The organism is Achromobacter denitrificans NBRC 15125, from assembly GCF_001571365.1.
GTDB classification, from domain to species: Bacteria; Pseudomonadota; Gammaproteobacteria; order Burkholderiales; family Burkholderiaceae_B; genus Achromobacter; species Achromobacter denitrificans.
Genome location: NZ_BCTQ01000046.1, coordinates 1 through 40,641, shown reverse-complemented (window position 1 = coordinate 40,641; position 40,641 = coordinate 1). Strand labels below are relative to the sequence as shown.

At 67.2% G+C, this 40,641-nt stretch carries 36 protein-coding genes; 12 read left to right on the top strand and 24 right to left on the bottom strand.

Translation table 11 applies throughout. The annotated features are described in order from the left end of the window. Positions 1–175 precede the first annotated feature (175 nt). Both ADE01S_RS27000 and ADE01S_RS26995 read right to left on the bottom strand, forming a co-directional pair. Positions 176–838, bottom strand: coding sequence for a hypothetical protein (locus ADE01S_RS27000; protein WP_062684851.1), 663 nt, complete (start codon positions 836–838; stop codon positions 176–178). 13 nt (positions 839–851) lie between these two features. Beyond that, positions 852–1,751: a LysR substrate-binding domain-containing protein gene (locus ADE01S_RS26995; protein ID WP_062684850.1), complete on the bottom strand. Its 900-nt coding sequence runs from the start codon at positions 1,749–1,751 to the stop codon at positions 852–854. Between the two features lie 121 nt (positions 1,752–1,872). Between ADE01S_RS26995 and dkgB the strand changes: the two genes are divergently transcribed. Continuing rightward, positions 1,873–2,676, top strand: coding sequence for a 2,5-didehydrogluconate reductase DkgB (gene dkgB / locus ADE01S_RS26990; RefSeq protein WP_062684849.1), 804 nt, complete (start codon positions 1,873–1,875; stop codon positions 2,674–2,676). Here the strand turns inward: dkgB and ADE01S_RS26985 are convergent. Continuing rightward, complete coding sequence (locus ADE01S_RS26985) at positions 2,673–3,614, bottom strand: LysR family transcriptional regulator (RefSeq protein ID WP_062684848.1); 942 nt, start codon at positions 3,612–3,614, stop codon at positions 2,673–2,675. The two genes, dkgB and ADE01S_RS26985, sit on opposite strands and share 4 nt — an antisense overlap. Positions 3,615–3,735: 121 nt before the next feature. Here ADE01S_RS26985 and ADE01S_RS26980 point away from each other — a divergent pair, with 121 nt between their 5' ends. The 3 genes from ADE01S_RS26980 (at position 3,736) to ADE01S_RS26970 (ending at position 8,088) form a co-directional block, all read left to right on the top strand. Beyond that, complete coding sequence (locus tag ADE01S_RS26980) at positions 3,736–4,728, top strand: Bug family tripartite tricarboxylate transporter substrate binding protein (protein ID WP_062684847.1); 993 nt, start codon at positions 3,736–3,738, stop codon at positions 4,726–4,728. Continuing rightward, positions 4,725–5,966, top strand: coding sequence for an amidase (locus ADE01S_RS26975; protein ID WP_244983320.1), 1,242 nt, complete (start codon positions 4,725–4,727; stop codon positions 5,964–5,966). Before ADE01S_RS26980 ends, ADE01S_RS26975 begins: the two co-directional genes overlap by 4 nt. 139 nt (positions 5,967–6,105) lie before the next feature. Continuing rightward, entirely contained in the window at positions 6,106–8,088 is a 1,983-nt protein-coding gene (locus tag ADE01S_RS26970; protein ID WP_062684846.1) for a hypothetical protein, read from the top strand. Positions 8,089–8,117: 29 nt separating this feature from the next. Here ADE01S_RS26970 and ADE01S_RS26965 read toward each other — a convergent pair whose 3' ends face one another. The 4 genes from ADE01S_RS26965 to ADE01S_RS26950 form a co-directional block, all read right to left on the bottom strand. Continuing rightward, positions 8,118–8,768 (bottom strand): DUF799 domain-containing protein, encoded by a 651-nt coding sequence (locus ADE01S_RS26965; RefSeq protein ID WP_370511520.1) that lies wholly within the window; start codon positions 8,766–8,768, stop codon positions 8,118–8,120. 2 nt (positions 8,769–8,770) lie between these two features. Continuing rightward, positions 8,771–9,244, bottom strand: coding sequence for a DUF4810 domain-containing protein (locus tag ADE01S_RS26960; protein WP_062684844.1), 474 nt, complete (start codon positions 9,242–9,244; stop codon positions 8,771–8,773). A 10-nt stretch (positions 9,245–9,254) separates the two neighbouring features. Then, positions 9,255–9,932: a CsgG/HfaB family protein gene (locus ADE01S_RS26955; RefSeq protein WP_087881470.1), complete on the bottom strand. Its 678-nt coding sequence runs from the start codon at positions 9,930–9,932 to the stop codon at positions 9,255–9,257. 171 nt (positions 9,933–10,103) lie between these two features. After that, complete coding sequence (locus ADE01S_RS26950; protein ID WP_062684842.1) at positions 10,104–10,880, bottom strand: fused MFS/spermidine synthase; 777 nt, start codon at positions 10,878–10,880, stop codon at positions 10,104–10,106. A gap of 169 nt (positions 10,881–11,049) precedes the next feature. Between ADE01S_RS26950 and ADE01S_RS26945 the strand changes: the two genes are divergently transcribed. Next, positions 11,050–12,102: a DnaJ domain-containing protein gene (locus ADE01S_RS26945; protein WP_131828758.1), complete on the top strand. Its 1,053-nt coding sequence runs from the start codon at positions 11,050–11,052 to the stop codon at positions 12,100–12,102. Between the two features lie 16 nt (positions 12,103–12,118). Here the strand turns inward: ADE01S_RS26945 and ADE01S_RS26940 are convergent, their stop codons facing one another. Further along, a complete protein-coding gene (locus ADE01S_RS26940) occupies positions 12,119–12,538 on the bottom strand; it encodes a universal stress protein (RefSeq protein ID WP_062684840.1) in 420 nt (139 codons plus the stop codon). Continuing rightward, entirely contained in the window at positions 12,535–13,545 is a 1,011-nt protein-coding gene (locus ADE01S_RS26935; RefSeq protein ID WP_062684839.1) for a TerC family protein, read from the bottom strand. The genes ADE01S_RS26940 and ADE01S_RS26935 overlap by 4 nt, the downstream gene beginning before the upstream one ends. 247 nt (positions 13,546–13,792) lie before the next feature. Here ADE01S_RS26935 and proP point away from each other — a divergent pair, with 247 nt between their 5' ends. Next, positions 13,793–15,325 carry a glycine betaine/L-proline transporter ProP gene (gene proP, locus ADE01S_RS26930; RefSeq protein ID WP_062684838.1) on the top strand — a complete coding sequence of 511 codons (1,533 nt, stop codon included), beginning with the start codon at positions 13,793–13,795 and terminating at the stop codon, positions 15,323–15,325. 34 nt (positions 15,326–15,359) lie between these two features. Here the strand turns inward: proP and ADE01S_RS26925 are convergent, their stop codons facing one another. The 6 genes from ADE01S_RS26925 to ADE01S_RS26900 form a co-directional block, all read right to left on the bottom strand. Further along, entirely contained in the window at positions 15,360–18,254 is a 2,895-nt protein-coding gene (locus ADE01S_RS26925; protein ID WP_062684837.1) for an autotransporter family protein, read from the bottom strand. 683 nt (positions 18,255–18,937) lie between these two features. Next, positions 18,938–19,915: a Bug family tripartite tricarboxylate transporter substrate binding protein gene (locus tag ADE01S_RS26920; RefSeq protein WP_062684836.1), complete on the bottom strand. Its 978-nt coding sequence runs from the start codon at positions 19,913–19,915 to the stop codon at positions 18,938–18,940. A gap of 44 nt (positions 19,916–19,959) precedes the next feature. Then, entirely contained in the window at positions 19,960–20,757 is a 798-nt protein-coding gene (locus ADE01S_RS26915; RefSeq protein ID WP_062684835.1) for an SDR family NAD(P)-dependent oxidoreductase, read from the bottom strand. Beyond that, on the bottom strand, positions 20,754–21,671 hold the full coding sequence (locus ADE01S_RS26910) for an NAD(P)-dependent oxidoreductase (protein ID WP_062684834.1): 918 nt from the start codon (positions 21,669–21,671) through the stop codon (positions 20,754–20,756). The genes ADE01S_RS26915 and ADE01S_RS26910 overlap by 4 nt, the downstream gene beginning before the upstream one ends. 42 nt (positions 21,672–21,713) lie before the next feature. Next, complete coding sequence (locus tag ADE01S_RS26905) at positions 21,714–22,505, bottom strand: SDR family oxidoreductase (protein ID WP_082775905.1); 792 nt, start codon at positions 22,503–22,505, stop codon at positions 21,714–21,716. Next, the gene (locus ADE01S_RS26900) at positions 22,502–23,311 is read right to left on the bottom strand and encodes an N-acyl homoserine lactonase family protein (RefSeq protein ID WP_062684833.1); all 810 of its coding nucleotides are present in this window, start codon (positions 23,309–23,311) and stop codon (positions 22,502–22,504) included. The genes ADE01S_RS26905 and ADE01S_RS26900 overlap by 4 nt, the downstream gene beginning before the upstream one ends. A gap of 124 nt (positions 23,312–23,435) precedes the next feature. Here ADE01S_RS26900 and ADE01S_RS26895 point away from each other — a divergent pair, with 124 nt between their 5' ends. Together ADE01S_RS26895 and yihU are read left to right on the top strand one after the other, a co-directional pair. Further along, positions 23,436–23,846, top strand: a complete 411-nt coding sequence (locus tag ADE01S_RS26895) for a carboxymuconolactone decarboxylase family protein (RefSeq protein WP_062684832.1) — start codon at positions 23,436–23,438, stop codon at positions 23,844–23,846. 113 nt (positions 23,847–23,959) lie between these two features. Then, the gene (gene yihU, locus ADE01S_RS26890) at positions 23,960–24,913 is read left to right on the top strand and encodes a sulfolactaldehyde 3-reductase (RefSeq protein ID WP_062684831.1); all 954 of its coding nucleotides are present in this window, start codon (positions 23,960–23,962) and stop codon (positions 24,911–24,913) included. 28 nt (positions 24,914–24,941) lie between these two features. Here yihU and ADE01S_RS26885 read toward each other — a convergent pair whose 3' ends face one another. Further along, positions 24,942–25,649, bottom strand: a complete 708-nt coding sequence (locus tag ADE01S_RS26885) for a GntR family transcriptional regulator (protein WP_075873457.1) — start codon at positions 25,647–25,649, stop codon at positions 24,942–24,944. 67 nt (positions 25,650–25,716) lie between these two features. Then, positions 25,717–26,703 carry a TRAP transporter substrate-binding protein gene (locus ADE01S_RS26880; protein ID WP_305954978.1) on the bottom strand — a complete coding sequence of 329 codons (987 nt, stop codon included), beginning with the start codon at positions 26,701–26,703 and terminating at the stop codon, positions 25,717–25,719. A gap of 208 nt (positions 26,704–26,911) precedes the next feature. On the opposite strand from ADE01S_RS26880, the gene ADE01S_RS26875 reads away from it, so the two are divergent. Genes ADE01S_RS26875 through ADE01S_RS26865 form a run of 3 tightly spaced genes read left to right on the top strand, consistent with a single transcriptional unit; the run spans position 26,912 to position 31,365 of the window. Further along, entirely contained in the window at positions 26,912–29,008 is a 2,097-nt protein-coding gene (locus ADE01S_RS26875; RefSeq protein WP_062684828.1) for a TRAP transporter large permease subunit, read from the top strand. Continuing rightward, positions 29,005–30,384 (top strand): MmgE/PrpD family protein, encoded by a 1,380-nt coding sequence (locus ADE01S_RS26870; RefSeq protein ID WP_062684827.1) that lies wholly within the window; start codon positions 29,005–29,007, stop codon positions 30,382–30,384. The genes ADE01S_RS26875 and ADE01S_RS26870 overlap by 4 nt, the downstream gene beginning before the upstream one ends. 27 nt (positions 30,385–30,411) lie before the next feature. Next, entirely contained in the window at positions 30,412–31,365 is a 954-nt protein-coding gene (locus tag ADE01S_RS26865) for a tripartite tricarboxylate transporter substrate binding protein (RefSeq protein ID WP_062684826.1), read from the top strand. Positions 31,366–31,487: 122 nt separating this feature from the next. Here the strand turns inward: ADE01S_RS26865 and glmS are convergent, their stop codons facing one another. Beyond that, positions 31,488–33,320 carry a glutamine--fructose-6-phosphate transaminase (isomerizing) gene (gene glmS, locus ADE01S_RS26860; protein WP_062684825.1) on the bottom strand — a complete coding sequence of 611 codons (1,833 nt, stop codon included), beginning with the start codon at positions 33,318–33,320 and terminating at the stop codon, positions 31,488–31,490. 151 nt (positions 33,321–33,471) lie between these two features. On the opposite strand from glmS, the gene ADE01S_RS26855 reads away from it, so the two are divergent. Further along, complete coding sequence (locus tag ADE01S_RS26855; RefSeq protein WP_062684852.1) at positions 33,472–33,960, top strand: Lrp/AsnC family transcriptional regulator; 489 nt, start codon at positions 33,472–33,474, stop codon at positions 33,958–33,960. Positions 33,961–33,977: 17 nt separating this feature from the next. On the opposite strand, the gene ADE01S_RS26850 is transcribed toward ADE01S_RS26855, so the two are convergent. From ADE01S_RS26850 to ADE01S_RS26825, 6 genes are all read right to left on the bottom strand, one after another. Further along, the gene (locus tag ADE01S_RS26850; protein ID WP_062684824.1) at positions 33,978–35,036 is read right to left on the bottom strand and encodes a glycosyltransferase family 4 protein; all 1,059 of its coding nucleotides are present in this window, start codon (positions 35,034–35,036) and stop codon (positions 33,978–33,980) included. Beyond that, entirely contained in the window at positions 35,033–36,355 is a 1,323-nt protein-coding gene (locus ADE01S_RS26845; protein ID WP_062684823.1) for a UDP-glucose dehydrogenase family protein, read from the bottom strand. The genes ADE01S_RS26850 and ADE01S_RS26845 overlap by 4 nt, the downstream gene beginning before the upstream one ends. Before the next feature lie 178 nt (positions 36,356–36,533). Then, positions 36,534–37,922, bottom strand: coding sequence for an MFS transporter (locus ADE01S_RS26840; RefSeq protein ID WP_062684822.1), 1,389 nt, complete (start codon positions 37,920–37,922; stop codon positions 36,534–36,536). Next, a complete protein-coding gene (glmU, locus tag ADE01S_RS26835; RefSeq protein WP_062684821.1) occupies positions 37,919–39,292 on the bottom strand; it encodes a bifunctional UDP-N-acetylglucosamine diphosphorylase/glucosamine-1-phosphate N-acetyltransferase GlmU in 1,374 nt (457 codons plus the stop codon). Before glmU ends, ADE01S_RS26840 begins: the two co-directional genes overlap by 4 nt. Before the next feature lie 69 nt (positions 39,293–39,361). Beyond that, positions 39,362–40,090 carry a PhaM family polyhydroxyalkanoate granule multifunctional regulatory protein gene (locus ADE01S_RS26830; protein WP_062684820.1) on the bottom strand — a complete coding sequence of 243 codons (729 nt, stop codon included), beginning with the start codon at positions 40,088–40,090 and terminating at the stop codon, positions 39,362–39,364. 43 nt (positions 40,091–40,133) lie between these two features. Beyond that, on the bottom strand, positions 40,134–40,641 hold a 508-nt coding region (locus ADE01S_RS26825; RefSeq protein ID WP_062684819.1), incomplete at its 5' end, for an outer membrane lipoprotein.

Sequence of the window (40,641 nt, the reverse complement as noted above, 5' to 3'; positions counted from 1 at the left end):
ATGGGTGGAGCGCGAGAGTTCTTAAGCGAGAGCATTGCTCTCCAGCGCGCGCAACCCATGCGGCCGCAATCGGTTGTTTTCCGGCCGGTGCCAGGCACTGTCTGCCCACGGCCGCATGGGTTTCGCGCGCTGGATACTTGAGTTCTTCCTTAAGAACTCTCGCGCTCCACCCATCCTACGAATGCCGGTCTGGGTCCAGGTTCAGGCCCATCATCATGCCGCCACCGCCGGCGCCGCCTTCTCCACCGCCTCCGCCCCTGCCCGAGTTCCCGCCGCCGTCGCCCTTGCCGCGTCCCGTCGCGGACGGCCGGGCAGGGCCCTGCCTCGGGATCTGCAATTGCCCGGGAACCGGCTCCAGGTCCAGCACCTGGCGGATGAAGTTGCGCAGCGACACCACCAGTTCGGCAGTGTGCACCGGCCGCCCCGCCACCAGATCGGCCGCCGCCCTGGCCGCCAGCCGCACCTGTTCCTCGGTGCCCAGCAGGATGACGTCCGACAGGGCGGCCTCGGTCGCGTCGCGCATGCGGCGCGCGCGGTCTCCGCCGGGCCGCGCCTCCACGGGATCGCCGCTGGAAGCGGCCGCCGCTTCCTCGCGGCGCAGGTCGCGCAGGTGCCGCGGATCCACCGCCAGGTTGCCGGTAAATGAACCGCCCAGCGTCTTGTAGGCCGCGATCAGCGTGCGCAGCCGCTCGTTGATCTGGCGGTTCTCGCGGGCGCGACGCTGCTGGATCGTCTGCATGACCACCAGGCGGATGCCCACGCCGATCAGTGTGATCAGCGCCAGGCCCAGCAAGGTCGACAGCAGGCCCTGCCAGGAGGTGAAGTCCAGATTGCGCATGCCGCGCTCCTTCTTACTCGAACCCGCGCGCCCCCAGCGCCCCGGTCATGTGGTCGATAAAGGACTTGATGCGGGAGGAGACCGCCGTATTGCGGTAATAGACGGCGTTGATCGGCTGCCTGACCTCCAGCGTCTGCTTGGGAAAGAGCTGCCGCAAGGCGCCCGACTCGCGGTCGCCGCGCGTCATGAAGTCGGACAGGCAGACGATGCCGGCGCCGTTCAGCGCCAGCTGCCGCAAGGTCTCGCCGCTGAACGAGCGCAGCGCCGGCGTCACGTGCAGCGGCTGGCCCGAAGCATCCAGCAGCGGCCATTCGTTCAGCGGCTCCAGCTGGCTGAAACCCAGCAGCGTGTGCGAGGCCAGGTCCGCCACGCTCTTGGGCTGCCCGTGCTGTTCCAGGTAGGCGGGACTGGCCAGCACGCGCAGCTTGCTGCTGCCCAGGGGCACCGCGTGCAGCGACGAGTCCTTCAGCCGCCCGATGCGGATGGCCAGGTCCGTGCGCCGCTCCAGCAGGTCGATATTGCCCTCGTTGCTGTTGAGCTCCAGTTCCACCTGCGGATACCGCTGGCAATAGCCCGGCACCAGCGGCACCACCACGTGCAGCATGAAGGGCGAGGCCGCGTCCACCCGCAGCAATCCGGCCGGCTGGTTGCGGCGCAGGCTCATCATTTCCTCGGTCTCTTCCACGGCCGCCACGATCCTGCGGGCCTGCTCCAGGTAGGCCCGGCCTTCCTCGGTGAGCGCCAGCCTTCGCGTCGTGCGGCGCATCAGCGTGGTCTGCAGCTTTTCCTCCAGCCGGCTCATGGTCCGGCTGGTGGCGGAGATGGTCTGGCCCAGCACGTCCGCGGCAGCGGTAATGGAGCCGCTGTCCACGACGGCGATAAAGACCTGCATTTCGTCGAGCGTCGTCTTCATATTTGCATTTATATCAAAAGTATTTCGCCGATACCGGACTTTTTTCGCAAGTATTAGACGGGCACACTGAATGCATTCCCAGGCACCTCCGCCTGGCTACCCGAACCACCAGGAGTTTTACATGAGCATTCCCGCCTTCGGCGTCGGCACCTTCCGCCTGCAGGGCCAGGTCGTTATCGATTCGGTGCGCAACGCGCTGGACGTGGGCTACCGCGCCATCGACACCGCGCAAATCTACGAAAACGAAGCCGAGGTCGGCCAGGCGATCGCCGAATCCGGCGTGCCCCGCGAAGACCTGTTCGTCACGACCAAGATCTGGGTTCCCAACTACGGCCGCGGCAAGCTCGTTCCCAGCCTGAAGGACAGCCTGGCCAAATTGCGCACCGACTACGTCGACCTGACCCTGATCCACTGGCCCGCGCCCGGCAACGGCGTGTCGGTCGAGGAAACCATGACGGCGCTGGCCGACGCCAAGGCGCAAGGCCTCACCCGCCAGATCGGGATTTCCAACTTCCCCATCGCCGAAACCCGCGCCGCCATCGCGGCCGTGGGCAAGGAGCAGATCGCGACCAACCAGATCGAGCTCAGCCCCTACCTGCAGAATGCCAAGCTCACCGCCTTCCTGAAGGAACAGGGCATCCAGGTCACTTCGTACATGACCCTGGCCTACGGCAAGGTGCTGAAGGACCCCGTCATCGGCCAGATCGCGCGGCGCCACAACGCCACGCCCGCGCAGGTCACCCTGGCCTGGGCGCTCCAACTGGGCTACGCGGTGATCCCGTCGTCGACCAAGCGCGAGAACCTGGCCAGCAATCTGCTCGCCCGCCAACTGCGCCTGACGGACGCCGACATGGCCGAGATCGCGGCCCTGGAACGCAACGGCCGCGAAGTCAGCCCCGACGGACTGGCCGCCGCCTGGGACTAAAGCGCCGCAGCGCCGGCCGGCCGCGGGCGGCCGGCGCGCATTCCGACATGCTTGTCGGATATCTCCCGCATGATCGCCACGAACGCGTCGATCGACGGATTGGGATTGTCGGGATGGCGCGCCGCGGCCAGCTCCGCGCGAAACGCGCCCGGCCCCCGGATGCCGACATAACTCAGGATGTCCATGCGCATCCGCCCCAATGAGGCCGGCACCACGGCCGCGCCGAAGCCGGCCTCGACCAGGGTAAGAATGGTCGGGATCATGCTTTCCTGCACGATGTCGGCGGGCTTGCCCGCCGCCTCGATCATCTGCCGCAGCACCTGGCTGAAATAGCGCGAGCGATCGCGCGCGTAACCCACCAGCGGCAGGTCCAGCACCTGCGCCATCGTCACCCAGCGCTTGGCCGCCAGCGGATGATCGCTGCGCAACGCCAGCACCATCGGTTCGGAATACAGCGGCACCGGCGCCAGGTCCGCGTCCGCGAACGGCGGCCGCAGCAGCGCCAGGTCCAGCCGCTGGCGGTGCAGGGCGTCCGGCATCTCGCTGGAGTTCATTTCCAGAAGGTCCAGCACCACGCCGGGATACCGCCGGCGGAACGCGAACAGGGCCTGCGGCACGTTCGAGTAGGCCGCGCTGGGCGTCAGGCCGATGGTCAGATGGCCGGCTTCGCCGCTGGCCGCCTGCCGCACCTGGCGGACGGTGGCTTCGTGCTCGGTCTCCATCCGACGGATGCGCCGCTGCAGCTCGGCGCCGGCCGAGGTCAGGCGGACCGAACGGGTCGTCCGTTCCAGCAACTGCACGCCCAACGCTTCTTCCAGCTTGCGCACGCTCTGGCTCAGCGGCGGCTGGCTCAAGTGCAGGCGTTGCGCGGCGCGGCCGAAATGCAGTTCCTCGGCCACCACCGCGAACACCTGGAGCAATCGGCTGTCGATCAACATTTATTTTTCCAGCAAATTAATAAAGGGAGAATAAGGTATTAGACAACCTAATAGGGTCTTTCCTACTATGCGCTGACAATCAACGCCGGGGGTGGATTCCCCTGCCTCACAGGGGAATGCAATGCGCACGACTACCGCAACCATCAAACTGCTGGCTGGCGCCCTCGCCGTCGGCTTCTCCCTGGCCTCGGCCGGCGCGCAGGCGCAGGCCGCCTACCCCACGCAGGCGATCAAGTTCATCGTGCCGTACGCGGCCGGCGGCAGCTCCGACACGCGCTCGCGCCAGCTCGCGCAAAAGCTGAGCGACTCGCTGGGCGTGCCGGTCGTGGTGGACAACAAGCCGGGGGCCAGCGGCAACATCGGCACCGGCCAGATCGCCACCGCCAAGCCCGATGGCTACACCATCGGCCTGGGCAACTTCGCGCCGCTCGCGGTCAACAAGGCGCTCTACACCATGCCCTTCGACCCGGCGGCCGACCTCGCGCCCATTGCGCTCATCGAGCGCGGCCCCATGGCGCTGGGCGTGAACGACAAATCGCCCTACGCGAACCCCGCCGCGCTGATCGAAGACGCCAAGCGCAACCCTGAAAAACTGAACTATGCCTCCACCGGCGCCGGCAGCGCGTCGCACCTGAGCACCGAGCTGTTCAAGGAGCAGGCGGGCATGAACGCCACCCACGTTCCGTATCGGGGCGGGGCGCCGGCGGTCAATGACCTCATCGCCGGCAACGTGGACTTCTACATCGAACTGCCCAGCCTCTTCCTGCCGCACGCGACCGGCTCCACGCCCCGCATCAAGATGCTGGCGGTAGCCGCCGACCAGCGCGTGCCCGGGCTGCCCGGCGTGCCCACGTTCAAGGAGCTGGGCCTGCCCGACATGGTCGTGTCCAACTGGTTCGGCGTGATCGCCCCGGCCGGCACCCCGCCCGAGGTGGTCAAGACCTTGAACGAACACATCAACCGCGCGCTGCAGGACAAGCAATATCGCGACGTCGTCGAATCGCAAGGCGGCGAGGTCGCGGGCGGCACGCCCGAGCAGTTCCAGGCCTTCATCGCCAGCGAAAGCGAGCGCTGGACGCAACTGATCCGCCAGAAGCAGATCAAGGTCCAATGATGCTGGATGCGCATGCAGCATGGTCCCGCAGCAAGGCGCGGGACGCGGACATCCAGGCCTGGGCATGGCTGGCCGAAGCGGCGGACCTGCCGCTGCCGCCCGCCGCGCCGGGCGCGCTGGCGGGCGTGGGGATAGGCGTGAAGGACGTGATCGACGTCGCCGGCATGCCCACGCGCTCGGGCTCGCCCGCCACCGCCGCGGAGCCGGCGCGCTGGGACGCCGCCTGCGTGGCGCAGCTGCGCGCGGCGGGCGCGGTGCCCATCGGCAAGACCGTCACCGCCGAGTTCGCCTACGCCTCGCCCGGCCCCACCCGCAATCCCCGCCAGCCCGCGCACACGCCGGGCGGCTCGTCCAGCGGATCCGCGGCGGCCGTCGCGGCCGGCATGATCGATATCGCGCTCGGCACGCAGACCGGCGGTTCCATGATCCGGCCGGCGGCGTTCTGCGGCGTCGTGGGCTTCAAGCCCACCTTCGGCCGGATCCACCGGCAGGGCATGAGCGTGCTGTGCGACTCGCTGGACACCATAGGCTGGTTCAGCAATACCGTGGCGCAATCGCAAGCCGTGGCCTCGGTGCTGCTGCCCGGCCGCGCGGCCCCGGAAGCACCGGCGCGCGCGCCGCGCGTGGCCCTGCTGGCCTGCGACGCGATCGGCCGGCTCGACCCCGATGCGCGGCAGGCGCTGGACGATAGCGAGGCGCGGCTGCGCGAGCACGGCGCCACCGTCGTCCGTCCCGATCTCGACGACGATCTGAAGACGCTGCTGCATATCCACACGCAGACCATGCACGCCGAGCTCGCCCTGGGCCTCTTGCCGCTGGCGCGCAGCCCGCAGGCAGGCCTGATGTCGCCGGTGCTGCGCGACGCGCTCAAACGCGGCCTGGATATCGGGCATGCCGATTACGTCCGGCTGCAGCAGGCGCGCGAACGCCTGTCGCGCGAATGGGTGTTGCGCTTCGGCGACGCCGATTTCATCCTCACGCCCAGCGCGCCCGGCCCCGCCCCGCAAGGCCTGCAATCGACCGGTTCGTCCGTCTTCAACCGCGTGTGGTCGCTGCTGGGCTGGCCCGCGCTGCATCTGCCCACGGCGCGCACGGCGCTCGGCCTGCCGGTCGGCGTCCAGTGGGTGGCGCGGCCGGACGACGACCACGCCCTGCTCGGTTGGGCCGCGCGCTGGCATGCGCGCATCGCCGCGGACGAATCGCGCCGCCGGCGGTATGAAAGCACCGGTACGAATTAACGGAGTCATCCTTTCGGATACTGGCGAACGGGCCAGGCTCCGCCTATACATCCCTGCAGCGGGCGAGCCCCGCGCGTCGTCATGTCGTCTTGCCAACAACGCCGGCCCCGCCACGGGGCCGATAACCAGGGAGGCCGTCATGGCTGCCAGGAAGCAAGCGGGACGGGCTGTCGGGAAGGCGGCCGCCAAGACCACCGCGCGCAAGACGCCGCGCCCCCGCAAGCCGCCCAAGCTCCCGCCGGCGCTGCCGTTTCGCCGCTCCGCCAAGCCCGACGCCTTCGATGGGCGCGACCTCGCCTTCCATCCCAATATTTCGGTCACGCCCAAGACGGAAATGATCCCCGCCATGGGGCTGACGGTGAAGCACCAGGGAGAGACCTCGGCCTGCACCGGCTTCGCGCTGTCGACCGTCGTCGAGTACCTGCTGCGGAAATCGGAGCGCGAGCCGCGTCCCGCGATCTCGCCCTTCATGCTGTATTCCATGGCCCGGCGCTACGATGAGTTCCCCGGCTCCATCGACGACAACGGCTCCAGCCTGCGCGGCGCGCTCAAGGGCTGGTTCAAGCATGGCGCTTGCGCCCAGGCCTTGTTCCCCACCCTGGAGATGCCCGCCGCGGCCAACGACACCGAGGACGACTGGTGGCTGGACGCGGTGCGGCGACCGCTGGGCGCCTACTACCGGATCGATACGCGCAGCATCGTCGAGATGCATGCGGCGCTCAACGAGGTGGGCATCCTCTACGCCAGCGCGGGCTGCCACGCCGGCTGGGACGCCGGCCACGGCATCACGCCCCCGACCGCGCCGGCCACGCCCGCCGCGCAGCCCTTCTGGGTCATCCCCGCCGACGACCAGGAGACGGCGATGGACGGCCACGCCTTCGTCATCCTGGGCTACACCCAGGACGGCTTCCTGATCCAGAACTCCTGGGGCGAGGAATGGGGCACGCACGGCATGGCGGTGCTGACCTACGACGATTGGATGCGCAACGCCATGGACTGCTGGGTGGTCCAGCTGGGCGTCGTCACGCACGAACACGAGCGGATCTCCCACAGCATCAGCCTGCGCACCGACGGCAAGAAAGTCATGCTCGCGGCGGGCACGGTGCTGCGCAATCGCGAGATCTCGCCGTTCATCGTCAACATCGGCAACAACGGCAAGCTCAGCAACAGCGGCGCCTTCAGGACCACGCCGGACGACCGGCGCGCCATCGTCGACGTACACATGAACGCCGCGCGCGAGACGTGGGGCTTGAAAGACAAGCCGATGGACGTTTGCGTCTACGCGCACGGCGGACTGGTCGGGGAAGAAGCCGCGGCGCAGGCGGCGGCCGAATGGATTCCCCTGCTCTATGAGAAGCAGATCTTCCCGGTCTTCCTGATGTGGGAGACCGATTTCATCACCACCGTGAAGAACATCATCCAGGATGCCGCCAACAACGTGCCCCGCACGACGGGCGGCCTGGGCGAACGGCTGGAGCGCTGGTGGAACCAGCGACTGGAACGCTGGCTGGCGCGGCCGGGCACGGTGATCTGGGGGGAAATGAAGCAGAACGCCCAGGCGATGAGCGAACCGGCTCCCAAGGGCATGGCCCAGGAAGAGGCCGCGATGATCATGCTGTACCAGCATTTCAAGTCGCACGTCAGCCGGGGCCGGGTGCGGCTGCACATCGTCGGCCATTCGGCCGGCGCCATCGTCGCCAGCCACTTCGTCCACCGGCTGGCGGCCGACGGCGGCGAGCTGGAGTCGCTGAGCCTGATGGCCCCGGCGGTCACCCTGGACACTTTCCGCCGGCTGGTCGTGCCCAACCTGAAGACCCGGGTCAAGCGGTACCAGCAGTTCCACCTGTCGGACCGCGCGGAGGAAGACGATCCCACCTGCGGCCCGTACCGCCGGTCGCTGCTATACCTGGTGAGCGAATCCTTCGAAGGCGGCACCACCACGCCGCTGCTGGGCATGGAGCGCTACTTCCGCGATGCCGGCATTGCCTGCGACGCCGTTCATGTGTCGCCGGCCGGCGGCAATCCGCCGGGAGGCGGGCCGCCGGTAGCCTCCAGCACGCATGGCGGCTTCGACAACGACAAAGGCACCCAGCAGCAGGTGATCGCCTTCATCAAGCGCTGAGCCGGCGGGGCCGCCGGCTCAGCGCCTGGCTACTGCGTGTCGTAGCGCGGCGAACGGGGGCCGTACAGGAGGCCGCCGGGCTGGCCGGCGGTGAGCAGCATGGTGTTCGTCATGCCCGCCACGCCATAGCTGCGGTCGGAGAGCGTGTTGACGATCTGATCCACCATCGCCTGGACCAGCATGCCCAACAGGCCGCCGCTGCTATTGTTGTTGCCCTGCACCACCTTCTGGCTGCCGCTCCACAGCTTGGCGCCGTTGCGCAGGTCGATCAGTTCGGCGTCGATCTCCACGGTGATGGAACTCGCCACGACGGCATAGGAAGAGCCGTATTGCTTGACGGTCATGTAGAGCGCGGCGTCAGCCCCGAAGATCTCGCGCAGCTTGACGGCCGGCAGCTCCCGGATCTCGTCGGCCGACTGCATGCCGTTCTGCTTGAAGGTCTCTTCCATCACGCCCACCGGCACGACGTAGTAGCCGGACTCGGCCAAGGGGCGGGTGGCCTGCGACAGCACGGCCGCGGTGGCGGCCACGTCGACCGAGGTGTTCACGGGCGGCAAGACCAGGATGGAAGCCGGCTTGCTTTCGCGGAAAGCCGTGTAATCGACGTTTTGGCGCGGAGCCGCGCAGCCGGCCAACAGGGCGACCATCGCCAGCACGCCGATACGAAGTATCGTGGACATCATCAGGATCCTTTCTTCGATAGGGTTGCTTCCGACGGCGCCGCCGGGGTGGAGGCGGGCGCTTGCGCGTCGGACGCGGCGGCTTGCGGTTGCTGTTGCTCCGCGGGCGTCTTGCCCACGTTGCGCATCAGGAAATCCATGAACGGCGAAGATTCGGGAAAGGCCACCTTCTCGCCCTGCAGTTGCTCCAGCGCCTTGTTGCCGTCGCCCATCTTCAAATACAGCATGCCCAGATGCGCGCGGAATCCGGGCGGCAGTTCCACGCTGGACGCCCGCGCGGTTTCGGCGTTCTTTTCCAGGGCCTGGGCCTGCACCGCGTGGTCCGCGCCATCATCCTGCAGATAGGCGTAGACGGTGGGCTGGTAAGCCTCCCAGCTGTACATGGACTTGGGCTGCTGCACGCAGGCGCTCAGCAGGCCCGCGACGGCCGCAATGGCCAGGCCGCGAGCCGCGCGCCGGATCGGAAAATTCGACATCACGCTCCCCTTATTGGACGGCAGGTTGCCAGGCGCCTTGCTCGATGCCCTCGACCAGGCGGTCGACGGCTTCGCGGATGGCCAGGTCCAGCACCTTGCCGTTGAGCGTCGAGTCGTAGCCGGCGGTGCCGCCGAAGCCGATGACTTCACGGTTGGACAGCGCGTACTCGCCCGCGCCGGAGGTGGAATAGACCACTTCGGAGGTCGCCACGTCGACCACGTTCAGATCGACCTTGGCGTAGGCCACCTGTTCCTTGCTGCGGCCCAGGATGCCGAAAAGCTGCTGGTCGCCCGTGACCTTGCGGCCGAAGGCCGTTACGTCGCCGGTCACCACGTAGCGCGCGCCCTTGATTTGGCTGGCCTTTTTGTTGAAGCCGGCTTCCTGGGCGATCTCGGACAGGTTGTCGCGGTCCATCACCTGGAAGCGGCCGCTGCGCTGAAGGTGGCTCACGACGATGGTCTTGGCCTGGCCGCCGAGCCGGTCCACGCCGTCGGAGAACACTCCGCGGAGGTAATTCGTGCGGTTATCGAACTTGCCTACCGAAATGGGACTGCGCACGCCCTGGTAGGGCTTGCTTGCCGCCGCCACGGCCGGCACGGCCAAGGCCTGCGAACGTTCCGTGGCGCACCCCGCCGCCAGGGCGGACAACACGACCGCCGCTCCGATTCCTGCAACCCGTTTCAACATCATCGCTCTCTCCAGCCGGCCCCCCTCGTCGTTGCGCGGGACGGCGTCCGTCTCTGTTTAGTCGAGCCCGAATTATAAACAACTGAATAGAATGGAAACGAATTGAAATACTGGGAAGAGTCCGGTCTTTCCGTTGGATTGCGCCAGGCCGGACGCCCGGCGCCCCCTCCGCTACCGGAGTTCCAGGGTCGCGTCGATGACGCGCAGGGTCGGCATCAACTGGCGCCAGGCATCCTTGGAGATGGCGGCCGGCCGGGTGAGCGTCGCGGTGCCCGGATCGTCCAGCAGGTCGCCCTTGCAGGCGAACACGATGCTGTTGGTCATGTCGTCGTCCACCACTTCAAAAAGGGACGGACCAAAGGCCTCCCGCACCCGATCCATGTATTCATGGTGGTCCGGGTGGTTCACGTGGAAATTGATCACGAGGATGCCGTTCTCGCGCAAGGCGCGGAAGCAATCGGCGTAGAAAGCCGCCGAACACAGCGCATCGGGAATGCCCCCCACGCCGAATCCATCCAGGAAGATCACGTCGGCGTGGTCCTCGGCGGCGCGCAGGTATTCGGCAGCGTCGGCCTGGATCACCCGGAAGCGGTCGCCGTCGGGCGGCACCATGAAGGCGTCGCGCAGGGCGATGACGTCGGGATCGATCTCGATCACCTCGATCTCGGTGCGGACGAGGTGGCGGTGGCAGAACTTCGGCAACGAGCCCCCGCCCAGGCCGACCATCAGGATGCGGTCGGGTTGCGGGTTGAACAGCACGAAGCCCATCATCATCCGCGTGTATTCCAGGTCGAGCGCATCGGGATTGAGCAGGGACATGCTGCTCTGGATTTCCTTATCGGTGAAATGCAGGGTCCGTTTCGTGCCGTAATCCCGGACGAAGGGCCTGGGGCGGCCCGCGGGCGCCTCGGACAACGGGGGATCGGCGGGAATGCGAGGGTCTGACATGGGGCGTAGCGTATTGCCGGGAAACGGAGAGAAGATACCACCCGGCGCGGCGCGGGGCCGATCCACAGCGGCTGCCCTCATCCATTTGGCGGATGTCGGCCGCGAGCCTTGGCGGGTAAGCTCGGCCTGCGCGAAGCCAGCCCCCGGCTTCGTCATGCGGACCAAGGCCATGGCAGGCAATCCTCCTACCCATTACGACACGCTGCAGGTCTCGGAGAACGCCAGCGCGGAGGTCATCCGCGGCGCGTACCGCTATCTGTCGCAGAAATGGCATCCTGACAAGAATCCCGACAAGGCCGAGGAGGCCAGGCGCGTCATGGAGCGCCTGAACGAAGCCTACGCGGTGCTGTCGGATCCGCAGCGGCGCCAGGAACATGACGCGTGGATCACCCAGCAGCGCGCGGCGCGCCCCGCCAGCGGCGGAGGCTCCGCGGGCGCTCCCCCTCCGGGCGCCGATTCTCCTGACACGCTGCGCGACTACTATGCCGCCGAAATCGCCAAGGGCCGGAATTTCTGGGTCTGGCCGCTCGCTTTCGTCGGATGCCTGCTGCTGCTGGGCGCGGTGACGGGCTTCGTGCCCGCGCTGGATAAGTTCGTCAAGGAATACCGCTACATCGCGCTGCTCATCATGCTGGCCGGCGCCTCCGCCATCACCAACTCCGCCCGCGACAAATACCGGGCGAGCCTGCTGCGCCAGAACGACACCCGCGTCCTGGAGCAGCGCTATACCGAGCACATGCGCCAGAAGACCGTCCGGCAGGTCGTGACCGGCGTGGCGGCCGTGCTGCTGGTGGGCGGCGCGGTCGCCTACTACGGCCTGGGCCTGAACGCCCAGCAAAGCCAGGTGCAGGCGGCCCGGCGCGACGACACCAAGCCGGCGCCGCCCAAGCCCGCCGTCCTGACGATCGAGAATGCTTGCGGCAAGACCCTTCGGTTCGCCGTGCACTACCTGCCCGACGGCGGCACCTGGCGCACCGAGGGGTGGTGGGACGTGGACTCCCTGAGTTCGACCGCCCTGCGCGGCGACCTGGGGCAGATCGCGTCGTCGAACGCGATCTTCTACTACTACGCCGAAACGCTGGACCGGAAGATCGTCTGGCGCGGACGCGACGATGACGACACCGACGCGACCTACACGCTGGACGGGCGGACGCTGCGCTTCGACCGCGTGCGCCTGGAACGCGACGACGGCGGGCGCTACCAGCTCAAGCTGACCTGCTAGCGCCCGCCGGGCGTCGCTAGATCAGCAGGACCGGGCACGGCGCGGTGGCGACGATCCGGCCGCAGACCGACCTCAGCACGGCGTCGAGGAACTGCCCCCGGTGATGCGAGCCCATCACGATCGCGGCGGCACCCGACTTGGCCGCGTACTCGACGATCTTCTCGGCGGCGTGGCCCGTCAGTTCGTGGCATTCGAACGCCACATTGCCGGCGGTCAGGATGTCGACCACCGACTTCATCGCCTTGCCGCTTTCTTCGTGATGCCAGGCGTCGATGTCCGCCTTGCCGATGAAGGCCTGCACGTCGCCCGTCACGTCGGGTTCGCAGTGCACCACGTGCACGATGAAATCCCGGTTGAGCAGGGGGCTCCCGACCAAGTAGCGCGCTGCGGCATCGCTGTAGCTCGACCCATCGGTGGCAAGAATGATCGTGTTCATGGCGGATCTCCGGTTTTTGACGCTTTGGCCTTGGGACGCGCGGCGCGTGCCGCCGTCCGTCCGGGCAGGATCAGGCTGGCGCCCACGGACGCCAACAGGATAAGGCCAACTGCCCCAAGCGACCACTGCACGGGCACGTGGACCCACGGCGCGGCCAGCATCTTGGCGCCGATGACGATGAGCACGACGGACAGCCCATGCTTGAGATAGAAGAAGCGTTCGCGCATGTCGGCCAGCAGGAAGTACATCGCCCGCAGGCCCATGATGGCGAAGATATTGGACGTAAACACCAGGAAGGGATCGGTAGTGACGGCGAAGATCGCGGGGATGCTGTCGACGGCGAACACCGCGTCGCTCGCCTCCACCATCAGCAGCACCACGAACATCGGCGTGGCGTACCGCAAGCCGTTCACGTACACGAAGAACGACTCTCCATGATAGTCCTTGGTGATCCGCATGGAGGCGCGCAGCAGGCGCACCAGCGGGTTGCGCGCGATGTCCGGCGCATGGTCCGCGTGGGCCAGCATCCTGGCCCCGGTCACGACCAGCAGCGCCCCGAACACATAGAACAGCCACGAGAATTGCGCCAGCAGCCACACGCCGGCGAGGATCATGGACACGCGCATTACGATGGCCCCGAGCACGCCGTACAGCAGCACGCGGCGTTGCAGTTCCAGCGGCACCGCGAAGTACCCGAATATCAGCGAGAACACGAACATGTTGTCCACGGACAGGGACAGTTCGATCAGGTAGCCGGTGAAGAACTCCAGCGTCTTGCGATGCGCCACGGCGCGGCCGAGCGTGGCGTCCAGGTACCACCACATGAGGCCGCCGAACAGCGCGGCGAGCGTCATCCAGGCAAGGACCCAGCAAAGCGCTTCCCGCGACGAGACGCGGTGCGCATGCCTGCCGCCCAGCACGTACAGGTCCACTGCCAGCACGACCAGCACGAACCCGACGAAGCCCACCCACATCGGCAGGGTGGCAAAGGTCTCGACCTGGCTCATCTACGCCTCCCGCCATCGCCCGGGCGCCGCGAAAACGGCGGCCCGCGGCGCGCGGCAATTGCACGAATCCAGTCTAGAGCAGCGGGATTTTCCGAACAATTCGCATATGACGAATTGATAGTCAGGCTTTTCCGAACGTGACGAGACGATGCCGCCGGGGGCCGGAACGGCGCGGGCAGGGGTAGAATTTTCGCTTGAGGAGCGCCAGGCGCGGCCCCACGCCTGGCAAACAACGGGAGGCTGACTCATGGCAGAGATATCCCCGGCGTCGCAGCAGGTCCGGCCCTTGGAAATCGGCGACATCACCGTCATCGACAACACCAAGCTCAAGAAGGCGGTCACGGCCGCCGCGCTCGGCAATGCGATGGAGTGGTTCGACTTCGGCGTCTACGGCTTCGTCGCCTTCGCGCTGGGCAAGGTGTTCTTCCCCGACGCCTCGCCCGCCGTGCAGACCATCGCCGCGCTCGGCACCTTCTCGGTGCCGTTCCTCGTGCGGCCGCTGGGCGGCGTATTCTTCGGCGTGATGGGCGACCGCTTCGGGCGACAAAAGGTGCTGTCCCTGACCATCATCATCATGGCCATCAGCACCTTCTGCATCGGGCTGATTCCCTCCTACGAATCCATCGGCCTGTGGGCGCCGGTCCTGCTGTTGCTGTGCAAGCTCGCCCAGGGCTTCTCGGTCGGCGGCGAATACACCGGGGCCGCGGTCTTCGTCGCCGAGTACGCGCCCGACCGCCGCCGCGGCTTCCTCGGCAGCTGGCTGGATTTCGGCTCCATCGCCGGCTTCGTGCTCGGCGCGGGCCTGGTCGTGCTGCTGCAGGCCACGCTCGGCGAACGCACCTTCCTGGAGTGGGGCTGGCGGGCGCCGTTCTTCGTGGCCGGCCCGCTGGGGCTGCTGGGCCTGTACCTGCGCCATGCCGCCGAAGAAACCCCCGCGTTCACGCAGCAGCTGGAGAAGATGGAACAGGAAGACCGCGATGCCGTCCAGGAACGGCCCGCCGTGTCCTTCCGCGAGATTTTCTCCAAGTACCGCAAAGCGCTGCTCGTCTGCATCGGCATGGTGCTGGTGACCAACATCACCTACTACATGCTGCTGACCTACATGCCCACCTACCTGTCGAGCAGCCTGGGCTACTCCGAGGAGCACGGCGTGCTCATCATCGTAGTCGTCATGATCGGCATGCTGTTCGTGCAGCCCGTGGTCGGCTTCTTCAGCGACAAGATCGGGCGCAAGCCGTTCCTGCGAGTCGGCAGCGTCGGCCTGCTGCTGATCGCGGTGCCCGCCTTCATGTTCGTCGGCAGCGACAACACCGGCCTGATTTTCCTGGGCCTGCTGTTCATCGCCGTGTTCCTCAACTGCCTCACCGGCGTCATGGCGTCCACGCTGCCCGCGCTATTTCCGACGCGCATCCGGTACAGCGCGCTGGCCAGTTCCTTCAACGTGGCCATCATCGCCGCCGGCCTCACGCCCACCGTGGCCGCATGGCTGGTGGAGGAAACCGGCAACCTGATGATGCCCGCCTACTACCTGATGGCCGCGTCCCTGATCGGCATCTTCACCTCGTTCTACCTGCCCGAGACCGCGAACCGTCCGCTGCGCGGCGACACCCCGACCGCATCGAGCCGCCACGAAGCTCGCGCCCTGCTGCAACAGGCCCACGAGCACATCGAACAGAGCGTGCTGGACGTCGAAGCGGAGATCGCCGAACTGGAGGAAAAACTGGAGGCGCTGCGGGAACGCCGCCAACGCCTCGCGGACCGCCATCCCGACCTGGAATGAAGCGGCGCGGCCCCGAAAAGGACCGCGCGCCGCATCAGAAGCGCATGGCCAGCTTGAGCACGCCGGCCTGCTGCCGGTTGCCGCCGCCGAACTGCGCGTCGTAGGCGACACCGGCCGTCGTATTGCGCGTGATGGCCATTTCGACGCCCAGTCCGAGCACCGCCGCGTCGCGCGCGATCGGAACGCCCGTCACCGAGAAGTTGCTGCCGCCCTCTAACGCCAGCACCTGCGTGGGCTTCACATCGCCCATGGCGTGGCGCCAGCCCAGGTTCGCGGTCAGGCGACCCGGCGCCTGATCGGAGCCGAACTCCCAGGCGCCGCGCAGGCCCAGCGTGGTGCTCGTCACGTCGTCGGAGCTTCCCGCGCCGCGCAGGGCAGCCGTGCCGCCGGATTCCTCGAAGCCGCGCGTGCGAACCTGGTTCCACGCCAGGCCGGCGTAGGGTTCGATGGTGTACGCATCGCCCAGCGGCAGGTTGTAGCCCAGCTCGGTGAACACTTGCGTCGACGACGCGTGATAGGACGATTCGAGCCGCTGGTTCAAGCTGCCGGCCACCACATCGCGTTTCGCATCGATGTCGTGCCAGGTGTAAGCCGCGCCCGCCATGAAGCGGAAATGGCCCGCGCCGGCTTGGAAGTTACGGCCGCCGAACACGGTTGCCGTATAGCTGTCGACATTGCTGCGCGACGACACGTCGTCGATCGAGTTGTGGCTGCCGACATAGCCGAGCGCGCCGCCCATGCGCCAGCCGCCGCCCACGGCGCCGTCGCCGCCGACGAAGAGACCGCCGGACGATTGCGTCACGCTCGACGCGTTGCCATCGCTCCCGAACGTGCTCCAGTTGCCGAACGCTTGCGCCCAGACCGGCGATGCGCCGCTTTGCGGCAAGGCGTCGGGCGACGGCGAGCCCAGCTGGGCCGTGGGCCGTCCGGCGCGAACCGGCGCGTCGAGGTTGCCGCGCAGATGGGCCAGCGGCAGCGCGCGGACCGTGTCTCCCTGGCTCTGCAACACGCTGGCGGTGCTCGCGTACGCCTCGCCGGACAGCATCTTCAAGGCCGTGCGCGCTTCGCCCGGCGTCATGGCCAGGACGGCCGACGTAACCTGGCCAGCGCCGGTCGTCTTGGCCGCCGCGATGCCGCTGCCGACCACGGACGACCCGGCGCCGGCCGGCGCCGGCGCGGTTCCGGTCGTCGACGACGCATTGCCGGCCGAGGCGGAACCGTTGCCGGTCGAGGCGGCGCCATTGCCGGTGGACGTGGAGCCATTGCCGTTGGACGCCGATCCGTTGCCGGTCGACGCGGAGCCGTTCCCGGCCGCGGGCGGATCCTCCTGATCCAGCGCGCCGCCAACGCTGCTCTCGTTCTCCGTGCCGCCGATGCTGCCGATGGGCACGTCATTGCGCGTCAGCGTCATGAACGCATTCTTCGCGTCGTAGCTGAGCGTGGGCGTCAGGAACGCGTACGAGCTCGATGCACCCGTAAACCGGCCCTGGATGCCGCCATCCGCGGTCAGGATGTTGTACGTGGTGCGCGGCGCATAGTTGCCGTCGGGGCCCACGTGCGCCACGGTGCCGTCCAGGTAGGCGATGCCGGTGACGTGGATGCGGTCACTCGCGCTGCTGGCCGGATCGGCATGCACGCGGTAGATCGCGTCCTGGCCGAAGGTGAGATTGCCGTTGACGGTAAGCGTGCCCATGGGCGAGCCATCGTTGCCCGGGGACACCACCGCCGTGGGATAGAGGGTGGTGGTGCCCACCTGGCCCACGCCCGCCAGCACCACTTCGCGGCCGATATCGAGAGGGCCGTTCAACTTGCCGTCGATTTCCAGCGCGCCGTCGGCGATCAGGATGGGGCCGCTCAGGCCGCTGCTGTCGGCGGTCAGGATCAGCGATCCCGGGCCGGTCTTCACGAAGCCCTGGGTGCCTTGCAGCGGGTTGTCGATGGTGTCGACGAACTGGCCGGAGGCATAGGTGCCGTCGCCCACCACAATGGCCGGCGGGTTGGTGCCGTTGGCCACCAGGGTGATGGGCGCGCCTTGCACGCGATAACGGTCGGTGGCGAACTGGATGCCCGACACACGCACGGGGCCCGCGCCGCCGTCGACGTTCACCACGCCGGCCGCGCCGGTGAAGATGGCGTAGCCGCCGTCGGGCAGGGCGCCCGTGGCGTTGGTCGGACTGTTCCAGTTCGTGCCGGCCGCGCTCCAGGTGCCGCTGCCGCCGCCGGCCCGGGTGGCCGACGCGGCGCCGTTGCCGTTCCACAGGTTGGTGGTGTTCGGCCCCAGGATGAGGTTGATCTGCTTGTCGCCGGTCAGCGACTGGAGGGTCGCGCCGGGCTGCACATAGCCGGTGACCGTGCCCAGCGTCAGGCCGTTGCCGCTCAAGGCGCCGCCGTACGACATGATCCGGTAGTAGCCGCCGTTCACGCCATAGGTATTGACCGAGACGTTCAGCGTCGTGTTGTTGATGACGGCATCGCCGCGCACGGTGATGTTGTCGCCGGTGCCGGGTTGCGTGATGGGCAGTCCCGCGAAGCCGGTCTCGAAGTCGAACACGGCATTGTTCATCGACAGGTTGCCGTTGACGACGAGATTGCCGTTGGAGACGCCGGTCGGCGTGCCCGCGGCATAGCCGGGCGCGACGCGCGCATTGCCCGACACGTTGAGATCGCCGTTGATCGAACCGAAGCCTGCGACGGTGCCGTTCGAGGTCGCGGATACGTTCCCGCCGAGGGTGACGCCGGCTCCGCCGCCGTTGCCGCCGATCACCACCGTGCCCCCATTGACGTCCACTCCGCCGGGGAAGTTGGCCGAGCCGTCGAATACCTGCATATTGCCCGACCCAACGGTCAGGTCCGCAGCCGCAACGCTACCGCCGTAGGACGCGCTCAGCGCGAGCGTCGCCGTCAGCCACCTCTTTGTGCCATGTATCAACGTGATTCCTCCCTATCTCGATTAATAGCCCGACCCCAAATCATTACTGGATTGCTATAAACGTATATCTACGTAACAAACAAATCCGCACGCGGGAAATAGGGCCTCCGCAAAAAAAGGACGCAATGTATACCGCTTTTTTTGCAATACCAAGAATTAATAGGGAAAAACTTTCTATATTATTGAAATAGCACGGATGGATACCATCTCGATTATCTTTCGAGTAATAACGTATGCATCAATATTATCTACACAGCGCTTTACGGATACCATCCTAATAATGAAAATGGCGAAAACGGATACCATCCGGACTCGCGCGCGCGATTATTTTTTCGGGATGCTTCCGAAACAACTGGACATGTTTGATGCGCGGAAGCCAGGCCGCTGGGGGGGCCGGCAGAGGGCGCGGCCCGATTGGGCCTGGGATCTACGCCCGGGATCGCAATTCAGTGATGGACCTGATGGCGCATGAAGGCATCATGCGCTTGCGACGGCGATTCCCATAATCTGTGCGGGCGCATACCGTGGGGCTGCCTTACACGCTGTTCCATAACGCGCCGGCAACTCCATATGCATCGCTCCCAGCGATAACGCCAAGCCAAGTGCCGCTGCGCGGCACTTGGCTTGGCGTTTGATGCTGGATAATTCCGTCGGGGCTCGAATATATCGAATCCGCTCTTTTCCTATTCCAGCTTTATCCCGGCGTCATCCACCACCTTGCGCCATTTTTCGATTTCCGCCTGCAACGCCAGGTTGAAATCCTTCGGCGTGCTGCCCACGGTTTCGATACCGTCCTGCTCCAGCCGAGCTTTCAGGGCAGGATCGGCAAGGACCTTGATAATCGCTTCCCGCAGCGTCTGGACGACGGGCTCCGGCGTTCCACGCGGAGCCAGTACGCCGTGCCATGCCGACGCCTCGTATCCAGGCACGCCTGCCTCGGCCACGGTCGGCACTTCGGGCAGCAGCGGCGACCGGCGCGCTCCCGTCACGGCCACGGCTTTGACATTGCCCGCCTGCGCCTGCTTGGAGGCCGACGCCGCATCGCCAAAGGTCATGTCCACCACACCGCCGACGACGTCCAGCAGCGCAGGGCCCGCGCCCTTGTACGGCACCGGCACCAGCGCCACGTCCGCCTGGCGCATGAACAGTTCAACCGCCAAATGGGCCGAACTGCCCTGACCGGCGGTCGACAAGGTGATCGTGCCGGGTTGCCGCCGGGCATACTCGATCAGTTCCTTGAGGGTGCTGACCGGCAACTGCTTCTTCACCGCCACCACATAGGGATAGCTGGTCAACTGCGTGATGGGCGCGAAATCCTTGCGTGCGTCATACGGCAGCTTGCTGTAGACCGAAGGATTGATCGCATTCGGCCCGCTCTGTCCCAGCAGCAGGGTATAGCCGTCAGGCGCGGCCTTGGCCACGGCGTCGGCCCCGATGATGCCGCCGGCGCCGCCCCGGTTGTCGATGATGAAGGGCTGTCCCAGCTGTTCGCTGACTCCCTTGAACACCAGGCGCGCGACGATGTCCGCGCCGCCACCGGCCGCGAATGGCACGATGACCTTGACCGGACGGTCGGGATAGGCCGCCTGCGCCCCGGTCGCGCCCGCGAGGGCCGCGCAGAGGACTAACGCAGGCATCAGGAATTTGTGGGTGTTACGCATGAATGAAGTCTCCGTTCGTTGTTCTTTGGCGCGTCGCGCCCCGCCTAGGGCAGCACGCCGGGCGGCACGCCGCCGGCATAGGTCCGGTAGCTGACCCCGCCTTCCCAACCGGCGTCCACGGGCAACAGCACGCCGGTAATCAGGCGTGCCGAGTCCGAGCAAAGAAACGCCACCGCCTCGGCGACGTCCTCCGGCGTGGGCAGTTCGCGCAGCGCATGCACCGACAGCATCTTGGCCAGATCGCGCTGGCCCGCGTCGATCCGGGCCTGCAGCGCGGGCGTCAGCACATAGGTGGGCGCCACGCTGTTTACCCGCACCCCGTGCGGACCCAATTCCTGCGCCAGGATCTGCGTCAGTCGGGCAATCGCCACCTTGCCTGGGTTGTAGGCAGGCAAGGGCAGCGGATGCAGGCTATTGATGGACCCCACCGTCACGATGTTGCCCGCGCCGCGGGCGCGCATGCGCGCGCCGAAGCTACGGCATGCGTGCACGGTGCCGTGATAGTTCACGCGCCACAAGCGATCATGCGCGGCCAGATCCATGTCGAGCACGGACTCGGTATTGGGGATGAGCGCGGCCGAGGTGACCAGCGCCGTGGGTTCGCCCAGATCCCTCACCACCGCGTCGGCGCAGTGCTGCACGGCGACGGCGTCGGCGACGTCGCAGGCATGGAACTGGGCCGCGGCGCCCTGCGCGCGCAGGGCTTCGACCAACCGCTCTCCCGCTTCGCGCGCCACATCGAGAATCGCGACGGCCGCGCCCTGCGCCGCGAAGCGCCGCGCGCAGGCGGCGCCGATTCCGCTCGCGCCTCCCGTGATGACGGCAACACCGCCCGCGCTCATGCCTTGCCCGCGGCGGCCTTGCCGCGCACCTGCACGCCTGCGCCATCTTCCACGTAGCGGATGATCTCGGTCAGATCGGCGTCGTCGCCATACTTGTCCCGAACGTCGTTGACCAGCTTGCGCGCGGCGTCGCCCACGCGCAGCGGCACGCCCAACTGTTCGCTCTCTTCCAGGCACAGGCGCACGTCCTTGGCCGACAGGCCGACCGCGAAGCCGAAGTCGAAGCTGCGGGTCAGCACGAAACGCGGAATCTTGTCCTCGGACGCATTGGTGCGGCCCGAACCCGAGTTGATGACCTGCAGCATGATGTCCGGGTCCAGGCCGGCTTTCACGCCCATCACCATCAATTCCGACGTAATGCTGAGCGCGGTGACGGAAATCAGGTTGTTGATGACCTTCATGGTCTGCGCCATGCCCGGCTGTTCGCCCACATACACAGGCTTGCCCAGGACGTTGAAAACGTCCTGCAACTGATCGTAGCGTTCGCGCGAACCGGAAATCATCAAGGCCAGCGTGCCGCGGGTAGCGCCCGTCACGCCGCCGCTGACGGGGCAGTCGATGCTCTGGATGCCCAGGCCGGCCAGGCCATCGGCCAGCGTGCGAGCGGCTTCGGAACCGCTGGTCGACAGATCGATCACGGTGCGGACCGCCTTGCCCCGCGCCAGGCCCTGTTCGCCGAGCGCCACCGCGATGACGATATCCGGCGTGGGCAGCGACACCAGCACCGTGGCGGCGATATCGGCCACGGCCTTGGGGGACTCGGCGATGTGCGCGCCCTTTTCCTTCAGGGCCTGCAGTACCGCCGGCTGCGTGTCGTAGATGGTGAGCGCATAGCCCGCGTTCAAGAGCCGCTCGGCCATCGGGGCGCCCATGCGGCCGATGCCGACGAAGCCAAGGTGTTTTTCGGTAGTCATCGTAGTCTCGCTGTGGTTCTGGATTCAGGAAAGGGAAAAGCGTCAGGCGGCCGTCCAGCCGCCATCGATAGGCAGGGTCGCCCCGGTGATATCGCGGCCGGTTTCGGCACAGAGAAAGACGATCAGCGCGGCCACGTTCTCCATGGCGACGAAGCGGCCGGTGGGCTGGCGCGCCGCCAGGTACTCACGTTCGGCGTCTTCGACGCGCTGGCCGGATTCCTTGGCGATGGCGGCGATCTTCGCGACGATGGCCGGGGTAGGCGCGGTGCCCGGCGCCACCGCATTGCAGGTGATCCCGTTGCCGGCTGTCTCGACGGCCAGCGCGCGCGTCATGCCGAGCAGGGCGGTCTTCGTCGTGACGTAGCCGATCCGATTGGGCGCGGCGCCGCTGCCATAGACCGACGACACGTTGATGATGCGCCCCCACTGCTGTTCCAGCATGCCCGGCAGCGCCAGCCGCGCCAGATGGAAAGGCGCGGAAAGATTGACTGCCAGGCCCTCGTCCCATTGCGCGCGCGGCAGGCGATGGGCCGGCTCGAAATGCCTGATCACGGCGTTGTTGACCAGGATGTCCAGGCGAGGCACGCGCGAAAGCGCCTCGGCGGCCATGGCTTCGATCTGGTCGACGTCACGCAGGTCGGCCGGCAGCAATTCGACGGGCACGCCATGCTTGCGCGCAAGGGTGTCGCGGGCAAGCCGGGCCGGACCATCGGCATGCAGGCAATGCATCACGATCCCGGCCCCCGCCGCCGCCAGTCCCTCGGCAATAGCGTATCCGAGGCCGGCCTCGGCGCCCGTCACCAGGGCATGGCGTCCGTGCAGCGGGGCGCTCATCGCGCGGCCTCCGGCATGACGTCCAGCCGGACGATCTTGCCTTCCAGGTCCGGCGAGGGCGCGGGATAGCGATGCATGACCTGTGGATCGTGGCCGGGAACGATGTGGTCATCGGAGTCGGCCAGGCTTCGCACGTAGCGGTATCCCTCAAGCATGTCGCCCACGTGATAGACGGCCGGAAACGGCGCGTCGTTGCCGATGTTGCCGTATAGGTGGCTGGCGTCGGAAGCCAGCACCACCCAGCCGCGGCGGGTCCAGACGCGCACGATCTGCAAGCCCGCCGTATGCCCGCCCACCAGATGCAGCGACAGCCCGGGCGCCAGCTCGCTGGAACCCTGGTGAAAGGCGACGCGGCCGGCGTAGAGCCGCCGCACGTATTCGACGATGTCTTCCACGTCGAAAGGATGGCGCAGCGGCGCGTGGCACATGCAGCGCCCCGTCGCATAGGCCGGTTCGGCGTCCTGGACGTGAAACGTCGCGTTCGGAAAATCGGCCAGCGTGCCGGCATGGTCGTAATGCAGATGCGTGAGGATGACGTCGCGCACATCCGTCGCCTGCACGCCCAGCAATGCCACGCCCTGCGCGGGCCGCATGAAGAGTTCGCGCCGCCGCTGCCGGGCCGCGGCCTCGCCAAAGCCGGTGTCGACCAGATAAATCTCGTCGTCGCGCCGCAATAGCCATACGTAGTAGTCCAGGTCGGACTCCGCATCGTGAAAGTCCACGTGGCCCAGATAGTTGTCGGCTGCGCGACGGCCCGAATGGCGCGCGTAGCGGATGGCGTACACGCTGAAAGGGGTGCAATTCAAGATGTCTCTCCCGCAGCTCCAGGCTTGCTTTTTTATAAATACAATAGGATTGTATTATAGTAATACGCAAAGCGGTGGCAAGTGGATGGTCCGGCGCCGCGTTCAATTAGTGGAGACAACCGTCATGGCATTGAGGCCAGAATTCCAATCCGAACAATTCCAGAAAGGCCTGGAGGTGCGTCGGTCCGTCGTCGGCAACGCCTACGTGGACAAGTCGCTCGACGGCGCCGACGACCTGACCGCGCCGCTTCAAAAGCTCGTCACCGAATACTGCTGGGGGGAAGTGTGGACCCGCGACGGCTTGGAGCGCAAAACCCGCAGCTTCCTGAACCTGGCGATGCTGATCGCGCTGAACCGGCCGAACGAACTGCGGCTGCACATGCGCGGCGCAATCAACAACGGCATCAGCCGGGAAGAGATCGTGGAGGTGGTGCTGCAAGCGGCCATTTACTGCGGCGTTCCCGCGGCGCTGGATGCCATGAAGGCCGCCCGCGAGGTCATCGCCGACATGGAAAAGGAAGGCGCCTTCTCCTGACGCGGCGCCCAGGCCGGCCTCGGGCCGGCGATGGAGCATTACCGGAAATACCGATACACGCCGGCTGCGACCTCAGCCGGCGTCATGACAACGACAGGGACGGAGACACAAGCATGAGCAAGGATTCGATCGCATTCATCGGCCTGGGCGCAATGGGGTTGCCCATGGCGCGCAATCTGGTCAAGGGCGGCTTTGCCGTCACGGGTTTCGACCTCGACGCCAACGCCCTGGACTCCCTGGAGCAAGCGGGCGGCAAGCGCGCCGCAAGCGCGCGCGCGGCCGCGGAGGGCGCCGGCCTGGTGATCGCCATGCTTCCGACAGCCGCGCACATCCGCGCCGCGCTGGAGGGAGAGGGCGGCGCGCTGGCTGCGCTCACCGACGCGTCGCTCTTCATCAATATGTCCACCATTCTGCCGCAGGAAACCGACGCCATCGCGGCGCTGCTGGCCGAACGCGGCCTGCGCATGCTGGATTCGCCGGTCGGGCGCTCGGCCATGGAGGCTGAACGCGGCACCCTGCTGATCCTGGCCAGCGGCTCCGGCCCGGACAAGGCGCGCGCGCAGGAAGCCCTGCTATGCATGGGCAACCAGATCATCGATTGCGGCGAAGTCGGCGGCGGCTCGCGCGTGAAGGTGGTCAACAACTTCATGGGGATTTCGCTCAACGCCCTGACGGCCGAGGCGCTGACGCTGGCCGAAGCCTGCGGCCTGAGCGTGGAGCTGGCGTTGCAGGTCATGCGCGGCACCATCGCCGGGCTGGGCCACATGAACATCACCTATCCGAACAAGGTGTTGCGCGGGGACCTGTCCGCCGGCTTCCAGGTCGACCTGGCCCACAAGGACCTTGGGCTGGCGCTGGAACTGGCCTCGCGCAGCCGCGCCTGCGTGCCCATGGGCAGCGCCGCGTACCAGTCCTATACCGCGGCACGAGCGCAAGGGCTGGGCGCGCAGGACTACAGCGCAATCTATCCGCTGATGCGCAGCCTGGCGGGGTTGCCGAAGGCCTTGCCCTACACCGTCGATACGCCGGTGAATGCCGATCCGTTCGGCAAGGCTGCGGCGCGCTGAACGAGGCCGCCCGCAGGCGGGGCGGCGGTCAGTCCGCCGCCTCGGTCAGCAGCGATTCCTGCAGGATGCCGATGGCCACGCTGGCGGCATTGCGCACGTGCAGGCTGCCCGCGACGCGGGCGGCCTTGCCGTCGCGCTTTTCCAGCGCACGCAGCAGGTCGGACAGTTCCGCCACGCTGTGCTTGGCGCGTCCCGGCGCCTGCATCGACGTCGAACGCAGCAGCATGACGCGCGAATTCAGCAGCCGCAGGGTATTGGTCAGCGCCTCGTTGCCGGCGCCATCCAGCAGCTGCTGATAGAAGGCGTTCTTGGCGGCGATCTGCTCAAGCGCGGTGCCCCGGGTCAGGGCGCGCTTGAGCCCTTGGAACGCCTCGCGCAGCGCGGCCAATTGCGCCTCGGTGGCGTGTTCTGCAAACAGCTGACAAGCCAGCCCTTCGAGTTCTTCGCGTACTTGGTAGATGCCGCGCGCCTGCTCCGGCGACAGGCGCTCGACCACCGGGCCGCGGTGCGGGATCACGATGATCAGGCCTTCGGATTCCAGTTGGCGCAGCGCTTCCCGCACCAAGGTGCGGCTGACGCCGGTCATCTCGCACAGTTCTCGTTCGGGCAAGCGCTCGCCCGCGCGGAACCGGCCGACCAGGATGGCGTTGCGGATGCTCTCGGTCACGCTGTGGCGCAGTACCGATGCAACGCGCTGGACCTTGAAATCGTCTTTTGGCTCTGCTTGGGGAGTCATGGATGTCATGCAAAAAGGTGTCCGGGGCGTAGCGGGCGCCCCGGATACCGCTGGGTACGCCCGTAGATCACTGGGCCTCTGTCTTGCCTAGGACCTTTCGGACACGGTCAAGGTAGGCAGGACCATCGAATCCGACTTGCTTGGCGCGCTTGTTCCAGGCGTCGTAAGCGGGTCCGATGTACTGGGGCTGCATCAGTTTAGCCCTTTCTTCATCCGGGGCTACCCAGAACGTCACGCCGTTCTTCTCCATGGCCTGGCGCGAATTGGCAACGAATTCGTCGTATTTTCCGAAAGCATCCTGCTGCACGGCGTCCATGGCGCCCTGGACCTGTTTCTGCACGTCCGCGGGCAATTTTTGCCAGCTTTCCGGATTGACCAGGATCGCCCAGCCATTGATCGGGCCCAGGCTCCAGTTCTGCACGTTCTTGGCAATCCGCCAGAACTCCAGCGACCCGCCGACGCAAGTGGAAATGAACAGGCCGTCGATGACGCCACGTTCCAGCGCCGGGAAGATTTCGGTAGTGGGCATGGCCACCGGCTTGCCGCCCAGCGCATTGACCACCTCGGCGGTCTGCGGGTTGTGCACGCGCAGGCGCTTGCCCTTGAAGTCCTCAACTTTGCGAATGGGATCTTTCGAGAACAGCTGCTGCGTGCACCAGGCGCCCTCGGCCAGCACGATCGCCCCCCACTTTTCCTTCCAGATCTTGCGCGTGTCCTCGCACCAAAAGGCGTCGCAGACCTGCTTGTATTCCTTGATGTCGTTGATCAGCCCCGGCAGGTTGAAGATGCCCATGCGCGGTTCGTCCGCCGCCAGATAGGTATGCAGGGCCGCGCTGAGGTCCACGCGGCCTTCGCGCACGGCGGTCGCCATCTGCGCGGGCGGAACGAGCGAATCGCTGACCGTGACTTTGACCTTGCCGCCGGTGGCCTTGGCCACGCGCTCGGGTACCGACGCCGTAAGGATCGAGTAGCCGTCGCCGGGCGAGGTAATCACCGCCATGGTCAGGTCATAGGTCTGCGCCTGTGCGGCCGCCGTCCATAGGGTGGCGCCCATGGCGACGGCCGCCGCGAGGGAGCGAAGCCGCGCGGGCGGGCGTATGGGTTGGTTCATGTTGCTCCTCCTGGATGATGCGCTTTGCGCTGTGTGAATTTATGAGCATTCAATCATACAATATGTCTATAATATCGTCATAACAACCCAGCGAGCGTCAATTCTCGATCAGGGAAAACACCATCGCGCACGACGCGTTGAGGAGACAGCAATGAGCACCATCGAGATGCCGGCGCAAGTTCCGGCGCAGGCCGCCGCGTCGCCCGGCGCCTCGCCCTATCCGCTGGACGGCCGGGCGGATTTCGGCCTCATCCGGGCCATGGCGGCCGTTTCACGCTGTTCCGGCGCCCTCGCGACCGCCGCGCTGCTGCTGATGGCGCTGTCGATGTGCTACGAGATCTTTTCGCGTTACGCCTTCAATTCGCCTACGTCATGGGCCACCGAGATCTCCGGCTACCTGCTGGTGGCCACCGTGTTCTTCGGACTCGCGGCGGCACAATCCTCCAACGCGCACGTCCAGGTCGAGCTCTGGATCGACAGGCTGTCGGCGCCCGCGCGCGTGCAGGCCGAACTGCTGGGGCAGTGGATGGCGCTGCTGTTCAGCGTGGTGCTCGGCTGGCAGATGGCCAGTTTCAACATTCGCGAGTACATCAACGACACGCGCGACTGGGGGTTGTTGTCCACCCCGCAATGGATCCCGCAGCTATCCGTCTCGCTGGGTATGCTGACGTTCTGCCTGTCCATCATGGTGGACCTCCACCGCTTGCGGCCGCCAACCGGGGCGCTGCGGCGCTGGCTGGCGCCCGCCGCGCTGGCCGCGATGACGCTGGCACTCGTGGGCATGGGCCCGAATGCGCTGCCGATCGCCGGCACCCGGTTCGACTGGGGCATGGCCGTGATCGCCGTGGCCTTCATCATCGCCATCTGGGCCTGGAGCGGCGCCGCCACGCTGACCCAATCGCTCCTCGTGATCGGCGGATGCGCGGTGCTCTACGCCCTGGCGCGCGGCCAGTCGCTGGGCTGGGTCGCCACACTGCTGGTGGCCAGCATGATGCTGTTCCTGTTTCTTGGCGTGCGCATCGGCGTCGCCCTCGGCATGGTCGGCCTGCTCGGCGTGTACTTCCTGCTGTCGCGTCCCCAGTTGTCCCTGCTGGCCGAGCGCGCCTGGAGCAACACCAACACCTTCACGCTGACCGCGGTGCCCATGTTCATCTTCATGGGTGGCTTGCTGCTGCGCAGCGGCATCACCTCGGGCATGTTCGACGCGCTCGTGCGCTGGTTCGGCCGCGCGCCTGGCGGCCTGGCGCACGCCTCCGCGGGCGCGTCGGCGATCTTCGCCGCCGTGTCCGGCTCCAGCCTGGCCACGGCCGCCACGCTGGGTAAAGTGGCCTGCCCGGACATGATCCAGCGCGGCTACAGCCCGCGCCTGACCTACGGCGTCGCGGCGGCCGGCGCCACGCTCGGCATCCTGATCCCGCCCAGCATCCCCATGATCATCTACGGCACCACCGTCGGCGCCTCGGTCACGCATCTCTTCCTTGCCGGCATCATCCCGGGCCTGCTGCTGATGGGCTTCTTCATGGCCGGCGCGCTCGTCTGGGCCCTGACGGTGCCGGGCGCGGCGCCCCCCGCGCGCGCCTACACCATGCGAGAGAAACTCAGCGCCTCGCGCAGCATGGTGCCGTTCGTGGCCATCATCGGGGCGGTGCTGGGTTCCATGTACGCGGGTATCGCCACGCCCACCGAGGCGGCCGCCATCGGCGCGGTCAGCGCGTTCCTGCTTTGCCTCGCGCGTCGCAAGCTGAGCTGGAGCGCCTTGGTGGATATCGCTTTCGACTCCGCCAAGGTCACCGCCTTGCTTCTGCTGATCGTCGTGGGCGCGGGCATTTTCAGCTGGGTCTTCGACTACCTGCGCCTGCCCCGCGAAGTCGTCAATCTGATTCAGGGCGCCGATCTGTCGCCGGCATTGGTGGTCGCGGCGATGGTCCTCATTTATTTGGTCCTGGGCATGTTCGTCGAATCGATCGCGATGATGCTCATGACGCTGCCGGTTACCTATCCCATCGCCATGTCGCTGGGCCTGGACCCGATCTGGTTCGGCATCTTCCTGGTGCTGATGATCGAATTGGGCCTGATCACCCCGCCGGTCGGCATGGTGCTGTTCGTGCTTCGCAGCATGAACGAAAAGGCCCGGTTCGGCGACATCATCCGCGGCGCCTTGCCGTTCGTGCTGATCATCCTGCTCTTCCTTTGCCTGATCTACGTCTTCCCGCAGATCGTGATGTGGCTTCCCGACCGAGTGAAATGAACATGACCCAAGCCGCCGTCCCCGATGCCGTCCAGCCCTCCGCGCAACTGGCGCGCTTCGTCGCCGAGTCCACGTGGGACGACATCCCCCAGCCTGTGCGGCATGCCGCCCGCCGCGCCCTGCTGAATTTCTTCGCCGTGGCGCTGTCGGCGGCGCGCACGCCTTCGATGGATATCGCCGTGCGCACCTACGCCCGCTTCTCGGCGGGTCGTGACGCCAGCCTGGCAGGACGCCCCGATCGCGTCGACGCGTTGAATGCCGCCGCGCTCAATGCCATGGCCGCCAACGTATTCGACTTCGACGACACGCACCACCCCACCATCATCCACCCGACCTCGCCGATCGCGCCGGTCCTGTTCGCGCTGGCCGAAACCCGGCCCCTGACCGGACAGCAACTGCTGCATGCCTTCGTGCTTGGCGTCGAAGTGGCCTGCCGCATCGGCAACGCCATCTCTCCCGAACATTACGCGCGCGGCTGGCACATCACCTCCACCTGCGGCGTGTTCGGCGCGGCGCTGGCCGCCGCGCGCGCGCTGGGCCTGAACGCCAGGCAGAACCTGGATGCTCTCGGCGCCGCGGCGGTGCAGGCAGGCGGGCTGGTCGAAGCGCTGGGCACCGGCGCCAAGAGCATCAGCGTGGGCAACGCGGCGCGCAACGGCCTGCTGTCGGCCTTGCTGGCGGCCGAGGGCTTCGACGGCCCGCCCCTGCCGTTGGAAGGCGAGCGCGGGTATCTGCGCGTCGCCGGCGAGAACCCGCGACTGGACGCCATCACCGGTCACCTCGGCCAGCGTTGGGAGTTGCTGAACAACGCCTACAAGCCCTACCCCTGCGGCGTCGTGCTCAACCCCGTCATCGACGCCTGCCTGGAACTGGCGGCCGATCCACGCATCGCCAACGGCGGCTGGACGGGCATCGCGCGCATCGAGCTCACCGGCCACCCGCTGCTGCGGCAACGCACGGACCGCCCGGGCGTCGCCAGTGGGCGGCTGTCCCAGGTCAGCGCCCAGCACGCCGTCGCCGTGGCGCTGATCCGGGGCCGCGCCGGCTTGCCGGAATTCTCGGATGAAGCCGTCGCCGACCCCGCCTTGCGCGACCTCGGCGCGCGGCTCGTCTTCCGCGACGCCCCCGCCATGTCGGTCGACGCCGTCGAGGTGCGCATCGACTTCGCCGATGGGGCAAGCCTGCACCGCGAGGTCGCCACGCCGCGCGGCTCCCTGGCACGCCCGCTCGAAGACCGCGAGATCGAACAGAAGCTTCGCGATTTGGCGCGCCACGGGCAGGTCGAGATCGACGTCGACCGCCTCATCGACTCGGTCTGGTCCCTGGAGACTGCCGCCGACGCTGCCCTGCCGATGCGCCTGTCGGCCTCGTTTTGATAGCAACACATCAAGGAGAAGACAAGAATGAAAAAGAAGATCATCGGTGTCCTGGTCGCAGCGCTGTGCGGCACGAGCGCCGTTCACGCTGAATTTCCCGAAAAGGCAATACGCATCGTCGTACCGTTCGCCGCCGGCGGCGGTGTCGATGCGCTGGCGCGCCCCTTCGCCAAGGAACTGGGCCAGATCCTTGGCCAGAGCATCGTCGTCGAGAACAAGCCCAGCAACACGGGCCAGATCGGCGCGACCGACATCGCCCGGGCCAACGCCGACGGCTACAGCCTGCTGCTCAGTTCGGCCGCGTTCGGCACCACGCCGGCCTTTTACCCGCAGGTTCCCTACAACCCGATCAAGGACTTCAGCCCCGTCATGATCATGGCCGCCGCCCCGCAAGTGCTGGTGGCCAGCAAGAAATTCAATGCCGGCAGCCTGCAGGACGTGCTGGCCCGCGCCAAGCAGTCGGACAAGATCAACTTCGCGCTCAGCGCCAGTACCGGCATCCAGGCGCTGGCCACGGCGATGCTCGCCCAGCAGGCGAAAGTCGACTTCATGAAGATCCCGTACAAGGGCGCCGGCGCCGCCTTCGTCGACCTGATCAGCGGCGAAGTCGATCTCATGATCGACAACCCCGCTTCCTCGCTGGTGCATGTGCGCTCCGGCAAGCTGCAAGTGCTGGCGACCACCGGCGCCAAACGCATGGACATCCTGCCGGACGTCCCCACCATCGCCGAAACCCTGCCCGGCTTCGAGGCCCGCAACTGGTTCGTCCTGGCCGCGCCAGCCGGCACCCCCGCCGCGGTCATCGACAAACTGAACGAGGCCTCGCGCCAGGCGCTCAACTCCCCTGCCATGAAGGAAATGCTGGCGCGCGACGGGCTCGACCTCATTGCCGACCGCCCGCCGGAGGCGGCGACATTCCTCAAGGCCGAAGTCGAAAAATGGGCCACGCTGGTGAAGACGTCGAATCTTCAAGCGCAATAGGGCGTGCCGAGGGTGAGCGCAAACCGCATCGGTGGCGCCAATGACAAAGAGGGCCGCATTTCTTGCGGCCCTCCGAAAGATGCAAACGACGTCGGGGCGGCGAGCTTATCGCCGGCGCCCCCTCATTCCACCGTCACGCTCTTGGCGAGGTTGCGCGGCTTGTCCACGTCCGTGCCGCGGGCGCATGCCGTGTGGTACGACAGCAGCTGCAGCGGGATGGTGTGGAGGATGGGCGACAGCTTGCCGTAGTTCTCGGGCATGCGGATCACGTGCATGCCTTCGGCGCTCTGGATCTTGCTGTCTGCGTCCGCGAACACGTAGAGTTCGCCGCCGCGGGCCCGCACTTCCTGCATGTTGGACTTCAGCTTCTCCAGCAGTTCGTCCTTGGGCGCGATCGTGACGACGGGCATGTGCTCCGTCACCAACGCCAGCGGACCGTGCTTGAGTTCGCCGGCCGGATAGGCTTCGGCGTGGATGTAGCTGATTTCCTTGAGTTTGAGCGCGCCTTCCAGGGCGATCGGGTAATGCATGCCACGGCCCAGGAACAGGGCGTTTTCCTTGGAAGCGAAGCGATCTGCCCAGGCCATGATCTGGGGCTCCAGCGCCAGCACCGAGCCGATGGCCACGGGCAGGTGGCGCAGGGCCTTCAGGTGGTCGGCTTCCTGCTCGTCGCTCAGGCGGCCGCGCACTTGCGCCAGCGCCAGCGTCAGCAGGAACAGCGCCGTCAGCTGCGTGGTGAAGGCCTTGGTGGACGCCACGCCGATTTCGACGCCGGCGCGCGTGATGTACGACAGCTTGCACTCGCGCACCATGGCGCTGGTGGACACGTTGCAGATGGTCAGCGTGTTTTCCATGCCCAGCGAACGGGCATGCTTGAGCGCGGCCAGCGTGTCGGCGGTTTCGCCGGACTGCGAGATGGTGGCCACCAGCGAGCGCGGATTGGGCACGCTGTCGCGATAGCGGTATTCGCTGGCGATTTCCACCGCCACCGGGATCTTGGCGATCGATTCGATCCAGTACTTGGCGGTCAGGCCGGCATAGTAGCTGGTGCCGCAGGCCAGGATCAGCAGGGAGTCGATGTCCTTGAAGATCTTGTAGGCGCCGTCGCCGAACAGTTCGGGCGTAATGGACTCGATGTCTTGCAGCGTATCGCCGACCGCGCGCGGCTGCTCGAAGATTTCCTTCTGCATGTAGTGGCGGTAGGGGCCCAACTCGGCCGCGCCCGTATGCACGTGCACGGTATGGACTTCGCGCTGCACGTTCTTGCCGCTGGCGTCCACGATCCAGACGCGCGAGAGCTGCAGGTCGACGACGTCGCCGTCTTCCAGGTAGATGATCTGGTCGGTCGTGCCGGCCAGGGCCAGCGCGTCCGACGCCAGGAAGTTCTCGTTCTGGCCCACGCCCACCACCAGCGGCGAACCCTGGCGCGCGCCGACGACGCGGTGCGGCTCGTCGCGGCAGAACACGGCGATGGCGTAGGCGCCATGCAGGCGGCGCACGGCGTTCTGCACGGCTTCGAACAGATCGCCGGCGTACAGGTGGTTGACCAGGTGCGCGATTACTTCGGTGTCGGTCTGGCTTTCGAAGACATAGCCCACGGCCTGGAGTTCGGCGCGCAGCTCGTCGTGGTTTTCGATGATGCCGTTGTGGACCAGCGCGATGCGCGGCTCGTCGTTGCCCAGGCGCGAGAAGTGCGGATGGGCATTGTGGGTGGCGGGCACGCCGTGGGTGGCCCAGCGGGTGTGGGCGATGCCGGTGAAGCCCTGCAGCTTGTCCTGCGCGACCTGCTCGGCCAGCTCGGCCACGCGCTGCGTGCTGCGCGTGCGGCGCAGATGGCCATCGGCGTAGACGGCGACACCGCAGGAATCGTAGCCGCGGTATTCCAGGCGCTTGAGGCCTTCAACAAGAATCGGGGTGATGTCGCGCTGGGCGACGGCGCCAACAATGCCGCACATAGGAAGTGCTCCGGTAAGTTCGTGTACCGACGCATTGTGCTCGCCCCGTCAAGAAATTTGATTTCTTTATCCGCCTATATATGTAAATTAATTCCCTTACATAAATGTGATTAAATAATCTTTCTTCAGATTAACGTATGTGAAATTTATCGTGCATAGCACCCCAATTTCGCTGCCAGAACTGGATGATCTGGACCGGCGAATTCTTGAACAGTTACAAGAAGACAGTTCGCTGACCAACCAGGACCTGGCGCAGCGCGTGCACGCGTCGCCCCCGACCTGCCTGCGGCGGGTCCGCCGGTTGGTGGACGAGGGAGTGATCGACCGGCAGGTGGCGATCCTGTCGGCGGAGAAGCTGGGCAGCACGCTGACCGCCATCGTGGAGATCACGCTGGACGTGCAGGCGGCGGAACGCCTGGACGAGTTTGAACGCAGCATGCTGACCGAGCGCGCGGTGCTGCAGTGCTACCGCGTGTCGCCGGGGCCGGATTTCGTGGTGATCGCGCAGGTGAAGGACATGCCGGCCTATCACGCGCTGGTGCATCGGGCGTTCACCGCCCAGGCCAACGTGCGCAACGTGCGCACGTTCTTCTCGGTGCACCGGGCCAAGTTCGAAACCCGGATAGACGTCCGGGCCTGAGGCCCGCGCCCCGGGGATCAGCGGCGGGCGAGCAACCGCTCGAATTGCGCGAGATAGCGGTTGCCCATCTTCTGCACGTCGTGCTCGTTGCGGACGTATTCGTAGGCGCGCTCGGTGATTTCCTGGCGGAAGGGCGCGTCGTCCAGGCAGCGCGCCATGCCTTGCGCCATGGCCTGGTAATCGCCCACGGCGCACAGCACGCCGCGCCCGTCGGCCAGGCTCTCCTTGAGCCCGCCAGCATCCGTGGACACGACCGGCACGCGCTGCAGGAAGGCGTCCAGCACGCTGCTGCCCAGGGCCTCTTCCTCCGAACTCATGACGAACACGTCGAGAATGCTGTAGAAATCTTCCACGCCCTTGCGGAAGCCGGCAAAGCGGTAGACGTCCTCGATTCCCAGCTTGCGCGCCTCGTCCTTGGCCTGCGCTTCGCGGTCGCCGCCCGCGCCGAAGTGCAGGAACACGAAATCGCGCCGCGTCCTGGCCAGCTCGCCCACGGCGCGCACCAGCGTCACCGGGTCCTTGTCGCGGATCAGCGCGGCGGAAGTGGCCATGACCTTCTTGCCGGCGAGATCGAATTCGCGCGCCAGGCTGGCGACGTTCTCGGCGTTGATTTCGTGGGGCTCGACCGCGCTGCGGATGATGACGGGCTCGATGCCCAGGCGGCGCGGTTCGCTCGCGGCCATCTCGCTGATCGCCACGAACAGGTCGGCATGGCGCCACTTGAAGCCGGTTTTCCATTCGTCGCCGGGCTTGACCACGAACGACGTGCGGCGGGAGAAGGCCACCGGACGACGGTGCAGCCATTTGGTCAGCACGGCCCAGGTGATGGTGTTGGCAGTCTGCGCATGGACGATGTCGTAGCGGCCGGCGCCGGCCAGGAAGGCCAGCTGCCCCGGCACGTTGCGGCAGGTATGGGCGACGAAGCCCTCCTGGCGGGCACGCTCGGCCAGCGGCGCGCCCTCGCGGCACATCACTTCGACCTCATGCCCGGCCTTGCGGAACGCGCGCATGCAATACAGGGTCTGCCGCTCGCCGCCGCGCCAGCCCTTCTCGAAGTTCAGCTGCAGTATTTTCATGCGCGACCGATGCCGGAGTACTCGAAGCCCTGGGCGCGCACGTCGGCCGGCGTGTAGAGGTTGCGGCCGTCGATGATCAGCGGCGTCTTGAGCAGGGCCTTCACGCGGTCGAAGTCGGGCGCGCGGAACACCTTCCACTCGGTGGCGATCAGCAGCGCGTCGGCGCCGTCCAGCGCGTCGTACATATCGCTGGCGAAGCTGATGCCCGGCTTGCCCGCCAGCACGCGGCCGGCTTCGTGCATGGCCACCGGATCGTAGGCGCGGACTTCGGCGCCGCGGCGCGTCAGCTCGGCGATGGCGGTCAGGCTGGGCGCTTCGCGCATGTCGTCGGTGTTGGGCTTGAAGGACAGGCCCCACAGCGCGATCTTGCGCCCGCTCAGGTCTTCGCCCAGGCGTTCGACCAGCTTTTCGGACAGGCGGAATTTCTGGGCGTGGTTGGCGGCCTCGGCTGCCTCGATGACCCGCATCGGCAGGGCATTTTCCGCCGCGGTGTTGACCAGCGCCTGCACGTCCTTGGGAAAGCAGGAGCCGCCGTATCCCGCGCCGGGATAGAGGAAGTGGTAGCCGATGCGCGGGTCGGCGCCGATGCCGCGGCGCACCTGCTCGATGTCGGCGCCCAGCCGCTCGGCGAGGTTCGCCATTTCGTTCATGAACGAAATGCGCGTGGCCAGCATGGCATTGGCCGCGTACTTGGTCAGTTCGGCCGAGCGCACGTCCATCACCATCAAGCGGTCGTGCGTGCGCTGGAACGGCTCGTAAATGCGGCGCATGACGCCGATGGTGTATTCGTCGTCCGCGCCGACCACGACCCGGTCCGGGCTCATGAAATCGTTGATGGCGGCGCCTTCCTTCAGGAATTCGGGGTTGGACGCCACGCTGAAGGGGATATCGACGCCGCGCGCGGCCAGCTCCCGGGCGACGACCTCGCGCACCTTGTCGGCCGTGCCGACCGGCACGGTGGACTTGTCCACGATCAGCTTGCGCGCCGTCATGTGGCGCGCGATGTTCTGCGCGGCCGCCAGCACGTACTTCAGGTCGGCGGAGCCATCTTCGCCGGGCGGCGTGCCCACGGCGATGAACTGCACGTCGCCGAAGGCGACGCTTTGCGCCACGTCGTCGGTGAAGTGCAGGCGGCCCGCCTGCACGTTGCGGCGCACCAGGTCTTCGAGGCCCGGTTCATAGATGGGGATGCCGCCCTGGCGGAGCAGGGCGATCTTCGCCGCGTCCACATCCAGGCACATGACGTCGTTGCCCATGTCGGCCAGGCACGCTCCCGACACCAACCCCACGTAACCGGTACCCACGACCGTGATCTTCATGCCTGCACGCCTTCAAAATAGGTAAGCTTCGCGCCCGGTATCCGGAACCGGGCGTCGGCAGCCATTATAGAAGCGGCCGCCGGCCCGGGCCCGGGTCCGGGGCCATTGCCCCGGCAGCCGGGCGTCGCCGCCCCTTCGCCCAGGGCCTGTTCCCCCTGAAAGGAGCCTCGCACAGGCCCTAGGGCTTCAGCTTGCTGAAGCGGACGGTGTTGACCACCACCGCGAGGGCGGCGCAGATGGTCCCCAGCACCAGGGCCAGCCCCGGGCCGTGGGCCAGGCTGACGCTGAACGCGATCGCGACCAGCGCGGTGCCGAAGCTCTGCCCGAACACGCGGGTCGTGGCCTGCAGGCCTCCGGCGGCACCGCTGCGCGAGCGCGGCGCGGCCGACAGCATGGCGCGGTTGTTCGGCGTCTGGAAGAAGCCGAAGCCCATGCCCGCCACGAACATCCCCGCGATGATGGGCCAGTTGCTCACCGTGGCCGGCAGCACCGCCAGCCACAGCATGCCGACCACCATCGTGGCCGCGCCCGCGCCGCTCAGGGTGGCGGCCGAATAACGGTCGGACAGCCGCCCCGCCAGCGGCGCGATGATGGCGGTGCCCACCGGCCAGGCGCCCATCAGCATGCCCACTTCCAGATAAGGCCGGCCCAGCACCTGCTGGAAATAGAACGGCAAGGACACGTACGACGCCATCTGCGCCGCGAACGTGCAGGCCGACGCGCCCACGGCGAAGGCCAGCGGGCGGATGCGCAGCAGGTCGACCGGCACCAGCGGCATCGGCTGCCGGGTGGCGCGGCGCACCAGCACCAGCCCGGTCACGGCCGAAATCGCGACCAGCCCGATCCCGCGCAGCAGGTCCTCGCCCATCATGTCCACGCCGGAGATGAACACGCCCAGGGTGAGCATGCACAGCAGGGCGCTGATCCAGTCGAGCTTGACGTTGTTGCGCGGCACTTCCGGCAGGTGGCGCAGCCCCAGCATCGCCAGCACGCAGATGGGCAGGTTGACCGCGAAGATCCACGGCCAGGGCGCCACCGACAGGATGGCCGAGCCGATGGTCGGGCCCAGCACCGACATCACGGCCACCGTGGTGGCGTTGATGCTGATCCCGCGGCCCAGCAGCTTCAGGGGATAGATGTTGCGCACCAGCCCGCCGAACATGCACATCAGGGTGGCGGCGCCGATGCCCTGGAACACCCGCGCGGCCGTCAGTTGCCACAGCGTGCCCGCCAGGGCGCACCCCAGCGAGGCCAGCGTGAACAGCATCAGTCCGAAGGTGAACATGCGGCGAAAGCCGATGCGTTCGGCCAGCGCCGACAGCGGCAGCAGCATCGTCACCACCGCCAGGTTGTAGGCGTTGACGACCCAGACCGCCTGGGCCGGCGAGGCGTTGAGGTCGACCGCGATGGTGGGCAGCGCGACGTTGGCGATGGTGGTGTCCAGCACCGACAGGCTGATGCCCGTCATCACCGTGGCCGCCGCCCAATACCGCCGGGGCGTCGGCAGGCCGTCGGGCGGGGCGGGCTTGGCGCCGCCGCCCGGCGCCGGGTCTTTCTCGCCCGTCACGATTTCTTGACCGGGCGCTGCCAACCGTCGACGGTGAGTTGCTTGGGACGCGAGACGGTCAGCTTTTCAGCCGGCGCATCCCGGGTCAGCGTGGTGCCGGCGCCCAGCGTGGCGCCGCGGCCCACGCGCACCGGCGCCACCAGCTGCGTGTCCGAGCCGATGAAGGCGTCGTCCTCGATGACCGTGCGGTGCTTGTTCACGCCGTCGTAGTTGCAGGTGATGGTGCCCGCGCCCACGTTCACGCGCGCGCCGATGTCGGCGTCGCCGATGTAGGCCAGGTGGTTGGCCTTGCTGTCCTCGCCCAGCACGCTCTTCTTGATCTCCACGAAATTGCCCACGTGGCTGCGGTCGCCCAGTTCGGCCCCCGGGCGCAGGCGCGCGTACGGGCCGACGCGGGCGTCGCGCCCGACCTGGGCCTGCTGCAGATGGCTGAACGCCTCGATGTGCGTGCCCGCGCCGACGCTGACGTCGCGCAGCACGCAATGCGGGCCCACGCGCACGCCGTCGGCCAGCGTCACCTGGCCCTCGAACACGCAGCCCACGTCGATGAACACGTCGCGTCCGCAGGTGAGCGAGCCGCGCACGTCGAAGCGCGCCGGGTCGGCCAGCGTGACGCCGGCTTCCAGCTGGCGGCGGGCCTGCTCGCCCTGCCAGCGGCGTTCCAATTCGGCCTGCTGCACGCGGCTGTTCACACCCAGCGTTTCCCAGCCCGCGCCGGGCTGGGCCGCGCCCACGGGCACGCCGTCGGCCACGGCCAGGCCGACCGTATCGGTCAGGTAGTACTCGCCCTGCGCATTGTTGTTGTCGATGCGGGACAGCCAGTCCTTCAGCTTCGCGGTGGGCGCGCTGAGGATGCCCGTGTTCACTTCCTTGATTTCGCGCTCGGCGTCCGAGGCGTCCTTGTGCTCGACGATGCGGCACACGTTGCCGCGCTCGTCGCGCAGGATGCGGCCGTAGCCGGTGGAATCCGCCAGCACTTCGGTGAGCACGGCGGCGCCGGCGCCGCGGGCTTCCAGCAGGCGCTTGAGCGTCTCGGGCTGCACCAGCGGCACGTCGCCATAGAGCACCAGCGTCACGTCGTCCTTGCCATCGCCTTCGAGCAGCAGCGGCACCGCCTGTTGCACCGCGTGGCCGGTGCCCTGCTGGGGCTGCTGGAGCGCGAAGTGCAGGTCCGCCTGGCCTTCGAAAGCCTGCTTGACGCGCTCCGCCCCGTGGCCGACCACCACCACGATGCGCGCCGGTTCGAGCTGGCGCGCGCTGTCCAGCACGTGGGCCAGCATCGGTTTGCCCGCGAGGGTGTGCAGCACTTTGGGAAGATCGGACTGCATGCGTTTACCCAGTCCGGCGGCAAGAATCACTACATTAAGCATAAGTTCCACAATGTTTGGGACGGCCTGGCGGCCTCGCGGCCGTCCAGGGCATCGATTGAAAGAGGGGGGCTAGCTCGCGGCCGGCCCCGTTTTCTTGCTGGCCTTGGCCGCGCCGCGGGAAGCGGCGGGCTTGCGGGCCGCCGGCTTGGCGCCCGGGGCCTCGGCCTTGGACGCTGCTTCCGGCTTCGCCTTGGCCGAGGTGTCGGCGCCCGGCGCGGCCGGCATGGAAGCGGCGGTGGCGGCGGCGATCTGGTTGAACTGCTGCTGCAGCAGGTCCCACCATGCCTTGGAAGCCGATTGCGCCGCGGCGCCCATCTGCTCGCTCATGCCCGGCGCGGCGGCCGGCGGCTCCTGCGCGGCGTCCTGGCCGTTTTCCGGCGCCTTGGGCGCGGAGGCGGGCTTGGGCGCGGGCTTCAAGCCCAGGACGACCTCCAACGGCGACGCCGCGCCGCTCTCGCGCACGGAGGCCATGTCCATATTGGCCGCGCTGTCGACGAAGGCGCGCAGGGTGCTGATGGTGGAGCGCTGCACTTCCATGCCCTGGATCGTGCTGGACAGCATGCTCAGGTTCATGCGCAGCCAGTTTTCCACCGAGCGCAGTTCCGCGATGCGGCGGTCCAGGTCTTCCAGGTTCATCGGGGGGGCCATCGGCAGGCTGCTGGCCAGGCCTCCCGGCCCGGTCAGGCCCGCCCAGGCCTGCCGCATCATTTCCATGCTGGCCAGGAGCGGGTTGCCCGACAAGTCGGAATGCTGGCCCATGCCGGGTAGGACGAACGGATTCGTTTGTTGGTCGCTCATTCCTGGTCTCCCCAAAGACAGATGATTGCCTGCGACGCCGGGCTCACCCCGGCAGCAGCTGGTTGTTCTCCACGCGCACGTGGTCGCCGGACGCAAACGCGAACGGCTGGGCGCTGCGGAATTGGCGCGCGCTGCCGTCGTTCATGCGCACGGTGAGCTCATAGTGCGTCACCGTTTGTTGCTGTCTGATATTACGCTCAACTTCACGGCCTGCCAAAGCACCCCCGACCGCGCCCAGCACGGTCAAGGCCGTCTTGCCGCTGCCGCCGCCGAACTGGTTGCCCACGACGCCGCCAGCCACGCCGCCGGCGATGGTTCCGACCAGATTGTTGCTCTCATCCTTTACGGGTACCTGGACTTGGCGAATGGTCTCGACCACGCCGCAGTTGGCGCAAGCCTGCTTGGCCGGCGCAGGGGCGGGCGCCGGCGCCGGTGCCGACGCCTGCGGCGCGCGGGCCGGCTGCGCAGGCGCCGGGCGAGCGGCCTGGGCGGGCGCGCTCGGCGCAGGCGGGACCGGCAGCGGCGCCAGGTTGGCGTCTTCCGGGCCGGCC

Bases quoted from the DNA above. Each gene is read 5' to 3' on its own strand.
- ADE01S_RS26985 (WP_062684848.1), bottom strand. From the start codon at position 3,614: ATGTTGATCGACAGCCGATTGCTCCAGGTGTTCGCGGTGGTGGCCGAG.
- ADE01S_RS26955 (WP_087881470.1), bottom strand. From the start codon at position 9,932: ATGTTGAAACGGGTTGCAGGAATCGGAGCGGCGGTCGTGTTGTCCGCC.
- ADE01S_RS26880 (WP_305954978.1), bottom strand. From the start codon at position 26,703: ATGGGCGCCACCCTATGGACGGCGGCCGCACAGGCGCAGACCTATGAC.
- glmS (WP_062684825.1), bottom strand. From the start codon at position 33,320: ATGTGCGGCATTGTTGGCGCCGTCGCCCAGCGCGACATCACCCCGATT.
- ADE01S_RS26915 (WP_062684835.1), bottom strand. From the start codon at position 20,757: ATGAGCGCGGGCGGTGTTGCCGTCATCACGGGAGGCGCGAGCGGAATC.
- ADE01S_RS26920 (WP_062684836.1), bottom strand. From the start codon at position 19,915: ATGCGTAACACCCACAAATTCCTGATGCCTGCGTTAGTCCTCTGCGCG.
- ADE01S_RS26910 (WP_062684834.1), bottom strand. From the start codon at position 21,671: ATGACTACCGAAAAACACCTTGGCTTCGTCGGCATCGGCCGCATGGGC.
- ADE01S_RS26865 (WP_062684826.1), top strand. From the start codon at position 30,412: ATGAAAAAGAAGATCATCGGTGTCCTGGTCGCAGCGCTGTGCGGCACG.
- ADE01S_RS26875 (WP_062684828.1), top strand. From the start codon at position 26,912: ATGAGCACCATCGAGATGCCGGCGCAAGTTCCGGCGCAGGCCGCCGCG.
- ADE01S_RS26830 (WP_062684820.1), bottom strand. From the start codon at position 40,090: ATGAGCGACCAACAAACGAATCCGTTCGTCCTACCCGGCATGGGCCAG.
- ADE01S_RS26970 (WP_062684846.1), top strand. From the start codon at position 6,106: ATGGCTGCCAGGAAGCAAGCGGGACGGGCTGTCGGGAAGGCGGCCGCC.
- ADE01S_RS26945 (WP_131828758.1), top strand. From the start codon at position 11,050: ATGGCAGGCAATCCTCCTACCCATTACGACACGCTGCAGGTCTCGGAG.
- proP (WP_062684838.1), top strand. From the start codon at position 13,793: ATGGCAGAGATATCCCCGGCGTCGCAGCAGGTCCGGCCCTTGGAAATC.
- ADE01S_RS26845 (WP_062684823.1), bottom strand. From the start codon at position 36,355: ATGAAGATCACGGTCGTGGGTACCGGTTACGTGGGGTTGGTGTCGGGA.
- ADE01S_RS26885 (WP_075873457.1), bottom strand. From the start codon at position 25,649: ATGACTCCCCAAGCAGAGCCAAAAGACGATTTCAAGGTCCAGCGCGTT.
- ADE01S_RS26980 (WP_062684847.1), top strand. From the start codon at position 3,736: ATGCGCACGACTACCGCAACCATCAAACTGCTGGCTGGCGCCCTCGCC.
- ADE01S_RS26935 (WP_062684839.1), bottom strand. From the start codon at position 13,545: ATGAGCCAGGTCGAGACCTTTGCCACCCTGCCGATGTGGGTGGGCTTC.
- ADE01S_RS26870 (WP_062684827.1), top strand. From the start codon at position 29,005: ATGAACATGACCCAAGCCGCCGTCCCCGATGCCGTCCAGCCCTCCGCG.
- ADE01S_RS26905 (WP_082775905.1), bottom strand. From the start codon at position 22,505: ATGAGCGCCCCGCTGCACGGACGCCATGCCCTGGTGACGGGCGCCGAG.
- ADE01S_RS26995 (WP_062684850.1), bottom strand. From the start codon at position 1,751: ATGAAGACGACGCTCGACGAAATGCAGGTCTTTATCGCCGTCGTGGAC.
- ADE01S_RS27000 (WP_062684851.1), bottom strand. From the start codon at position 838: ATGCGCAATCTGGACTTCACCTCCTGGCAGGGCCTGCTGTCGACCTTG.
- ADE01S_RS26850 (WP_062684824.1), bottom strand. From the start codon at position 35,036: ATGAAAATACTGCAGCTGAACTTCGAGAAGGGCTGGCGCGGCGGCGAG.
- yihU (WP_062684831.1), top strand. From the start codon at position 23,960: ATGAGCAAGGATTCGATCGCATTCATCGGCCTGGGCGCAATGGGGTTG.
- ADE01S_RS26950 (WP_062684842.1), bottom strand. From the start codon at position 10,880: ATGTCAGACCCTCGCATTCCCGCCGATCCCCCGTTGTCCGAGGCGCCC.
- ADE01S_RS26965 (WP_370511520.1), bottom strand. From the start codon at position 8,768: ATGTCCACGATACTTCGTATCGGCGTGCTGGCGATGGTCGCCCTGTTG.
- ADE01S_RS26960 (WP_062684844.1), bottom strand. From the start codon at position 9,244: ATGTCGAATTTTCCGATCCGGCGCGCGGCTCGCGGCCTGGCCATTGCG.
- glmU (WP_062684821.1), bottom strand. From the start codon at position 39,292: ATGCTTAATGTAGTGATTCTTGCCGCCGGACTGGGTAAACGCATGCAG.
- ADE01S_RS26940 (WP_062684840.1), bottom strand. From the start codon at position 12,538: ATGAACACGATCATTCTTGCCACCGATGGGTCGAGCTACAGCGATGCC.
- ADE01S_RS26895 (WP_062684832.1), top strand. From the start codon at position 23,436: ATGGCATTGAGGCCAGAATTCCAATCCGAACAATTCCAGAAAGGCCTG.
- dkgB (WP_062684849.1), top strand. From the start codon at position 1,873: ATGAGCATTCCCGCCTTCGGCGTCGGCACCTTCCGCCTGCAGGGCCAG.
- ADE01S_RS26975 (WP_244983320.1), top strand. From the start codon at position 4,725: ATGATGCTGGATGCGCATGCAGCATGGTCCCGCAGCAAGGCGCGGGAC.